Genomic DNA, 57671 nt, shown 5'->3' on the forward strand with positions numbered 1-57671 from the left:
GCACAACCCGACCGCATCGACCTCGAAGCCGCTTGCAGCCAGCTCGGTGATGTCGTTGAAATGAGGCAGGTCGCCGACGCTTTCGCCGCGCCGGCTGACGGTGGCCACCAACTCGAGTCCGGGGTCGGCGTGGATCGCGGGAAGGTGCTGGTCGTGGGCGATCTTCCCCATGCCGACGACGGCGATGCGGATGGGTTTGGACATGTTTGCTTCACCTCGGCAGGTAGGGCGTGATGTGGTGCCTGCCCGGGCCACCCTCGGCGAGACGTTGGGCGAGCTTTCGCGTCTTGCGGTCGTGGCGCGTTTGCCCGTAGGCAGCAATGAGTGTGTTGGGCGGTGGTTTCATGCGAGCTTGCGCGGGCATGCATTCTCGCCGCGACCTCTCCGGTAGCCATGACTGGAGAGGCCGCGGCGAGCCTGTTTCGGCGGTCCTACTTGCCGAACTGGAAGCGCAGGCCGGCGCCGAAGTAACGACCCTCGTCACGCACGTCCTGTTCGTACACCAGTTTGTAGCCCGAATAGCCGGTGTAGTCCTGGAACGGGCGGGCCAGCAGGTTGCTGACGTCGACGTTGAGGCTGAGTTGCTTGGTCAGGTCATAGCTGAATGAGAAGTCCAGTCGGCTGCGGGCACGGGTGCCGTTGTAGGTGTTTCCGCCAGCAGGATCGTAGCCGTACCAGTTGATCCAGCCCGAGCGGTGGTTGAACGACAGGCGTGTGGTGATGCCGTGACCTTCGTAGAAGATCGAGGCGTTGTAGGTGTACTTGGACAGGCCAGTGATTTCCACGGGGCTGCTGTACTTGAAGGCGCCGGTCGTCGAGTCGAAGGTCGGGATGGCGTTCTTGCCGTCCAGGTAGGTGAAGTTGTACTGGAAACCCAGGCCTTTCCATACCGAGGGCAGGAAGGTCAGGAAGGTCTGATAGTTGACCTCCAGGCCGCGGATATGACCTTTGCCGGCGTTCTCCGGAAGGCTCAGCTGAATCAGGCCGTAGGTCGGGTCTTTCACGTACCGCGTGTAGTTACTGATGAAGCCGTTCACTTCGTGATCGAACACAGCGACGCTGGCATAGCCATCCTTGGCGAAGTACCACTCCAGGCTCGCGTCGTAGTTGTGCGAGGTCAGCGGCTTGAGGTTGGGGTTGCCACCCGAGCCATACGCAGTCACCGCTGCGGCTGGATCGTTCGGATTGGTGATGGTGCCCTGTTGCACCTGGGTGATGTTGAGCGCCGGGTTCAGCTGGGAGAAGTCGGGCCGGGTCCGCGTATAGGTGTAGCCCAGCCGCAACTGCAGCTTCGGCGTGAAATGGATGCGCATGCTGACATTCGGCAGGATATCCCAGTAGTTCTGATGGTCGGTCCGGGGCACCTTGCTCAGCGTGCCGGTTGCGTTGGTGACGTTCGATGTGCCCGAGTAGTAACCGACCGTATTGACCGCGCGGAAGCCGATGAGGCCGTCCACCGGCATCGGGCCGAGATTGAAGTTGTACTTCGTCTGTGCGTAGGCCGCGTAGCTGTACTCACGGGCACTGAATGCGGCAGCGGGATCGAGTGCCACGTCACCAGCCTGGAAGGCCTGCAGGTCACTCAGGTAGCCCTGGTCGCCAGGATTGAGTGCCACCAGTTGCTTCAGTGCCTGGATGGAAAGCTGCTCGAGCTGGGCGTAGCTACCGGCGATGCCATTGCGTGTCGGCTGCAGGTACTGCGTGAAACTCTGCGCGCTGCCGCGGAACGGGTTGCCGGTCAGCACCAGGGGACCTACCGGGAGACTGGCTAACGGAATGGCGAGGGGCAGGGTATAGGCATAGCGTGAGCCTTGCTCGAGTGAGGCCTTGCGCGAGGTGGTGCGGATGCCGAACTGGAGTGTGTTGAACAGGCTCCACGGGGTGTCCCACTCACCGTCGGCACGCCACTGCCAACCGCTGCCGTTGGACTTGTAGCGGCGCTCGTAGAAGCCACGCCAGATGTAGTTGCTGGGATCGTTGATGTTGAAGTTGGGCAGACTGAAGGCTGCGCCGCCATCCTTCATGAAGTTGACCACGGTCTCCTGTGGTGTGGTCAGTGCCGAATCCAGACTCCAATTCCGTGCGCTGTACTGGCTCGTCGTGAAGGCCAGGTCGGTCGACCACGTCAGATCGCCGTCGTACCACTTGGCGCCGGTCGCCAACTGGTAAGTATTGGTCTGGTCTGCACCGGTGGATCGATACATCTGGGGTGCGTAGCCACCACTCTTGACCAGGCTCTGGACCTGTTCGGTGCCCGGTACCAGAACAACGTCGGTCAAGGTCGGGTCGCCGCCACGGACGTCATCGTTGAAATTGTCGGTGAAGCCGCGTCCGCGATAGCCCTGCCAGATACCCTCCAGGTAGTACTCCGAATTCCCGTTCGGCCTGAACTGCACGGCGAAGTTGGCTGACGGACGATCCCGCTTGCCGCCGTCGTTGTACAGGCCGACGTTATAGGGGTAATAGAAGCTCTGGCCGACCGACGTCGGGCTGACGGACGATCCCGGGCTGACTTGGGTGATGTAGGTGCCGTTGTAGCGCACGCCATTGTGATAGTGCTCCTGGGCGTAGGTCAGATTGCCCAGAAAGCCCCACTCGCCGAGGCTGTTCTTCCAGCGGTTCGAGTAAAGGAAATTACCATTCGGATCGTACCTGCCGTTCTCGTCGTTGTAGGTCTCGCGGAACCCACCGGCGATGACCCGGCCCTTGAAGTCGAATGGTCGGCGGGTACGCACGTTGATCAGGCCTGCCAGTCCCGCAGCGAGCAGATTGGCAGTGCCCGACTTGTATACCTCGATGGCCTGGATGGCCTGGGAAGGGAAATCCTGCAACTGGACCCGGCGAAGCTCGGCGGTGAAGATGTTGCGTCCGTTGTAAGTGGTGACGATATCCGGCAGGCCGCGCACCAGCACGTTGCTGGTGTCGTCGTCGTAGCGCGAGACCTGCACGCCAGCGATACGGGCGAGACTTTCGGCGGCGGTATTGTCGGGAAGCTGGCCGATGTCCTGCGCCACGACTACGTCGACGATGGCATCTGAGTCGCGCTTGATCTGCTGCGCCGTCTGCATGCTCATCCGCAACGAGTCGGCCGAGACGGTGACGCCTTTGAGATTGGTGGCTTTCTTGCTGTCTGCCTTGGTCGACTCTTTTTTCTTGGACTTTTTGGAGTCGCTTTTCTTGGCTTGCGACTGGTCCTGCGAGACTGCTGCTTGCGGAGCCACAGACAGCGCGCTGCCCACAGTTGATGTGCTTGTCGGAGACGCGAGTGCCGCGGTCGGCAGCAAGGCTGCGGCGATTGCGGTTGTGATCAGCGTCCGGACGAGTGATGAACGATCATTGCGAGTCACTATAAACCTCCCCTCGGTATAGGCATGGCATGACGCCGCTCGCGGGTCGTGCCGTCCATTTGCTTTCGCCTTCTCCCCATCGGAAAGCGAGCTATGTAGGTACTTCCTCTCCCAGCCGAGCTCATGCAGGTCGCCCCGGCGATGGTTCTTGTTCTGCGATTGCGGTAACCGGTTATCTGTGCCGAATTCGCGCTTGGATTAACGGGTCGTGCACAACGCGAGGCTGCGAAGAACGATCTGAAGCGGGTGCATGGTCGGCTCGTGCTTTGCGGATATTCCTGTTTGGACGACGAACCGGAGAGTTCCCCCAGGCACAACGAATCCCGATCCGTTCGTTGCTTATTCTGGAGACAGCAGGTATACACAACAAATACTATTTATCGAAAAAGACATATATAAACGCACATATTTTTTGAGACATTGCAATGCAGCAAAAAGGAATTTGGCTGGATACGTCAGTTAATTGAGATACGCCAATGCATTAAGGCTTGTGGTTCAAAACGATTATTTCTTGAGGCATTGCAATGCAACAAAAAAGCCCATGGTTTCTGCGCGCGCGACTCAAGACTCGCCATCTGTTGCTATTGGTCGCGATCGAGGAAGAGGGAAATATCCATCGCGCGGCCGAGACACTGAACATGTCGCAGCCAGCCGCATCGAAGCTCCTGAAGGACCTCGAGGACTCGATGAATGTGGCGTTGTTCGACCGGTTGCCGCGGGGCATGCGGCCCACATGGTTCGGTGAAGCGATGATTCGCCATGCCCGGGTCGCCCTGGCCAGTCTTGGCGAAGCGGGTGACGAAATCGAGGCGCTGAAAACCGGTCATGCCGGAACCGTCAACCTCGGATCCATCCAGGGGCCCAGCGTCACGCTTGTCCCCGACGCCATCAAGCTGGCGGTGAGCGAACATCCGAAACTCCGGGTGTCGCTGACCGTGGACACCAGCGATGTTCTTCTGGAGCGCCTTGCGCAGAACAAGCTGGACATCATCGTGGCGCGTCTTTTCGCACGACACGACAAGTCCCATCTGCATTATCAGGCTCTTGCCGAAGAGAATATCTGCGCCATCGGTCGCGTCGGGCACCCGTTGCTGAGGAAAAGGCGCCTTAGGCTCTCCGACCTGGCCGCGGCCGACTGGGTGGTTCCACCGGTGGGAAGCGTGCTGCGGCATCGCTTCGAGCTGATGTTCCAGAACGCCGGGCTACCCATTCCCGAGCGCATGATCGAGACCACCGCGCTGGTGTTCGTGCTGAAGATGATGCGGGAGACCGATTATCTGAGCGTGGTGCCCACCGATGTCGCCAACTACTACGAGGATCATCGTGTCGTGTCCGTGCTGCCGATCGAGCTCACCTGCAAAATGGATGCGTTCGGGATCATCACCCGGACTGACTGGCTGCTTTCGCCGGCTGCCCGCATCATGCTGCGGTCCATGAAGACCACGGCCACCGAGGTCTATGGAGTCGAGGATCTCGACTAGGGTCCATCGGTATTCTTGATATCGACGATGAACGCGGTCTCACGGTCAGCATGACCGTGAGTGCCTTAGCCATATCGGCGCGGTTTGCGTTCAGTGCGAGTCGCGCGGTACGTCAGCGCCGCTGCCGCCTACGAGGAAGTCCAGGTCCGCGCCAAGATCTGCCTGCTGGACATGCTCGACATAGAGCTTGTACCAGCCACGCGTGGGCGTCTCGGGCGCCTTCCAGTTCGCCTTGCGGCGCGCAAGCTCCTCATCACCAACTTCGAGATGGATCCGGCGTCCCGGCACGTCGAGTTCGATCATGTCACCGTCCCGCACCAGTGCCAGCGGGCCGCCGGCGGCGGCTTCCGGTGATGTGTGCAGCACCACGGTGCCGTAAGCCGTGCCACTCATGCGGGCGTCGGAGATGCGCACCATGTCGGTGATGCCCCGCTTGAGCAACTTTGGCGGTAGCGGCATGTTGCCGACCTCCGCCATGCCGGGGTAGCCGCGTGGTCCGCAGTTCTTGAGGACCATCACGCAGGTTTCGTCGATGTCCAGTGCATCGTCGTCGATGCGTGCATGGAAGTCCTCGATGTTCTCGAAGACCACCGCACGACCACGATGCTTCAGAAGGTGGGGCGAGGCTGCCGAGGGTTTGATCACCGCGCCATTGGGTGCGAGATTTCCCCTCAATACGGCGATGCCGGCCTCGGCCCTGACCGGCTCGTCCATGGTCTTGATGACATCCCGGTTCCAGCAAGGGGCATTGGCTATGTTCTCCCCAAGCGTATGCCCATTGACGGTCAATGCATCCGTATGAAGATGTGCGGCGATCTCGCGCAGGACGGCAGGCAGGCCGCCCGCGTAGTAGTAGTCCTCCATCAGGTGCTCGCCCGACGGAAGGAGGTTCACCAGGCAGGGAAGCTTGGAGCCCAGCTCGTCCCAGTCCTGCAGGTTCAGCTCGACGCCGATGCGACCTGCCAGGGCCAGCAGGTGGATCACTGCGTTGGTCGAGCCACCGATCGCGGCATTGGTGCGAATGGCGTTTTCAAAGGCCTCGCGGGTAAGGATCTTGGACATGCGCAGATCCTCGTGGACCATCTGCACGATCCGGCGGCCGCTCAGTTGAGCCAACTGGTAGCGCCGCGAATCCACGGCCGGAATAGCGGCGTTCTCGGGCAGGGACATGCCCAGCGCCTCGACCATGTTGGCCATGGTGGAGGCGGTGCCCATGGTCATGCAGCTGCCTTTCGAGCGATGCATGCAGGATTCCGCCTCGACGAAGTCCTCGTGTGACATCTCGCCCGCGCGGACCATCTCCGACATCTGCCAGACACCCGTGCCCGAGCCGATCTTCTGGCCGCGCCAGCGGCCGCTGAGCATCGGGCCGCCGGAGATACCGATAGTCGGAATGTCGCAGCTTGCCGCGCCCATCATCAGGGACGGGGTGGTCTTGTCGCAGCCCATCAGCAGTACCACGCCATCGATCGGATTGGCGCGGATCGACTCTTCGACATCCATGCTGGCGAGGTTGCGAAACAACATCGCGGTGGGGCGCATCTGAGTCTCGCCCAGCGACATCACCGGGAATTCGAGCGGAAAGCCACCCGCTTCATAGACACCGCGCTTGACGTATTCGGCCAGTTCGCGGAAGTGGCCGTTGCAAGGCGTCAGCTCGGACCAGGTATTGCAGATGCCGATGACGGGACGTCCATCGAACAAGTCACCCGGATAGCCCTGGTTTTTCAGCCAGCTTCGGTAGAGGAAACCACTCTTGTCCGCACTGCCGAACCACGCCTGACTGCGCCGACCTGGCTTCTTCGAAGAACTCATGGCGTGCATTTGCCCCTGTGGCAGCTGTTGTCCGTTGGGTGTCGATGCTGCTTTGCAGCTGGAAATCCCGTGAACATCAGCCTACAGAGCTGAGACATACAGATAAAATAAAAAGATCAGAGCGATCAATATACTTTCATATATGTCTTGAGCCATGGGATTCACCCCGATATCGCGGACACTTACGAGAAGGCTGCGGGCTTTCTCCGTTCACAGATCTAATTGGCGAATGGCAACGTATACGTTGGTGGGAGCGACCCGTGTGGTCGCCAGGAATGGCCAGAGCTATCTGGCCCACACGACCACGCGGTCTGCTTGAGCCGGCCCGCCAACGATGGACACACGCCCATGCAGCCAGGTCGAGCGATCGAGCAAGACGTGAAGGACGTGCAGGACGAACTGCTGTTGAAGACCGCATCCGGTGACCAGTCGGCCTTCGCCGAGCTCTACCGGATCAGTTCCCCTCGTCTGTATGGACTCTGCGTGCGTATGCTGCGTGAGCGCGGCACTGCCGAAGAGGTGTTGCAGGAAGCCTGGATTACGGTCTGGCATCGGGCTTCAACGTTCGATCGAGCCAAGGCCAGCGCAAACACCTGGCTGGGTACGCTGTTTCGCAACAAGGCGATTGACCGACTCCGCCAGCGCAAAGAAGAGGTGCTCGACGATCCGGACCTGATGAACGATCTGGAAGACGACGTGCCAAGCCCGGCAGAGGGAGCCGAACAGTCACAGGACTATCTGCGCTTGAGCGAATGCCTTGAGCAACTCAGACCGCAGCAGCGGCGTGCGGTCCGTGAAGCTTTTTTCTCCGGCGTTACGTACAACGAATTGGCTGCGCGTTGCCAAGTGCCTTTAGGGACCATGAAAAGCTGGATCCGTCGCAGCCTGTTACAGCTCCGTACGTGCCTGGACCCATGAATATACCGACCGATGACAGCAACTCGCAGCTGCGCTATGCCGAATACGTGCTTGGCGTGCTTGACGCCGATGCCAGGGCTGAAATGGAACGCGACATAGCCGCCAGCGATGCCGTGGCCACTGCCGTGGCGCTGTGGCAACGCCGGCTTTTGCCGCTCATTGCCGAGAGTGTGTCGATCGATCCTCCGGAATACGTCTGGCAACAGATCCGCCATCAGCTGGCGCTGGCACAGCCTTCGACGGCAAAGCACCCTGCCGCTACCCCCTTTCGCTGGTGGGACAACCTGCGGTTCTGGCAGGTACTTGGGCTGGGAGCGAGCCTGCTGGCTGCGGCCTGCCTGGTCCTGCTTGTGGTGAGCCCGCGCCATTCCAGTCCGACGGCGACCTACCTTGCCTCTGCGATCACACAGGGCAATGGCCAGGTCGGCTGGACGGCGACCGTGGATCTCGACCATCGCCTTGTTGTCATCGTACCGACTCGCCCGCAAGCCATCGCGCAGGGGCGGGAGCCCGAGCTATGGCTGATTCCCAAGGGGCAGCGTCCCATCGCGCTGGGCATGATCGGTGGCGACGCGCCGGTGACCTTGTCGCTGGGTCCCAAGCTCCTGGCCGGGTTTGGCCGGGGGGCGGCACTGGCTGTATCGGTAGAGCCGCCGGGTGGTTCACCAACCGGACAACCCACCGGACCGGTCATCGCCAAGGGTCTCGTTGGGGCCTCGAGCACAGTCATCCGGTTTTCCAGTGGGCGCTCCGCGCGACCGCTCGACAGTTGAACCCCGGGCGTCCCTGCCGACCCCCAGCCTGCTCAGACCTGTGCACTTTCGTGGCGGGTGCGGTCGTCGTATCAGGTGCCCTCATTCCGGTGGAACGGGCATGTCTGCGCGTCAAGTCGACGCGGTACCGAGTATTTGCATCCAGGCGACCGTTCGGCACGTAGCTGGATAGGTAGGCAAGTGCCTGCTCACGCCAGGGACAATTCAATGAACGTACGGATCTGGATTACTTCAGCACTTTGGAGTGTGCTCAGCGTGTACGGCACGCTCGCTGTCGCGCAAACGAAAACACCCCCGCACTCAGATGCCCACCATCGGCTGGTCAGTGCCGATGGCATGACGCTGTATACCTATGATCGGGATGGCCAGGGTGGCTCCAGTCACTGCGAGAATATCTGTGCCAGGCTATGGCCGCCGTACCTTGCCACCGCGAATGCAAAGCCTTCGAAGAGCTACGGTGTGATCGTCCGCAATGATGGCTCTCGACAGTGGACTTACCTGGGACACCCACTCTACAGATACGCGGGTGACACGGCGGCGGGTGTCACATTGGGCAATGGCGTCAACGGCACCTGGCATGTGGCCCTGAAACACTAGAGCCCATTCTTTTGCATCCCTCGAGCATTTCATCTCGTACCGCCCATAGGGGCGCGGTAGTCGCGTCATTGACGGAGAGCTCGACGATGCATCCATTCCTACGGAACTACAAGCTACTCGCAGCCGCATTGGCGTTGCTGGGCGGCCTCATCTCTCTTCCCGCCGTTGCCGGAGATAGCGGCGCAACGCCCTTGAATATCAGCGGAAAACTCTTGCTTACGGGCGGCGTCTCGCAGATCGAGGGCTCGGCAGGTGGCGGCCTGACGCCATGGGCCGTGATCGGGGGATACGGAACGCAGGGCCAGATCGGCGCCAACGCCTTCTACACCCGTGTCAATGTGCAGGACTACCATCTCGACGACGCCGGAGCCCTGATCGGCATCGACAACCGTGTCGAGATTTCAGTGGCGCAGCAGCGCTTCAATACCGAGGACGTCGGTGCGGCCCTCGGGCTCGGTCGTGGGTTCACCTTCCGCCAGAATGTGGTTGGCGTGAAGGTTCGTCTTTTCGGCAATGCCGTGCTCGACCAGGACACCTGGGTGCCGCAGGTGGCCGTCGGCATGCAATACAAGAAGAACAACCAGGGCGCGATCCTGCACGCAATTGGCGCGAAGAGCGACCATGGCATTGACTACTATGTCAGCGCGACAAAGTTGTTCCTGTCGCAGAGCCTGCTTGCCAATGCCACGCTCCGTTTCACCAAGGCTAACCAGATCGGAATCCTCGGCTTCGGGGGCGACAAGCACAACGGCTACCAAGCCGAGCTCGAGGGTTCGCTGGCATATCTGCTCAGTCGCAACTGGGCAATCGGCGCGGAGTATCGGCAGAAGCCGAACAATCTGAACATCGCGCGGGAAGACGACTGGTACGACGCCTTCGTGGCTTGGGCCCCGACCAAGAACGTCTCCGTGACCCTCGCCTACGTCAATCTCGGCAACGTCGTCATCAAGAGCAACCAGCAGGGCATGTACGCATCCGTGCAGGTCGGCTTCTGACACCCATCACGCATCGAGGATTCCCGCCATGTACAAGACTACGACCTTCATCTTTCTGCTGACTGCAGGCTTGTTCGTCAGCACCGTCGCCTCGGCACAGAACGCCATGTCCGCCGGACAGAACAACACGAGCGCCGATGCCTACCCCGCAGCACCACGCGACCCTGCCCTGAAGCCGGTCTTCAAGGAGTTCGGTGGCAAACCCGGTCTCGTCGCACTGATGAACGATTTCATGGACAACCTGATGGCCGATCCGGTAACCAAGCCTTACTTCGAGAATGCCGACCGCAACCATATCAAGGCAGAACTGGTGGATCAGTTCTGCGTGATCCTGGACGGACCGTGCACCTACACCGGAAAGGACATGGCCGCGGCACACCGGGGCATGAACATCGACCATGCCGCCTTCAATGCCCTGGTCGAGGATCTCCAGCGCGCGATGAGCAAGCGTGACATCCCGTTTCGCGCGCAGAACAAGCTTCTGGCGAAACTCGCACCCATGCATCGTCAGATAATCACGAAGCATTGACCGAGTGGTCTTCCATGCACGTCGCGGATAGAACCGAGGCGTGCATGGAGCCGCGGCGTGGGCGAAGCCGACTAGAGCAGCGATAGTTGCGCACAGTTAACCACCCGAACCCACCGGAAAGACTTCACTATTTTGTCTTCGGGCGCGTGCAAAATTTTGTGTGCATAGCCTAAGCCTTGTCAGAACCCTCGTCTCCAAGCCGTGCCTTTTTAGACGTATAAACTGGCCGCCGTCGGCAAGAAGTAAGAGAGTTGACCAGCCCTGTCGACTCCCCAGAAATCAGTGCCAAGCTAAATTAGAGGTTGCCGGGTCGTTCTGAAGTCGGAATTCGACGGGCGTGAGCCCGTCGAGGCTGTCGTGGGGAATCTCGTTGTTGTAGTCGGCCAGCCACCGTTCCGCGTGCTCACGTACTTCGGTGAGCGTGCGGAAGATGTACATGTCGAGCACGCCACGGCGGAAGCTGCCGTTGAAACGCTCGATGAAGCCGTTTTGCATGGGCCTGCCGGGCTCGATGAAGTCCAGAGTGATGCCTTTGCGCTCGGCCCATTCGGCCAGCGCCAGTGCGATGAATTCCGGCCCGTTGTCCAGGCGAAGCTTGGCCGGATAGCCGCGCCAGGCCGCAATCCGCTCCAGCGTGCGGATGACACGCGTGGCGGGCAGGTTGAGGTCGACCTCGATGGCCAGTGCTTCGCGACTGAAGTCGTCAATCACGTTGAACGTCCGGAAGCGCCGCCCATCCCACAGGGCGTCGGACATGAAGTCGATCGACCAACTAGCGTTGATCTGCTCGCCAGCCGCCAAGGGCATCGGATGCCGGTTCGGTACACGCTTCTTGCCGCGTCGGCGGCGATTGAGTTGCATCCGGCAATACACGCGCCACACCCTCTTGTGGTTCCACACCAGACCACGGCGTCGAATCAGCTGAAACAGCTTGCCGAAGCCACGCTCTGGAAACCGTTCCGCCAGTTCAGCGAGCAGCGCAATCACTTCCTCGTCCCGATCCGGTCGGCGGCGGTAACGCGCCGTTGATCGCGACAAGCCCATCGCCAGACAGGCCCGGCGCTCGCTCCAGCCGTAGTGATTCATCAACCACGTCAGCAGCGGGCGCTTGTGCGCCGGGTCTACAACTTTTTTGCAATCAGATCCTTCAGCGCGTGGTTCTCCATCGCCAGCTCGGCATACATCCGCTTGAGCTTGGCGTGCTCCGCCTCGATGTCGCGCAGCCGCTGTATGTCGGACGCTTCCATCCCGCCGTACTTGGACTTCCACACGTAGTACGTGGCGTCCGATATGCCCAACTCGCGGCACACATCTTTGACCTGCCGACCGCCTTCGACCTGCTTCAGCGTCGCGACGATCTGACTTTCGGTGAACTTGCTCTTGCGCATCTTGGGTCTCCTTGGGGCTAGTTTGCCCGGAGACCTCCAGTTATGCCTGGATCAAGATTACGGGGAGTCGACATAAGCGGCTTCGCCGCCGTTTAACTCGTTGAATGTCCGTTTCTGGCCGCACGCAGCCCTTGCGTCCATAGTCGCGACCGAGGATGCTCCGGAGGGCCGGGCTCGACCCAAAGCGGGCAGTCCGCTAACCGACGTCGAAGCAGTGTCTCAGCTGGAGCTGATCGTGCCTTCAAGAGCTTTGCCGGACTTCGTCGCTAAGATTAGGCTGCTTTCTACAGAGGCGGGCGGCCTCGCCGCCTCTCAACTCCAGCGTTAGGCCGTTAAAGATGCGCACATTCCCTCGTGTCGTCCTTGGTCTCTTCGTTGCCTCGCTGGCGGCGTCGCTCTTGGCGGCGGTTGTTTTCGATTCTCGAGCAGCACGTTGGTGTGGCATGCCCGCGCTCCTTATCTCGGCGTGGGCGGCACTCGGCCACCTCGTAACACTGGACGACGAGGTGGCGGGGGGCTGGTCGAACCCAGATGGCTCGTCGCAGGTCTGGTCCCGATCGCTCGGCGAACTGGCGGTCAAGATTGTGGTCGTCCTGCTTGTCGCTTGGCTTGTCGTCGGCACCCCACTGGCACACCATGCGGCCTAACTCCAGCGTTTGAACGTCCGCTACTGGCCGATCACCGACTGCTCAGTGATCGGCCACTCAATATTGACTAGGCTCGACGTCAACCATCGGCAACGCGATGATGCTGATGGCAGCCAGTTTGCCGGCTGCGGGAATTTCGCTGGCGAAGCTGGTCGGTTGCCGAGGAGTGGTTGGCGTTCTGCATCCTTCCCACGACATCGCATCGGTGCCTGTGCATCCGAGGATGGCCACTTTATGCTTTCAAGGAGATCATAAAGTGGCCAAAGCGGCCACTTTATGGTTTCCCGCACACGCGCGCCAACACTTAAGTCCTTGTGGGCCCACCAGGATTCGAACCTGGAACCAAGGGATTATGAGTCCCCTGCTCTAACCGTTGAGCTATAGGCCCATGAGGGTGCCGCCCGTTGCGTGGCGGGTTGTGCATGGTAGCGGGAGCACGCGAGATGCGCCAAGCGCCTGACGATGCCGGATATGCATCGGTGGGCTTCGATCGTATTCGACGGCGCGTCCTGGCCGGTGGTCGTGGCTGTCCATCGTGACTGCACGGACATGAACTTGCGTCGATTCTTCACGCTTTTGCTTGCTGTACCCCAGCTGCTGGCGTATAGTTACGCGTAACGTTAAGCGTAACTATTGTTCAGGGGAATTCCATGGCCGCCGGCAAGCATCTCAGCCCAGGCGCGCAGCGCCAGAAGGCGCTGCGTGAGCGGATGGGCAAGCTGGGCATGACGATTCCCCGCATCTACATGACGGCGGACGAACAGGCGATGGTGCGGACCTTTCTGCATCACTGCCGTGGCGAGCGGACCGAGCAGCTGATCGAGGGCATGGACTTTTCGCACATGCATGCGAAGTGGACCGTGCCGACGCTGTTCGATGCGCTCAAGGCGGATACGGCCAGGCAGGACGTGCTGGCCGGGATTCGACTGCATGGCGTGCCGCTGGGGATCGAGCTGGGATTGACGCGCTATGGCGGCCAGCTTGTGCGGTTGTCGGTGAGCGATGAGGAGATTTTCGTGACGACGGTGCTTTGCGGGAGGAGTGCGGTGAAACAGCCCGCGCGCTTCAACGAGGCCTGCCTTCGTCTGGGACCGACCCTGCCACTTTCGAACGTGGGCTTGGTCGGCGACGATTACGTACTGTTCGGCCAGCTTTCGGCGCATTCGCCGCTGGCCAACATTGTCGAGGAACTCGACGTGTTGGGCCGCAACGCGGTGGAATCGCTCGAGGCGCTGTCCGCATTGATGCGCTGAGGCGTGCAGTCATGCTTCGATCAAGTCTTGAACATTTCACGGTCTGTCGTGCCCGGGGTGGCACGCGGCATTTGAGTGCGTCGTGGGCGCACGACGCCGGATAAGCATCCGACCTCTTTCTCCTTTGGCAACGAAAGGCTGAACGACGGCCCCGGCCGTCGTGGTGAGGCGCGCGCATGGTGGTGATGAACCCGGGCGCGCGTGGTCGCCGGCCTGCACAAAGGGCATTCATCCAGGCCCGACCGCATGTCGTGCATCACTCGGAAAAGGAATTGCAATCATGACCTGGCTCATTGTGACGGCTGTTGCCGTCTTGATACTGGCGCTGCTGGTGTATGCCTCCAACGCCATCGTCTACATTCCCAACGATCGCGTCGGCATCGTCGAACGCCTGTGGGGCGCTGCATCGCTGGATCAGGGGCTGATCGCGCTGAACAGCGAAGTGGGCTATCAGCCGCGGGTGTTGCGCGGCGGTCTGCACTATTTCTTCCCGTTCCAGTACCGCGTGCACAAGCAGGATCTGGTGACCATTCCGCAGGGCGAGATCGGCTACCTGTTCGCCCGCGACGGCAAGGATCTGGTCGATGGCCAGGCGCTGGGTCGCAGCGTGGACGGCGGCATCGTCGATGTTGCGTCGTTCCTGCGTGGCGGTGGCCAGAAGGGACCGCAGCGCACGATTCTGCGCGAAGGTACCTATGCGTTGAACCTGGCGCAGTTCGCGGTGATCACCGCCAATCGCGTCCACGGTCTGCTGCTGTCGCGCGAGGAAGCCGACACCATCGAGCACATGGGCGCGATGCTCAGTGATCGACGCGGTTTCTGGCCGGTGGTGATCGTCAGCGGCCATGCACGCGGCACCGGCGAGGACATGGCCAACGACATGCTTGGCGTGGTCACCGTGCATGACGGTCCGGTGCTGCCGCCGGACGAGATCGTGGCGCCGCGGGTCGGCCAGGACCCGACCAATGTGGCGACCTTCCACAACAACTTCCAGAACATCGACGCGTTCCTGCGCGCCGGCGGCAACCGCGGTCGCCAGCACCAGGTGCTGGTGGAGGGTACGTATTACATCAACCGGCTGTTCGCCACGGTGGATTTCATTCCCAAGACCGTGGTGCCGGTGGGCTTCGTGGGCGTGGTCGTGTCCTACATCGGCAAGGTGGGTGCGGACCGTTCGGGTGAGGGCTACTCGCATGGCGAGCTGGTCGACAGCGATTGCCGCGGCGTGTGGAAGGAACCGCTGCTGCCTGGCAAATATGCGTTCAACACGTATGCGGGCAAGGTGCAGCTGGTGCCGACCACCAACTTCATCCTGAAATGGACGCCGGAGGTCACCAACATCCACCGCTACGACGAGGACCTGACCGAGGTATCGCTGATCACCAAGGACGCGTTCGAGCCGCTGCTGCCGCTGTCGGTGGTGGTGCATATCGACTACCGCAAGGCGCCGCTGGTGGTGCAGCGCTTCGGCGACATCAAGCGGCTGGTCGACCAGACGCTGGACCCGATGGTCAGCGCGTACTTCAAGAACATCGGTCAGACCAAGACGCTGATCCAGCTGATCCAGGACCGTGCGGCGATCCAGCGGCTGGCCGGCAGCGAGATGATGGCGCGCTTCGCCGCCTACAACCTGGAGCTGCAGGAGGTACTCATCGGCACGCCGCACGGCAGCGCCGGCAACGCGTCCGGTGCGCGTATCGACACCATCCTCAACCAGCTGCGCGACCGCCAGGTGGCAATCGAGCAGGTCAGCACCTACGAGTTGCAGGAGCAGTCCGCGATGAAGGAGCGCTCGCTGCGCGAGGCGCGGGCCAAGACCGACATCCAGGCCGAGCTGACCAATTCGGTGATCCAGGTCGAGATCAAGAAGAACGTGGGCGAGGCGTCGGTGGTGGAGGCGAACAAGCGCGCGGAGGTGATCGGCATCGATGCCGACGCCGAGCGTCGTCGCCTCAGCGCGGAAGGTGACGGCCGTGCGTCGGCCATCGCGGCGGTCGGCAAGGCAGAAGCCGCGGCGATCCAGGCCAAGTCGCAGGCGTTGACCGGCGAGGGTGCGCGGCTGCAGCTGATCAACACGCTGGGCACGCAGTTCGCCGAAGCGATCCGCGACGGCAAGATCGCCATCGTTCCGAAGATCGCCCTCGGTGGCGAAAACGGCGGGCAGGGTCTGGGTTCGCTGATCCAGCTCGCCAGTTCACTGCTGGCCGAGCGGGCAGACGCGGGTCTGCTTGAAGAAGGAGTCGGCTCGGCGACGGAGTCGACGGAGCGGGCCTGAGTGGGCCCGGGGTCTGGCCGGATCAGGGACGGAATGTCCGGCTGATGATGGAGGCGTATGGCAGGGAAGCTTTGGCCGGGCAGGGATGCCCGGCCTTTTTGTTGTGTGCCGCGCCCGGTGACTCAGCGCTGAGCCTGACCGCCCAGCATGCGCTTCAGCACGCCGTCCTTGATGCCGTAGTGGTGATACAACGCGACGGCGGCATGCATGCCGGCCAGCACGATGATGGTCCAGCCGATCACATCGTGCAGATTGCCGAAGGTGTGCGACAGGGAGCCGCGGCGTTCGGTAGCCAAGCGCATCGGGAACAGCCCGAAGAACTCGAACGACTCGGCCTGCGCCCAGCGCCAGGCCAGGCCCAGTGCGACCTGTGCCACCAGCAGCAGGTACAGCAGGTGATGCATGGCCTTGGCGGCCAGGCCCTGCAAGCCTTCCACGGCCAGCGGCAACCGCCGCCCGCCCGTGGCGCGCCAGGCCAGGCGAATCACCAGCACCACCGCCAGCACGATGCCCAGGGAGATGTGCAGGGAATGCAGTGCCAGGCGCGTCTGGTGGGAAAAGGCGTCCCAGATCATCGCCAGTGCGAACAGCGTGACGACCAGCAGCGCAGTCAGCCAGTGCAGGGTGATGGTGAGTCCGTCGTAACGGGTCGGCGTCGCAGCGGCAGGAGTCGAGGTTGCTGGTGTCATATGGGTCCGTTCCGCAGGTTGGGGTGCTGTCATGCAGGATATTGCAAGTGAACGTGAAGCGAAGGCAGCCTGCTGCCACCTGCATGCTAGCCCGTCGAGGCTGTGGAATCCCTGAGTGGCGACAGAAACGACAACGGCCGCTTGCGCGGCCGTTGTCGTTTGTGACTTGAGTTGCTGGCTCAGTCCACGTCGAGGAACGAGCGCAGCTGTTCCGAGCGGCTGGGGTGGCGCAGCTTGCGCAGCGCCTTGGCTTCGATCTGGCGGATGCGCTCGCGGGTGACGTCGAACTGCTTGCCGACCTCTTCCAGGGTGTGGTCAGTGTTCATGTCGATGCCGAAGCGCATACGCAGCACCTTGGCCTCGCGCGGGGTCAGCCCGGCCAGCACGTCGCGCACGGTTTCCATCAGGCCGGTCTCGGTGGCCGACTCGATCGGCGAGGACGCGTTGCTGTCCTCGATGAAGTCGCCCAGATGCGAATCCTCGTCGTCGCCGATCGGGGTTTCCATCGAGATCGGTTCCTTGGCGATCTTCAGCACCTTGCGGATCTTGTCCTCGGGCATGTCCATTTCCTTGGCCAGCTCCTCCGGCGTCGGCTCGCGGCCGAACTGCTGCAGCATCTGGCGGGAAATGCGGTTTAGCTTGTTGATCGTCTCGATCATGTGCACCGGGATGCGGATGGTGCGGGCCTGGTCGGCGATCGAACGGGTGATCGCCTGGCGGATCCACCAGGTGGCGTAGGTCGAGAACTTGTAGCCGCGGCGGTATTCGAACTTGTCGACTGCCTTCATCAGGCCGATGTTGCCTTCCTGGATCAGGTCCAGGAACTGCAGGCCGCGGTTGGTGTACTTCTTGGCGATCGAGATCACCAGGCGCAGGTTGGCTTCCACCATCTCCTTCTTGGCGCGGCGGGCCTTGGCCTCGCCCACGCTCATGGAGCGGTTGATGTCCTTGATGTCGGTCAGCGGCAGGAACAGCTTCTGCTCGATCGCGGCCAGCTTTTCCTGCTCGGCGTCGATCGCCTCGCGGTGGGCCTTGATGTTGGGCGTCCACTTCTGGCGCTTGCGGCTGAGCTCGGCCGCCCACTCGGGGTTGCCTTCGTTGCTGGGGAAGGTCTTCAGGAACTCGCTCTTGGGCATCTTCACCTGCTTGACGAAGATGTCCATCAGCACGCGCTCGTGGTGACGGATGTTGCCCACCACCTCGCGCAGCTTGCGCACGAAACCGTCGATCAGCGCGCTGGGCAGCTTGAGCTTGAGGAATTCCTCGGCCATCTGGTCGCGCAGCTTCACGATCTTCTTGTCGGTGATGCTGGTGGCCTTGGGTGCGGCCTTCTGGAACTTGCCGTAGAAGTCGCGCAGCAGCTCCATGCGGCGCTTGACCTCTTCCGGGTCGGGGCCGCTGGAGGTGTTGTCGTCGTCGTCGCTGTCGCTGTCGTCGCTGTCGTCGTCGTCGCCATCGCTTTCGCCGTCGTCTTCGGGCGCATTGGCGGCGGCTTCTTCAGCTTCCTGGCGCGCGGCGTCGGCGGCGGCTTCCAGGTCCAGGAAGCCGGCCAGGATCTCGGACAGGCGGCGCTTGCCGTCGAGGTGCTGGTCGTACTCTTCCAGCAGCAGCTCGATCGTCAGCGGGAAGCTGGCCAGGGCGGTCTGAACCTGGCCCAGGCCTTCCTCGATGCGCTTGGCGATGGCGATCTCGCCTTCGCGGGTCAGCAGCTCGACGGTACCCATCTCGCGCATGTACATGCGCACCGGGTCGGTGGTGCGGCCCACTTCGGCGTCCACCGCGGAGAGCAGCGCCACGGCTTCTTCGGCGGCTTCGTCGTCGCTGCTGCTGCCGGGTGCGGCGCCGTCGAGATTGTCGTTGTCGGGTGCCGCGTCGTGCACCTCGATGCCGACGCCCTTGAGCACCGCCATGATGTCTTCGATCTGCTCCGGATCGACGATGTCGTCGGGCAGGTGGTCGTTGATCTCGGCGTAGGTCAGGTAGCCCTGTTCCAGGCCCTTGGAGATGAGCGCCTTGATTTCGGACTGTTCTTCGGGAGCTTTGCTGTTCATACCTACCGCCGCGTATGCAGGAACCGATCAGTATAACGATGTGATGCTTTTTTGACCAGTTTTCAAGGTGGAAAAGTCGTGCGCCCGCCACGCAAGAATCGCGCCAGAACGGCGTTTTCTGCGGGTCGTCGAAGCATCGTTCAGTGCGCCTCCAGCCAGAAGGTCACCGGACCGTCGTTGACCAGATGCACCTGCATATGGGCACCGAAACGTCCAGTTTCCACCCCCGGGTGGGCGGCGCGGGCCAGCTCGACCAAGTGCTCGAAACAGCGGCGTCCGTGCTCGGGCGGCGCGGCCGTGGTGAAACTGGGGCGGCGCCCGGAGCGGGTGTCGGCGGCAAGGGTGAACTGGCTGACCAGCAGCAGGCCGCCGCCGGTGTCGGCAAGCGAGCGGTTCATCTTGCCGTCCGCGTCGGCGAACACGCGATAGCCGAGCACCCGTTCGAGCAGACGCCGGGCCTGTGCCTCGCTGTCATCCGGCTGTACCGCGACCAGGGCCAGCAGTCCGGCACCGATGGCGCCGACGGTCTGGCCGTCGACATCGACATGGGCGTTACTGACACGCTGGATCAGGGCGATCATGGAGGGCCGTCTGATGGGACGCCCAAGCATAGCGACTGGCGTCGTCGAGGCAAGTCCGCGGCGACAGCCGCTACACTGCGTGCCGCATGCGATTCGACATCTACATCATCTATCTGCTGCTGCGCCTGCTTGGGCGCCTGCCGCTGCGCGTGCTGCATGCCGTCGGGGCATCGTTCGGCCGGCTGGCGTCGTGGCGACATGGCCGTATGGCGCATACCGTGGCGGTGAACCTGTCGATCACCCGGCCCGGGCTGGACCAGGCGGAACGGACCAGGTTGCAGCGTACGGCACTGGCCGAGGCCGGCAAGTCGGTGGCCGAAATCGTGAAAATCTGGGGCGGCGGCGCCGAACCCGCGCTGGCCCTGGTTCGCGAGGTGCGTGGCGGCGAGCTTTTCGATGCCGCGCTGGCCTCGGGCAAGGGTGTGATCATCGCCGCGCCCCACCTAGGCTGCTGGGAACTGCTGAATTACTGGCTGTGCCGCCGCACGTCGATGGCGATCCTGTATCGCCCGCCGCACTTTGCCGCGCTGGAACCCCTGCTGCGCCGGGTGCGCGGTGCACTGGCGCCGGAACAGGTGCGTGCCGAGGGTGCCGGCGTGCGTACGCTCTACAAGCGGCTGGCCGCGGGCGGCACGGTGGGTATCCTGCCTGACCAGAAGCCGCGTGAAGGCGAAGGGCAGATCGCTCCGTTTTTCGGGCGTCCGGCATTGAGCATGGTGCTGCTGCCCAGGCTGGCCGCGCGTACCGGCGCCACGGTGTTGTATGCCTTTGCCGAGCGCCTGCCGCGGGGGGCGGGTTACCGCATCCATTTCCTGCCGGCACCCGCCGGGCTGGCCGACCCCGACCTGGAAGTGGCCTGCACGGCGCTGAACCGTGGCGTCGAGGCCTGCATCGAACGGGCTTTCGCGCAGTACCAGTGGCAGTACCGGCGCTTTTCGGCGCACAACCTGCCGAATCCCTACGCGCGGCCGAAGCAGCCCTGACAAGCCCGGGGACGGGCTACGTGGTCTTGCCGTCCGCCTTGTCCAGGCGGCGCAGGAACACCCCCATTTCCTTTTCCGCCTGCTTGTCGCCGTGCCGTTGCGCGGCGGCGATACCTTGTCGCCAGGCATCACCGGCACCGCTGCTGTCGCCAGCGGCTAGACAGGCCTTGCCCAGCAGCTTCCAGGCCGCCGAATAGGTGGCGTCGAATGCCAGCGCCTGGCGCAGTTCCACGATCGCGGCCTGGTGGTCGCCCTGACCGAGCAGCGCGTTGCCCAGCGCGAAGCGCAGCAGCGAGCCATCGCGCGGACCGCCACATTGCGCGCGCAGTGCGTCGATATTCATGGCAGGGTGCGGTAGCGCCAGTCGCTGGGGGAATAGACCCGCGTCGGTTCCGCTGGCTCCGGCGGCGTGATGCCGCTGTGCAGGTCGGCCAGCGTGGCTGCGGGCCACACCACGATCCAGGTCGAACGGAACGGCTGCACGAGCATGGCGTAGCGCAACATCGCGGCGTCGAGCTTGCTCGGGTGGGCGATGATCAGTCCATCCGGGTGTGCCTTGGCGAAGGCCAGCAGCGGCGGGTTGCCATAGAGCATGGTGACCGGCTGGCGCAGACGGGCGGCGAAGGTGAACTCGCCGTCGTAGTTGCCCACCATCGCCAGCGCATGGTGCGCGTCCGCGGCGACGCGTACCAGTCGGGTGCTCGGGCCCAGGTCGAAGCGTGACCACGAGGTCAGGGTGAACAGCGTATTGAGTCCGAGCGTGCAGATCAGCCCGGCCACGGCCAATCGTCGCATCTCGCCGCGTCCGCGCAGCAGCAACAGCAACCCCAGCAGCAGGAACAGGGCGCCGAAGAAGCGGCTGTAGCTGGCCAGGCTGACCATCCATTCGCTGTGCAGGCGGTGGCTGGCGACCAGCGCCGGGAGCACGAACAGGAAGACCGCGAAAGTCATGCTGCACACGCCGAGCGGCCAGGTGCCCAGCCAGGCGCGCCGGGCCAGCGCCGGGCGACGCTCGCGCAGCACCGCCACCGCGCCGGCCAGCAGCAACGTGGTGCCGGCCAGTTCTGGCAGCAGGTAGTACAGCTGTTTGCCGCGGATCAGCGAGAACACCACGAACGTGGGCAGTACCCAGCACAGGGCGAAACGCATGCCCGACGACAGCGGCCGGCGCAGCGTGGCCAGCGCCACCCAGGCACGTGGCCAGCCGATCAGCGGGAACAGCAGCGCGGGCAGCATGAGCACGTACCACAGCACCGGATGCGCATGGCTCTGCAGCGGCTTGGCCGTCTGGACCCCGTGGATCACCCGTGCGGCGGTCTGGCTGAAGAACAGCCGGTGCCGGTAGGCTTCGCCGCCGGCAAAACCGGCGGGCAGCGCCCAGGCCAGCAGCATGACCAGGCCGAGTAGCACGGCCAGCGTGCCGCGGCCGTACCAGCGTGCCCGGTGAGTGCGTGCCCAGTTGCTCCACAGCGGGCCGAGCAGCCACGGAAACAGCACGTGCAGCAGCATCACCGGGCCCTTGGTCAGCAGGCCAAACCCGATGCACAGGCCGAACAGCAACCAGCGCGGTTCCTGCCGGCGCAGGGTCGGAGTCAGGCTCAGCAGGGCCGCCAGTGCCCACATCGCCAGCAGCACGTCGTACATCACCTGCAGGCCGAACAGGAAGGCGTAGGACAACGCGAGCAGCATCCACGGCGCGGCCTTGGCCACCCACGGGTGTTCCGGGAACATGCGCCGCGCGATCACCGACAGCAGCACCAGCTCGGCACCGCCGAAGATCACTTCCAGTACCCGCGGCCACACGTCGTTCACGCCGAACACGAACCAGCCGGCGTGGATCAGCCAGAACAGCAGCGGCGCCTTTTCGCTGTACGGCTGGCCATTCAGGTGGGGCACCAGCCAGTCGTGGTGTGCCCACATCTCCCAGGCCACCGCCAGCGTGCGGGTGGAGTACAGCGGCATCGGCCCGTGCGAGAAGATCGCCAGCAGGGCGGCAACGGTCCACAGCGGCAGCCACGGCCACAGGGAACGAAGGTGTTCGGAGCGGCTGTAGGCGTTCGACACGAAAAGGACCTTGGTGGAAACGACAGGGATTCTAGCGGGCGCTCAGCGCGGCAGGCGTGCCGGGCCCCAGTAACCGATACGACGACGGATCTTCAGCTTGCGCCAGAAGTTCCAGGGCTTGAGCCTGCGGTTGCGCCCGCCCGCCGCGATGAAGGTGTCGATGGCATCGAGGATGCGCTCGCTCGAGCGGCCGTCATGATACGGATGGATCGCGTCGGCATAGTCGCGGATCGCCTGCATCAGTTCGGGCGGTCGCGCCAGCGCACGCTCGATCGCGGGCTCGAAGTCCTGCGGGTCGTCGATGTCGATCAGCTGCGGGCCGGGCCGGCGGTTGCGGAAGGTGACCACCGGCTTGCCGGTGAGCAGGAACTCGTTCAGTGCGGACGAGGTGTCCGAGCACATCATGTCCACCTGCGGAAACAGTTCGAGGATGTTGTCGTTCTCGGCGAAGCGCAGGTGCTCGTTCTGCAACGCCTTGAACTTCGCCACCGTGTCCGGGTTCATCTTCGGGTGGAAGGTGACGATCCAGCGCCAGCGACCGTCACGCGAAAGCCGCTTCACTTCCTCGTACAGCGTTTCGGCCGCGCTCCACGAAGGCGAGAACGTGGAGTGATACAGGATCACCGGCGGCTGGCGCACCGGCTGCGGCGGCCCGGCCAGTTCGCGCATGAACGGGTCGAGCTTGGGAAAGCCGGTCTGGATCACGCTGAAATGGCCTTCGCGGTCGGCAATCGCCTGGAACTGCGCGGTGTCGCGCGGACCGGTGGTGCAGTACAGGTCGAAGAAACCGCGCACATAGATGTGACGCGGTTTGCCGGCGTCGAAGCCGTGGAAGGTCTCCACTTTCACGCCGGGGAAGAAATGCGGAACCGCATTGGACGAGGTGATCACCGCGCGCGGTTTCCATGCACGCACCTGCTCGACGGTCAGCAGACGCTCGTCGTCGTGCAGGTCTTCCGCGCCGGGGCCGTCGAAGAACCAAGCGGCCTCGTCGCCACGAGCGCGGATGGCGGCCTGGACCGGGCGCAGGATGGCCAGCGCATAGCGCTCGGAGCCATACAGCAGGTAATGCTTTGGTTCGCTCATCAGCGGTCGATGCCATGTCGTTGGAGCTGGTTGGCCGCCTGCGCCACCGACTCCGGGTTGTGGACCATTTCGTAGTAGCGCATGCGCTTGTACGCCGCGTAGGTGGCGGCGGTGTGGGCGATCATGTAGCCGCGCCAGCCGTCCAGGAAGGCCAGCCGGAACAGGTAGTCCTTGATGAAGGCCAGCGCGAACACCAGCGGCGTTTGCCACATGCGCACCGGCTTGCCGCGGTCGAGCCAGTCGCGGCATTTCAGTTCGGCGTAACGCAATACCTTGAGCTGCTTGTGCGCCAGGGTCGGGTTGTTGGCGTGGTCGAACGGGGCGTCGAAGGTCGGCGCCGCGCCCTCGAAGCGCAGCGACTCGTGCACGCGGGCGTCGCTCCAGCGGGCCCGGTCGCGGTGGTACAGCCGTGCCAGCTTCTCGCCCACGTTGGGCCGGTACCAGCGCATCGGCCGGCCCATGTAGATGGTGCGGCGGCGCAGCCAGGCGGCCGGTGTCGCGCTGTCCATCAGGGCGGGCAGGCGGCGTTCGAGCTCGGCCGCCAGCTCGGGCGAGAGGTATTCGTCGGCATCCAGCACCAGAATCCAGTCGTGGCTGCACTGGGCGCTGGCGACATTGCGTTGCGCCCCGAAACCCAGCCAGTCCTGGTGCAGCACCCGCGCGCCGTGCGCCTGGGCGATGGCCACGGTGTCGTCGTCGCTGCCCGAATCCACTACCAGCTTTTCGGCAGCGAACGGCACGCTGTCCAGGCAGCGGGCGATGCTGTCGGCTTCGTTGTGGGTGATGACGGCGAGCGTGATGGGCAGGGTCGGCATGCGCCCATTCTAACGGTCAGGCCGCTGTCGGCGATGCCCGGAATTCACGGTCCGCGACGCATGTATTTGCGCTTGGGGCACGAAAGCGGCACGCATGTTGAGCAATGCCGGGGGTGGCATGTAAGGTGCGCCATGCGGCACTCCCCGGTGGGCTGGGCTTCAGTCGTACCGCTGCATGATCCAGCTCCAGACGTCGCGCGCACGAGGATGCATGCGCGCGTGCGCACACCTGCGTGTGGCGATCGAACTGGCACACATGTGGTCGGGACGGATGTCATGGCGGCATGACGTCCGGCCGCGCCGGGATTGCTGGAAACCTGTTCCGCTGGATCGTTGAATGGAAAGCATGCGCGCATGAATGGCTCGAACCTGACCGGCTCCCGCTTCTGGAGCGTCACGCTGGGTCTCGGCATCGCCTGGATGATGGTCGGCATGCTGGTGATGCCTTCGGGCATTTCCTACAACCCGGGCCGGCAGTATCAATACAGCCTGGCCCTGCTGCTCTATCTGCCGTCGCTGTATGCGGCGATCCGCCTGCGTGCGGCTTGGTGGCGCGAACTGTGGCCGCAGCCGGCGTTCCGCGTATTCCTGGCGCTGCTGGCCTGGGCCATGCTGTCGCTGACCTGGTCGACGGTGCACCGCCCCGGCGACGAGCTTGGCCGGATACTCAGCGTGCTGCTGTTCGTGCTGGGATGCCACCTCTGGGCCGGCACTCGACCGGAACGCATGCGCGGGCTGCTGCCGGTGGCGGGCTGTGTCATGAGCCTGTGCGCGCTGTACTACACGGCGAAGTTCCTGCGTTCGGCACCGGTGCCGGGCGATCGCATCGTGGGTGACGGCGTGATCGCCACCGCCAATTATGCGGCGGCGGCGCTGGGTGCGGTCTGCGTCTGGCTCGGCCAGCTGCTTCCCCGGCGACGGTTTTACATGGTGGCCTGCATGCTGGCGCTGCTGGCAGCGCTGGGCTTCGTCCTGCTGACCCAGTCGCGCAGCGTCTGGCTGGCGCTGGCCTGCTGCGCCCTGGCCACGCCGCTGTGGTACCGGCGGCGGTTGACCGTCTCCGTGGCGCTGGCCGTGCTGGTACTGATCGTGGTGCTGGCCGTGCGGCCACTGCCGGTGCTGCTCGAGCGGGGCGCCTCCTATCGCCCGCAGATTCTGGTACAGGCCATGCACCTGATCGCCCAGCATCCCTTGCGCGGCTGGGGGCAGGGTGCACCGTTCGTCATCAACGTGGGTGACCTGCATCTGGTCCACAGCCACAACATACTGACCCAGACGGCGATCGAACTGGGCCTGCCGGGCCTCTTGCTGATGATGGCGATGTGGGCGCTGGTCGCCTGGAGCGGGTGGCGTCATCGCACGCAGCCGCTGGGCCGGGTCGTGCTGGGCCTGTGGGTCTATGCCAGCGTGGCGTTGCAGTTCGACATGCCGCAGCTGCTGGACAGCCCCCGTCCGGGCTGGTTGCTGATCTGGCTGCCGTTCGTCCTTTCACTCGGGCTGGAGGCGCGTGCACGTGCTGCGGCGAATTCGGCCGCCTCGCGTACACTAGATGCCCCGATGCCGCGTTAATGCGGTTTTGCCGGACAGCGAGTGGCGATGAACAGAGTATTGGTGACCGGCGGTGCCGGCTTTCTCGGCTCGCACCTGTGCGACCGGCTGCTGGCCGACGGCCATGACGTGCTGTGCGCGGACAACTTCTTCACCGGCAGCAAGCAGAACATCGCGCACCGGCTGGGGCACCCGTATTTCGAGCTGATGCGCCACGACGTCACTTTCCCGCTTTACGTGGAAGTGGACCGCATCTTCAACCTCGCCTGTCCGGCCTCGCCGGTGCACTACCAGCACGACCCGGTGCAGACCACCAAGACCTCGGTGCATGGCGCGATCAACATGCTGGGCCTGGCCAAGCGGGTGAAGGCGCGCATCCTGCAGGCCTCGACCAGCGAGGTCTATGGCGACCCGGAGGTGCACCCGCAGCGCGAGGACTACTGGGGCAAGGTGAACCCGGTCGGCCTGCGCTCGTGCTACGACGAAGGCAAGCGCTGCGCCGAGACGCTGTTCTTCGACTATCACCGCCAGCACGCGCTGGACATCAAGGTGGTGCGCATCTTCAACACCTACGGTCCGCGCATGCATCCCAACGACGGCCGCGTGGTGAGCAACTTCATCGTGCAGGCGCTGCGCGGCGAGGACATCACCATCTACGGCGACGGCAGCCAGACGCGCAGCTTCTGCTACGTCGACGACCTGATCGAGGCGATGGTGCGCATGATGGATTCCGAAGCGGGGTTCACCGGCCCGGTGAACATCGGCAATCCGGTCGAACACACCATGCTGCAGCTGGCCGAAAAGGTGCTGGCGCTGGTGGGCGGAAAATCGAAGCTGGTGTTCCGTCCGCTGCCGGCGGACGACCCGCGCCAGCGCCAGCCCGACATCAGCCTGGCCAGGGACCGGCTCGGCTGGCAGCCGAAGGTGGGCATCGACGACGGCCTGCGCGAAACCATCGCCTACTTCCGGCAGCTGCTGGAGGCCTGACATGGCCGCTCCGCTCAGCTTTTCCGTCATCGTCACCAACTACAACTACCGCGAGTTCGTCGCCGAGGCGGTGGACGGCGCACTGGCGCAGACGCGCGCGCCACGCGAAGTGATCGTGGTGGACGACGGTTCCACCGACGGCTCGCCCGACGAGCTGCGCGCCCGCTATGGGCACGATCCGCGGGTGAAGCTGGTGTTCGGCGAGAACGGCGGCCAGCTCGCCGCCTTCCAGCGTGGCCTGGCCGCGGCACAGGGCGAACTGGTGTGTTTCCTGGACGCCGACGATCGCTGGGGGCCGGATTACCTGCGCCAGGTGGGCGCGCTGTTCGAGGCTCGCACGGACGTCGATTTCGTGTTTTCCGACGTGCGCCTGGTCGGCAACGAATCCGGCACCCAGGGCTACGCCAAAGAGGCTGTCGACCTCGGCTACACCGTGCTCGGCACCTGGGTGCGTGCACGCTGGTTCGGTGCCCCGACCTCGGCGCTGGCGCTGCGCCGCCGGCTGGCTGCGCGCGTGCTCGACCTGCCGGCGGAGTTCGTGGCGAACTGGCGCATCTCGGCCGACAACTGTCTGGTGTTCGGTGCCAGCATCCTCGGCGCGAAGAAATATTTCCTGCCCACCGGCAACGTGGACTACCGCATCCATGGCCGCAACGGCTGGTGGCACGAGCAGGCGCGCATGCGCGAATTCGCCGCGCAGTTCCGCACGCGCTGCCTGATCAACCATTACGTGCAGCGCATGCAGCTGGACGCGTACGCGCTGGACCTGGCCAAGGCCGAGTTCAAGTCGCGCGCCCGACCCACCTGGGACGATGCCTGCCTGTACGCCGACATCGCCATGCGCGGCACTTCGCCGTGGTGGAAGCGGGTCGAACGCGCGCTGACGATCCTGCTGCGCGGCCTGCGTGCGCGGCGGCAACCGGTGGACAAGGCATGAAGGTCAGCCTGATCGTGATCACCTACAACTGGCCCGAGGCGCTGGATCGCGTGCTGGCCAGCGTGGCCGCGCAGACGCGCCTGCCCGACGAGGTGATCGTGGCCGACGACGGTTCGGGCGATTCGACGCGCGTCGTGGTCGAGCAGTGGACGCAGTGGCTGGGCTGCCCCGTGCGCCATATCTGGCAGGACGACCTGGGTTTCCGTGCCGCCCGCTGCCGCAACCGCGGTATTGCCGCCAGTCATGGCGACTACATCGTGCTGATCGACGGCGACATGCTGCTGCACCCGGCTTTCCTCGCCGACCATCTGGCGCTGGCCGGTCGCGGGTTGTTCCTGCAGGGCGGCCGGCTCAAGGCCACCGCGGCGGAGACGGCCCGTCTGCTGGCAGGTGGCCGGCCGGTGTTCGCGCCGTGGTCGGCGGCGGACTTCCACGCGTTCGACGGCACCCGCCGGCATTACGCTTTTCGTGCGCCCCGGCTGGCGCGCTGGAAGGCCCGTCAGCAACGCGGCGGCCGCGTGATGAGCTGCAACATGAGCTTCTGGCGTGACGACCTGCTGCGCGTGAACGGTTTCGACGAACGCATGGAAGGCTACGGTGCGGAGGATCGCGAACTGGCCGCGCGGCTGGAAAACGCGGGCGTGCGTCGGCGCCAGCTGAAGTGGGCGGCGCTGGCGGTGCATCTTGAGCATGCCTCGCGCGCGCAGCCGGACGTGGACGACATGAGCCTGCCGAACAATCGCCTGTTCCGCGCCACGGTTGAGCAGCGCATCGCGCGCTGCGAACGCGGTATCGCCGATCATCTGGCTGATTTTTTGGACTGATTCTCAGTCGCGAATTTTAGTGGCGAGGTGTTCGGCAATAGCCTTCAGTCGTTGGGGATAGGCCTTGCTGTTAGCCACAAACCAGGCGCGCGCTGCCTGGCCGAGTACCTCGGCCTGCGACTCGGTCATGGCAATGCATCGCCGGATGGCTTCGTGCATGGCGACCTCAGTGAAACCATAGAGCGTGGATAAGCGTTGTGTTCCAGCTGGAATTGCCGGCACAAGCATACCGCGCTCGGTTGTCACCATTTCATTCATGGGCTCGGCATCGAGTGTCACGACTACGGCGCCGCAGCTCATGGCCTCGACCAGGTAATGACCATAGCCTTCAGTCTGGGACGGACACAGGTGAAAACGATGCGCGTTCTGCAAACGCCGATATTCGTCGTCGTCGATGAAGTCGCGAATCCAGTTCACATTGGCCGGGACTTCATTCACGTTCATGCGCTTGCGGCGCCAGATCAGAGTCAGCTTGGGCCAGTGAGGGTTCTCAGACCAGAGCTTGAGCAATGCTTCTGTGCCTTTGTTGCCACTGCGTCCCGGCCCGTGGAAGAAAGCGTGCTTGCGGGGCTCGTTCGGCAGCATGCGGTCGAAGCTGGTGCCACCGATGAACCGGACCCGTGCTCCCAGCGCTTCAAATAGAGGAGAGGCATGGTGTGTTTTGGTCCAGATTTCGTCGATCCGTTGCAAATGAGGACGATCCTCGTCGCGAAACCACTCAGGAAAAGGAATGAGCACATTACGCCGCGCGCCGGGTATGAATTCGGGGCGGATGCGCTCGAAGAACACGTTGATGTCGTAATCGGTCGGTGCAATACGCATTTTCAATCGCGTCAGCCATTCAGCCGCCCGGCCGCGGTGTGGTAAACCGGAAACAGTAGTATCCAAGCCTACTGCGCGAAGCATGTCGGCGGTCAGGTGCAATTCGCGCGTCAGACCTGCGCCATTGTCACGTCCTAACAGGCGCAAACGGGCAACGTGGAGGGGTTGGTTGGTCATGGCGTGCTCGGAAAGAGGGTCATTCGATCATTCAGGATCGTTGGCTGGCTGATTGGGTGTCTCGTCGTTGGTTGAAGTGCAGCCAACTGTGACGGCATCGGCCTTGAACATCCACCAGTCGCGCTGGTTGGCGTGGCCCAAGTAGATCGCCTTGGTGCGGTTCACGCAATCGCCCATGGCCGGTTGCTGCACGAACAGCCAGCGCGTGGCGGGTGCCTGCGCCTGCCAGCGAGTGGCGAGGGCGAACTGGATATGCCATGGCACCTTGAAGCCGAAATCGACGGCGGGATATTTCAGCATCAGCAGGTTCTGCTCCTTCCATGCCACCAGGCCGATCTGGTCGCCCGGGTCAAGGTGGCTGCGTACCTCGGTCATCAGGCCGGACGCCGAACTCGACGCGTTGAGCAGCGGAACGCCCCAGCAACCCCAGCCCAGCCACAGTGCGGCCATGCCTCCGGCCACCGCCAGCACGGCCCGGCGCATGCGCAGCGCGGCGACCAGCAGAAGCTGCACCGCACCGATCGTCACGCACATCCACCACAGTCCGGCACCGCCGTCGGCCAACTCGTGGCGCAGCGCGAACCGGAGCACCCAAGGCGAGTGCGACAGCAGCGCGTAGCCGCCAACCAGCAGCAGCGCGCTGCCCATCAGTGCGATGAACAGCAGGCCCGATGCACGCAGCCAGCGTGTGCGCAGCAGATCGTCGAGGAATGGTGCGGTGAGCAGCGCCACCATCGGCAGCATCGGCAGCACGTAGACATCGCGCTTGCCGGCCGAAGCGCTGAAGAAGATCAGCACCAGCAGCACCCAGCCCAGCGGCAGCAGGATCCGCGCGTCGCCCGCCTGCAGCTGCCGCCGCCAGCGCGGCACGCTGCCTGGGTAGGTCAGCGACAGCGGCAGCCAGCTGAACAACACGATCGGGATGTAGTACCACCACGGATGGATGTGGTGCCAGGCATCGGCATAACGCTGAGCGGTCTGGTGGAACAGGATGTCGCGCACATAAGCCGGGTAGGCCGGGTCGTCCGCACGCGCATGCGCCACCAGCAGCATCGGCACCAGCCACAGCGCGATGGCGGCCAGCGCCGCCGCCAGCCCCAGCAGCCAGCGCCACCAGGCGCCACGGTCGGGGCGTGCCACGCCGTCCCAGCCGCGCCACGCGGCCCAGGCGTAGGGCAGCAGCATCAGCAGGGCCAGGAAGCCCACCCCCTTGGTGATCACGCCCAGCCCGGCGCAGAAGCAGCCCAGCCAGTACATCGGCCAGTTCGCGGTGCGGCTGCCGGCGGCATCGGGCGGCGCCAGCAGATGGTGCAGCAGGCCCCAGTTGGCTGCGGTGATGAAGAACACCACCAGCGGATCGATCTGCGCCCGCTGGCCCTGGTAGACGAACTGAAACGCCAGCAGCAGCGCGCCGGCCGCATACAGGCCGGTACGGCGGTTCCACAGTCGCCGGCCCAGGTCATAGACCAGCAGCAGGGTGCCCAGTCCGGCCAGCAGCGAAGGCAGCATGAAGGCGATGCGCCAGTTGCGCACCAGCTCGAAGCTGGCCGCCTCCAGCCACATCAGCATCGGCGGCTTGTCGGCGTACAGCTCGATGCCGCGATGCGGGAACAGCCAGTCGCCGCTGGCGACCATCTGCGCGGCGGCCAGGGTGAAGCGCGGTTCGTCCGATGGCCAGGGATCGCGCAGGCCGATGCCGGCGCCGAGCATCACCAGCGCGATCAGCAGCAACAGCCAGAAGCGGCGGCGTTCCTGCGGCGTGGCCTGGGGCGGTGCGGGCATGGCGGGGTTCCTGCGGAAGCGTGGAGCCGGCGCGATCGGCTCAGGCCTGGCCGGCCTTTTCGATCGCCGCATAGTACATACCGTCGAGATCGCCGTCGCCCGGCAGGATCTGCCAGCCCGGGCCGGCAGCCTGGCCGACCGGCAGCGTGAACGGCACGGCGCGGGCGTCGGCATGGGCGGCGAGGAACGGCGCCAGTACGCCCTCGTTCTCCGCACGCAGCAGCGAGCAGGTGATGTAGAGCAGCCGGCCGCCCGGGGCCAGCAGCGGCCATAGCGCGTCAAGGATGCGCCGCTGCTGGCTGGCCAGCGCGGGGATGTCGCCGGCGCGGCGATGCAGCCGCACATCCGGGCGCCGGCGCAGCACGCCGGTGGCCGAGCAGGGTGCGTCGATCATGATGCGGTCGAACCGGCGCCCGTCCCACCAGGCGGAGGGATCGCCGGCGTCGCCCACCACGATGTCCGCGCGCAGGTGCAGGCGGTCCAGGTTCTGGCCGATGCGTTCGGCACGCTTCGGCTCGAACTCCAGCGCGGTCAGCGCGATGTCGGCACGCTCGAGCAGGTGGCAGGCCTTGCCGCCGGGTGCGGCGCAGGCATCCAGCACGCGCTGGCCGTCATGCACGTCGACCAGGTCGGCGGCGGCCTGGGCGGCGCCATCCTGTACCGCGAACAAGCCGTCGGCGAAGCCGGGCAGACGGGTCACGTCGGTGCTGTGCGGCAGCACGATGGCGTCGGCTAGCCAGGCATGCGGTTCGGCGGCATGGCCGTCTGCGCGCAGTTGTGCGAGCAGGGCCTCGCGGGTGCTGCGACGGCGCTGCACACGCAGCATCAGCGGCGGTTCGCGGTTGTCGGCGGTCATCGCCGCGTCCGCCTGTGCCGGCCAGTCGCGGGCAATCGCCTTGGCCAGCCAGGCCGGATGCGCGTGGCGCGTGCGCGGGTCGGCATCGAGCGCGGCAAGTCGCTGCACGCGTTCGCGCTGCCAGCGCCGCAGCACCGCGTTGACCAGGCCGGCCAGACGCGGCCGCTTCAGCTCGCGAACCGCCTCCACCGTGGCGGCGACGGCGGCGTAGTCCTGAAGTTCCAGGATTTCCAGCTGCACCAGGCCAAGCACCAGCAGCGCATGCACGGCGGGTTCCTTCTTGCGCAGCGGTTGGTCGAGCAGCTGGTCGAGCGCCGCGTCGAAACGTGGCCACCAGCGTGCGCCGTCGCTGATCAGCGCCATCAGCAGCGCGCGGTCGCGCGGGTCGGGCAGGCGTGGCGCATGGCGTTCCATCGCCTCGCGCAGCGAAGTGCCGTGCAGGGCGATGTCGGCGAGCGCGCGGGCGGCTTCGGCGCGGGTATCAGTCATGGCCGGCAAGCTGCCGCAGTTCGGGGCGGGCATTGAGATAGTCGGCGGCATTGATGCGGCGGCCGCCCGGACGCTGCAGCGCCGTGACCCGCAGGGCGCCGCCGCTGCAGGCGATGTCGATGCCTTCGCGTGTGGCGGCCAGCACGCTGCCGGGCGGGGCGGTGTGCGCCAGTTCGAGCGCGCGCGCGGCCCAGACACGCACGGTTTCGCCCGCTATCCCGGCGTCGCTGCCGGGCCAGGGGTCGAATGCGCGGACCTGGCGTTCCAGTTCGATCGCGGGGCGGGCGAAGTCGAGCCGCGCCTCGGCCTTGTCCAGCTTGTGCGCGTAGAGCACGCCGTCATCGGATTGCGGCATCGACACCAGCGTCTCGCCCGCCAGTGTGCGGGCAAGGCCCTCGGCCAGCGCGCCGGCTCCGAGTGCGGCGAGACGGTCGTGCAGCGAGCCGCCGGTGTCCTCACGGGTGATCGGGGTGCGCTTCTCCAGCAGCACCGGGCCGGTGTCGAGGCCGGCCTCCATGCGCATCAGGTCGACCCCGGTCTCGGCGTCGCCGGCAAGGATGGCGCGCTGAATCGGCGCCGCGCCGCGCCAGCGCGGCAGCAGGCTGGCATGGACGTTCCAGCAGCCGAGCCGGGGCAGGGCCAGCACCTTGCGCGGCAGGATCAGGCCATAGGCGACCACCACCATCAGGTCCGGCGCGTAGGCGACGAGGCGGGCCCGCGCTTCGTCCGACTTCAGTGTGTCGGGTTGCTCCACTGCCAGACCGGCGTCCATTGCAGCCTGCTTCACCGGGCTGGGCGCAAGTTTGCGGCCGCGGCCGGCCGGGCGGTCGGGCTGGGTATAGACGGCCACCACCTCGGCACCGCTGGCCCGGCAGGCGGCAAGGCAGGGAACGGCGAATTCGGGTGTCCCGGCGAAGACCAGCTTCAGCGGTGCGCGTTCCGGCGGCATGCTCAAGCGCTGGCCTTGCGCTGCTTCTCCAGGCGCTTGAGCAGCATCGAGCGCTTCAACGACGAGAGATAGTCCACGAAGACCTTGCCGGCCAGGTGGTCCATCTCGTGCTGGACGGCCACGGCCAGCGGGCCCTCGGCCTCGTAGGTGAACGGCTGGCCGTCCACGTCCTGCGCCTTCACCTTTACCTTCAGTGCACGGGTGACGTCGGCATACAGGCCGGGGAAGGACAGGCAGCCTTCCTGGTACACCTGCGCGCCTTCCTTCTCGACGATTTCGGCGTTGATCAGCACCAGCGGCTGGTCGCGTTCCTCGCTCATGTCGATCACCAGCACCTGCTGGTGCACGTTCACCTGGGTGGCGGCCAGGCCTACGCCGTTGGCGGCGTACATGGTTTCGAACATGTCGGCGACGAACTGCTTCAGCGCGTCGTCGAATGCGGTGACCGGAGCGGCCTTGGTGCGCAGCCGGGGATCGGGAAATTCGAGGATGGTTAGCACGGACATGGGGTTCACCTTGACTGGGGTACCGGGCGGAACGGCGCGGCCCTGGCGTGGAAATGCGGCTTGATCGTTGAAACCGAAGCCCCTACGCCATCTAGAATGTGCATTATTGTACGTCGCCAAGCCCGCGCCGGTCAGGCAGTTTTGCCAACTGTTCCGGGTTGCGACCTGTCCTTGTTAGGCTACACTCGACCGAGCACCGGGGAGGGGGATTCCCGCTTATGATCAGAAAGTCCATCGGATTCTTGGCCGGCATGCTGGTTACCGTGGCCGTTTACGCCGCCGGCGTGCAACTGCGGACCAACCATCCGGATACCTATACGGTACGCCGCGGCGATACGCTGTGGGACATCTCCGCCCGCTTCCTGTCCAAGCCCTGGCTCTGGCCGGAGATCTGGCAGGCGAATCCCCAGGTACACAATCCGCACCTCATCTATCCGGGCGACGTGCTCAACCTGTCCTTCATCGGTGGGCCGCACCTGACCCTGCAGCCCTCGATCCACCGCGAAGCCAATCCGGTACCCGCGATCCCGCTGGACAACCTCAAGCTGTTCCTGAAGGACATGCGTGTGCTTCCGTCACAGACGGTGCGCTCGGCGCCCTACGTGGTGGGCTTCCAGCAGAACCAGCTGCGCGGCATCGTGGGCCAGAACATCTATGTCCGCAAACTGGTCAGCCAGCCGGGCGAACGCTGGGTGATCGTGCGGCCGACGCACGTGTTCCGCGGCTACAGTGCGAAGGGCTCGGGTGGTGAAGACGTCGTCGGCCACACGCTCGACAGCAACGTGGCCCTGGTCGACACGCCGTGGTCGGAGGACTTCCGCAACGACGGTCACTATGGCCGCGGCAAGGATCTGGGTGTCGAAGTCACCGTGATCGGCACTGCCGAGACCCTGCGCACCGGCGACCCGTCCACCCTGTTGCTGCTCAAGGCGTCGAAGGAAATCCGTGCGGGCGACCGTGTGCTGCCGCTGAACGGGCCGAAGTACGACCCGTACTACTACCCGCATCCGCCCAAGACGTTGCCGGCCAACGGTCGCGTGATCGCCTTCAGCGACGCGATGTACGCGGTCGGTCCGCGTCAGGTGGTGGCGTTGTCGGTCGGCAGCAAGGACGGTGTCGACAATGGCACCACCTATGCCATCTGGGAGCCGGGTGAGCGGACGTTCGACGACGTGAACCATGACAGCTGGGATCGCGGTACCGGCCGCAAGGTGAAGCTGCCCGACGAGTACATCGGCCACGTGATGGTGTTCCGCACCTTCGACCGGGTCAGCTATGGCCTGGTGATGGATGGCATCCGTCCGGTCAAGATCGGCGACAAGCTGCGCATGCCCGAATAGGGCGTGCAACGCGGGCTGCCATCGGCATCGACCCACACGACGGCGCGGATTATCCGCGCCGTCGGCGTTTGTGCGCTCGCGTAGACTGCGCGACATGAATGCACCCGATGACCTGCGCGCCTGGCTGCTCGCGTTGCGCACGCCCGGATTGGGGCCGGGCGGACTGCGCGAGGCGCTGGCCGCTGCCGATGGGCGTATCGACAGCGTCCTGGAGCAACTTCGCCGTCACGCGCGTCAGGCGGGCGGCGACATGCTGGCCTGGCTCGAGCATCCGGACGAGGCGCTGCTTGCGCAGGACCTGGCGTGGCTGGCCGAATCCGGCCGGCGCCTGCTGCGTTGTACCGAAGAGGATTTTCCGCCGCTGCTGGAGAGCATTCCGCAGCCGCCCGCGGCCTTGTTCGTGGCGGGTGACGCCAGCCTGCTGCTGCATCCACAGGTCGCCATCGTGGGGGCGCGGCGGGCCAGCGCGGCAGGTCAGGCGAACGCCCGCGACTTCGCCACGGCCCTCGCGCGGCGGGGCTTCGTGGTGACCAGCGGCATGGCCGACGGTATCGATGGCGCGGCGCATGCCGCGGCGCTGGATGCCGGCATGCCCACGGTGGCGGTGGTTGGTACCGGCCCGGACCGCGTCTACCCGCGCAAGCACCATGCGCTGGCGCGACGCATCGTGGCACAGGGCGTGCTGGTCAGCGAGTTTCCGCCCGGCACGCCGGCCCGGCCGGACCATTTTCCGCGACGCAACCGGTTGATCGCCGGACTGTCGCTGGGCACGGTGGTGATCGAGGCGGGGCTGCAGTCGGGTTCGCTGATCACCGCGCGCCTGGCCGGCGAGCAGGGCCGCGAAGTCTTTGCCCTGCCGGGTTCGATCCACAACCCGCTGGCGCATGGTTGCCATCGGCTGATCCGCGACGGCGCGCGGCTGGTGGAGTCGCCGCTGGAGGTGGCCGAAGCACTGATGCCGCAGGCACGCGAACTGGGTCAGACCCTGGCGTCGCGACTGGAAGGCGCCAAGTCCGTTACCCTATCCGCCGCCACAGGTTCGCCAGGGTGGTGTGACGATCCGGAATACCAGGGGCTGCTGGATGCCCTCGGACACGACCCGGCCAGCCTGGACGAGCTGAGCGGGCGCACCGGCCAGGGCGCTGCGGCGCTGTCTTCCATGCTGCTGATGCTGGAGCTGGAAGGCGTGGTGGAAGGTCTCCCCGGCAATCGCTATCAGCGCCTGCGGGAATGATTTTTGACCATACGCAGCCGTCTGTTTTTGTCGTTACGCCGCGTTTTCACGTCATCCGGCTTGACAGCCGGCGCGGGGCCGTGGTCTCACTAAATATAAAGGCCCGTCCAGCGTGGCGGCGATCACCTCCGGAAATCCCAGCTGCATGGCAAAGAACCTGCTCATCGTCGAGTCGCCGGCCAAGGCCAAGACGATCAATAAATACCTCGGCAAGGACTTCCAGGTCCTGGCCTCCTACGGCCATGTGCGCGACCTGAAGCCGAAGGAAGGCGCGGTCGATCCCGAGCACGACTTCGCCATGAAGTACGAGGTGATCGAGCGCAACGAGAAGCATGTCGACGCCATCGCCAAGGCGGCGAAGGCGGCTGACGACATCTATCTCGCCACCGACTTGGATCGCGAAGGCGAGGCCATCAGCTGGCATATCAGCGAGATCCTGAAAGAGCGTGGCCTGACCGAAGGCAAGCGCATGCATCGTGTGGTGTTCTCCGAGATCACGCCCAGGGCGATCAAGGCCGCGGTGGCCGAGCCGCGCCAGCTTTCGCACGACATGGTGGACGCCCAGCAGGCACGCCGCGCGCTGGACTACCTGGTCGGCTTCAACCTGTCGCCGGTGCTGTGGCGCAAGGTGCAGCGCGGGCTGTCGGCCGGTCGCGTGCAGTCGCCGGCGCTCCGCATGATCGTCGAGCGCGAGGAAGAGATCGAAGCCTTCGTGCCCCGCGAATACTGGACGGTGGAAGCGCAGCTGCGCCATGCCGATGGCGACTTCAACGCCCGGCTCACCCGCCTGAACGGCAAGAAGTTCGAACAGTTCGACCTGACCACCGAGGTCGATGCGATGGCGGCGCGCGAGGCGCTGCAGGAAGCCGCGCACGGCCGCCTCGTCGTCAGCGAAGTGACCTCGAAGGAGCGCAAGCGCCGCCCGGCCCCGCCGTTCACCACCTCCACCCTGCAACAGGAAGCCGCGCGCAAGCTGGGCTTTTCCACCAGCCGCACGATGAAGGTGGCGCAGGGCCTGTACGAAGGTGTGGCGCTGGGCAACGAGGGCAACGTCGGCCTGATCACCTACATGCGTACCGACTCCACCGCGCTGTCCAATGATGCGCTGGGCGAACTGCGTGCATTGATCGCCCGCGATTTCGGCGACAAGGCGGTGCCCGATGCGCCGCAGTTCTACAAGACCAAGTCGAAGAACGCGCAGGAAGCGCACGAGGCGATCCGCCCCACCTCGGCCATGCGCACGCCGCGCGAGGTGGCCGCGTTCCTCAACGAGGAACAGCGCAAGCTGTACGAACTGATCTGGAAGCGCACCGTGGCCTGCCAGATGATCCACGCGACGCTCAACACCGTGTCGGTGGACTTTGCCCTGCCGCACGTGCGTGGCGGCGACGCGGCCTTCCGCGCCACCGGTACCACGGTGGTCGATCCCGGCTTCCTTGCCGTGTACGAGGAGGGTCGCGACCAGAAGAGCGCGGACGATGACGACGAAGGCCGTCGCCTGCCGCGACTGGAGAAGGGCGAACAGGTGCCACTGAAGGAAATCGCCGCCGACCAGCACTTCACCGAGCCACCGCCGCGCTACTCCGAGGCCAGCCTGGTCAAGGCGCTGGAGGAGTACGGCATCGGCCGCCCGTCCACCTACGCCAGCATCATCCAGGTGCTGCTCAACCGCGAATACGTGCTGCTCGACAGCCGGCGCTTCAAGCCCACCGATATCGGCCGGGCGGTGGGCAAGTTCCTCACCCAGCATTTCACCCGTTACGTGGACTACGACTTCACCGCCAAGCTCGAGGACGAACTCGACGCCGTCAGCCGCGGCGAAGAAGCCTGGGTGCCGCTGATGCAGCGGTTCTGGCAACCGTTCAAGCAGCAGGTGGACGAGAAGACCGAGACGGTGGACCGCAGCGAGGCCACCGGTGCGCGCGAACTGGGCGCTGATCCCAAGAGCGGCAAGCCGGTGTTCGTGCGGCTGGGCCGCTTCGGGCCGTACGCGGCGATCGGCGACAAGGACAGCGACGAGAAACTGCAGTTCGCCTCGCTGCGTCCCGGCCAGAGCATGCACACCATCACGCTGGACGAGGCGCTCGAGCTGTTCAAGCTGCCGCGCAAGCTGGGCGCGGCACCCAACGGCGACGAAGTGAGCGTGGGCATCGGCCGCTTCGGTCCCTTCGTGAAACAGGGCTCGACCTATGCCTCGCTCAAGCCCGAGGACGACCCGTACACGATCGAGCTGCCGCGCGCCCTGCAACTGGTGGCCGATAAGCTGGAAATGCTGGCCAACCGGGTCATCAAGGATTTCGGCAATGGCGTGCAGGTGCTCAACGGTCGCTATGGACCCTACATCACCGATGGCGAGAAGAACGCGCGCATTCCCAAGGAGACCGAGCCGAAGGACCTGAGCGAGGCGCAGTGCCTGGAGCTGCTTGCTGCCGCACCGGTGAAGAAGGGGCGCTTCGGCAAGAAGACCGCCGCCAAGAAGGAGCCGGCAGCCAAGAAGACCGCCGCCAAGAAAACGGCTACCAAGAAGGCCGCGAGCAAGAAGACCGCGACCAAGAAGACCACCGCCAAGAAGGCTGCGACCAAGAAAGCCGCCGCCAAGAAGGCGACCGTCTGAATGCTGCGCACCTTCACCCTCGACCAATTGGACGACGCGGTCGGCCTGATGCGCGAGGGCGGCGTGCTGTCCTATCCGACCGAGGCGGTCTACGGACTTGGCTGCGACCCGTTCAACCGCACCGCCTTCGATCGTCTGTTCGCACTCAAGCAGCGACCGCCGACCCAGGGCGTGCTGCTGATCGCGGCCGAGTTCGGCCAGGTCGAACGTTTCATCGACCTGGCCAGCGTTCCGGCCGACGTGCTCGCGCAGGTGCGCGCCAGCTGGCCGGGTCCGAACACCTGGATCTTCCCGCGCAGTGCCGAGGTTCCCGCATGGGTGGCCGGTGCGCATGCCGGCATCGCGCTGCGGATCACCGCGCATGCCCCGTCGGCCGCGCTGTGTCGCGCCTGGGGCGGCGCGCTGGTCTCGACCAGCGCGAACCCGCATGGCCAACCGTCGGCACGCTCGGCAGCCGACGTGCGCGAATACTTCGGCGACCTGCTGGACGGCGTGATCGACGCGCCGCTCGGAGGGCAGGAGCGTCCGTCCACCATTCGTGATGCATTGACCGGCACGATCATCCGCGCCTGACGCCATACCCGGCGGGTCGGCTGCGATTCAGCGGTTGCCGTGAGGATAGGGTGCTTCGCGGACGCGATGGCCCGCCCGGCGGTACGAACCGGCATGGCGGCCGGTCCATGTACAACACAGGAGCAAGGCGTGGCGATCGTCTACGAAACCTGCCGAAACGAAGCATCGGCACCGACCCTGCCGCTGCTGGATGCACAGGCACCGCAGCGTGCACTGGCCTGGCGCGAAGGTCGGCCGGTCGACACGGCGACGTTCATCGCGCAGGTCGAGCGGGTCGCCGCGCAGCTGCCCGATGCACCCGCCGCGGTGAACCTGTGCGAGGACCGCTACGCGTTCCTGGTCGCGTTCTGCGCCATCGTGCGCCGCGGGCAGGCCAACCTGTTGCCTCCGTCCCGCGCGCCGCAGGCGGTACAGGAAGTGATGGACGCGCATCCCGGTTGCTACGCAGTGGGTGAACTGGCGCTGCAACCGGCACCTGCCGGCTATCGCCAGTTGCCGTCGCTGGACGCCGATATCGCTCCGCTCACCGGCAGCGTGCCGGCCATCCCGGCCGGGCAGGTGGCCGTCATCGGCTACACCTCGGGTTCTACCGGTACGCCGCGCGCGCATGCCAAGAGCTGGCGCAGCCTGCACGCGAGCACCACCGGCACGCTGGCGATGCTGCGTGCGGCGGCGGGTGATTCCTTCGCGGTGGTCGCCACGGTGCCGCCACAGCACATCTACGGTATCGAGATGAGCGTGCTGCTGCCGTTGCTTGGCGGCGTCGGCGTGCATGCGGGGCGTCCGTTCTTTCCCGCCGATGTCGCTGCGACCCTGGCGGACGTGCCGGCGCCGCGGGTGCTGGTCACGACGCCGGTGCACCTGCGCGCGCTGGTCGAATCCGGCATCGCGCTGCCGCCGCTCGCGGCAATGCTGTCGGCGACCGCGGTGATGCCGCCCGAGCTGGCGCATGCGGCCGAGATACGCTTCGGCGCGCCGGTGCTCGAAGTGTTCGGCTCCACCGAAACCTGCGCCTTCGCCAGTCGCCGGCTGACCGCCGACGAGCACTGGACCCTGTATCCGGGCGTGCGCCTGCATCCGCAGCCCGATGGCACCGCGATCGAGGCGCCGCAGCTGGATATGCCGACAACCCTGGCCGATCTGGTCACCCTGCACGATGAGGGCAGCCGTTTCCGCCTGTGCGGGCGACATGCCGATCTGCTGGAGATCGCCGGCAAGCGTGCCTCGCTGGGCGACCTTACCCGGCGCCTGCTGGCGATTCCGGGCGTCGAGGATGGTGTCGTGTTCCAGCTCGACGAAGCCGATGCGATCGGCGTGCGCCGCATCGCCGCGCTGGCGGTGGCGCCGCAGCTGGACGAACACGCCATTCTCGATGCCCTGCGCGAAGCGGTCGATCCGGTATTCCTGCCGCGTCGCCTGCGCCGGGTCGCCACCCTGCCGCGCAACGAGACCGGCAAGCTGCCGCGCGCGGCCCTGCTGGCTCTGCTTGATGGCAACGGCGCGGGCGCTGCCTGACGGGCCTTCGGACGGCTATCGCCATGCTGGCCGGATGAGCCAGTACAATGCCGCCTATTTGGTCGGAGCACGGCATGAAGGTCCTGGTCATCGGCAATGGCGGGCGCGAGCACGCGCTGGCGTGGAAGCTCAAGCAGTCGCCGCGGGTGGACGAGGTGATCGTCGCACCGGGTAACGCCGGTACCGCACGCGAACGCGGCGTGCGCAACGCCGATGTCGCAGTGACCGACCTCGATGGCCTGCTGAAGCTGGCGCAGGACGAAAAAATCGCCCTCACCGTGGTCGGCCCCGAAGTGCCGCTGGTGGCAGGGGTGGTGGACCGCTTCCGCAATGCCGGCCTGCGCATCTTCGGACCGCGCGCGGTGGCCGCGCAGCTGGAAGGCTCCAAGGCATTCGCCAAGGACTTCCTGCTTCGCCACAACATTCCCACGGCCAGCTATGCGGTGTTCACCGAGCTGAGCCCCGCGCTCGCCTACGTGCGCAAGCATGGCGCGCCGATCGTGATCAAGGCCGATGGCCTGGCCGCCGGCAAGGGCGTGGTGGTGGCGCTGACCCTGGCCGATGCCGAGCTGGCGCTGCACGACATGCTGGGCGCGCATGCGTTCGGCGACGCATCGGCGCGCGTGGTGATCGAGGAATTCCTGGATGGCGAGGAAGCCAGCTACATCGTGATGAGCGATGGCAGTCACGCGCTGCCGATGGCCTCCAGCCAGGACCACAAGCGCCGCGACGACAACGACCTGGGTCCCAACACCGGCGGCATGGGCGCCTATTCGCCCGCGCCGGTGGTCACGCCCGAGGTGGAGCAGCGCATCCTCGAGCAGGTGATCCAGCCGACCCTGCGCGGCATGGCGGCGGAAGGCGCCCCGTTCATCGGATTCCTTTACGCCGGCCTGATGATCGACAAGGCCGGCAACCCCAAGGTCATCGAGTTCAATGTGCGCTTCGGCGACCCGGAAACGCAGCCGATCATGCTGCGGCTGAAGTCCGACCTGGTCGACCTGATCGAGGCCGCACTGGACGGCGAGCTGCATCGCACCCGCGCGCAGTGGGACCCGCGCCCCTCGCTGGGTGTGGTGATGGCGGCTGGCGGCTATCCGGGCAAGGTGCGCAGCGGCGATGTGATCGAAGGCCTGGACGCCGCTGCGGTGGCCGATGCCAAGGTCTTCCACGCCGGCACCAAACTCGATCCGCAGGGGCAGGTGATTACCGCCGGTGGCCGCGTGCTGACCGTGTGCGCGCTCGGCGCGGACATTGCCGCGGCCCGCGAACGGGCCTACGCCGAGGTGGCGAAGATCCATTTCGACGGTGCCTTCTGCCGGCGCGACATCGCGCACCGGGCTCTGCATCGCAGCTGATCACGGAAACCAACACGGAGTGCCGGCAGCCATGCCTGCCGGCGCTGCCGCAGCCGTTCCCGCAGGCTGGCCGAAGGGAACGGCTTTCACGCTACCCTAGCCGCTGACTCCACTGCATGGATTCGGCATGAGCCAGTTCGCCCTGTTCGGCAAGCGCCGCTTCGCACCGTTCTTCTGGACACAGGCGCTGGGCGCGTTCAACGACAATGCGTTCCGCAATGCATTGTTGATGCTGGTGGCGTTCCAGATGGGGCTGAACGATCACACTGCGGCGATCTACACCAATTTCGCGCCGGCGCTGTTCATCCTGCCGTTCTTCCTGTTCTCGGCGTCGGCCGGGCAACTGGCGGAGAAGTTCGAGAAGACGCGCATCATCCGCTGGGTGAAGCTGTTCGAGATCACCGCGATGGCCGTGGCCGCCACCGGCTTCGTCACCCACCACATCGCGCTGCTGCTGGTCGTGCTGTTCATGATGGGCGTGCATTCCACTGTATTCGGGCCGATCAAATACGCGATCCTGCCGCAGGCGCTCAAGCCGGGCGAGCTGCTCGGCGGCAACGGTCTGGTGGAGATGGGCACCCAGCTGGCGATGCTGATCGGCATGATCGCTGGTAACGCGCTGATGCGGATCGCCGGCATCGGGCCGTGGCTGGCTTCGGGGGCGACGATCGCAGTGGCGGTGGCGGGCTATCTGAGCAGCCGTTCGATCCCGCCCGCGCCGGCTACCGCGCCGGACCTGAAGTTCAACTGGAACCCGTTCGGCGAAACGGCGCGGGTGGTACGCATCACCCACGAAGACCGCGCGGTGTGGAACGCGGTCCTGGGCATTTCGTGGTTCTGGTTCTTCGGCACCGTGCTGATTGCGCAGTTGCCTATCTACACGCGCGAAACGCTGGGTGGCGACGGCTCGGTCTATACCCTGGTGCTCACGCTGTTCTCGGTGGGCAGCGGTATCGGCGCATTGCTGTGCGAGAAGCTGTCGGGGCGGCGAGTGGAGATCGGGCTGGTGCCGCTGGGCGCGTTCGGGCTGACCGTGTTCGGGGTGGATCTGTACCTGGCGCGGCACGGCATGACGAGCGTGCGTGGACTGGACTGGCTGGCCTTCCTGAAGGAAGCCGGTAGCCTGCGCCTGGTGTTGGACCTGACCATGATCGGCGTGTTCGCCGGGCTCTACGTGGTGCCGCTGTTCGCCTACGTGCAGGCGCGCGCGCCACGCGAAAAGCTGTCGCGCATCATTGCCGGCAACAACATCATGAACGCGCTGCTGATCGTGGCGGCGGCGGGGTTTGGTCTCGGACTGGGGTGGCTTGGGCTGGATGCATCGCAGATCTTCCTGGCCGCTGCTGTGCTCAACGTGCTGGTGGCGGCATACATCTTCACCCTGGTGCCGGAATTCCTGCTGCGCTTCACCACGTGGGTTCTGGTGAACACCTTGTATCGGGTGCGCGTGGACGGCATGCAGCATGTTCCCGAGCAGGGCCCGGCCCTGCTGGTGTGCAATCACGTCAGCTACGTGGATGCCCTGCTGCTGATGGCCAACCTGCCTCGCCCGGCGCGCTTCGTCATGTACTACCGCATTTTCAACATACCGGTGCTGCGCTTCCTGTTCCGTACCGCGCGGGCGATCCCGATCGCGGGACAGAAGGAAGACCCGCAGATACTGCACGACGCCTATGCGGCGATCGACGCGGCGCTGGCCGATGGCGAGCTGGTGTGCATCTTTCCCGAGGGCGGGCTGACGCGCGATGGCGGCGTCGCGCCGTTCCGTCCGGGCGTCGAGAAGATTCTGGAGCAACGTCCCGTGCCGGTGGTGCCGATGGCGCTGCGCGGGCTGTGGGGCAGCATGTGGAGCCGGCGCGACTCGGTGCTGCGCCGCGCGCGCCTGCCGCGACGCTTCCGCGCGCGGGTGGAAGTGGTGGTGGATGTGCCGGTGGCGCCATCGCAGGCCAGCGCCGCCGCACTGGAGCAGCGGGTACGCGAACTGCGCGGCAGCATGGCCTGAGCCGGCTCTGGAGGCTTCCGCACCAACCCGCGGTGCGCGCGGTCAGGAAACCCTGGCGGATGCTGGCGAGGTCAGCGCCACCAGCCGGCGATCACGATCAGTGCCACCACGCTCAGCCACACCAGCAAGGCGCGCAGCAGGGCTGAGCGCAGGCGGCGCAGCTCGAACAGGGTGTCGACCCGCTCCTCGACATAACCGTCGCCGCCCTCGATGTCGCTGAGGATGTCGGCCCGCGCCGCGTCGGCCAGGAAGCCCGGACCCTGGCGGTACCAGTCGTCGGGGCGTGCCAGCTGGTGCCAGCGCCGCCATGCGCTCATCACCGCGTCCCAGTGGCCGACCAGGGCCAGCGTGAACACCAGCAGCTGGGCAGGCAGCCAGTCCAGGATATTGGCGAACTGGCGGGCGGCGCTGTACGCGCCCGGATCCAGGCCCAGGCGGTCGTCGCGGCCCAGCGTGCGCGTGAGCCGATACAGCAGCGCGCCGGTCGGGCCGAGCAGGAAGAACCACAGCAGCACGCCGAAGCGGCGACGCAGCGCGGCGTTGGCGACAGCTTCGCCGAGCGCGTCCACGCGCCAGGCCACCGTTTCGCCATGTTCGCCAAGCGCCTGTGCCGCGGCCTCGCGGCTGGCGCCGTCGGGCGCGCGCAGGATCGCTTCCAGATCCGCTTCGTAGGCATGCGGGCCGAAGCAGAACAGCAGCACGGCCAGCGCGAACAGCAACTGCAGCAGGTCGCTCAGCGGAAACCGCCCGAGCAGCCAGATCACCAGCAGGCAGAGTGCCAGCGGCAGCAACAGTGCGAGCACCACCCGGCCGATGCCGCTGGTATCGGAGATCTGCGCGACCCAGCGGCGGAAGCCGCCATCGCCACGCCAGCAGGCGAGACGCGGCTGCAGATGCAACAGTCCGAGTGCGATGAGTGCGACGAGCAGGCGAATGGCCATGACGAGGGAGACTCCTGGGTTGCCCGCATTGTAAGCGAGCCACCACCCTGCGCGAGGGAGCGTTGGTCAATCGCCGCGCATGACCGCCTGCACGGCGGCGTGTACCGCCGCCGAGTTGCCGTCCGGGCTCTGGTGCGGGCCGCAGCCGTCCGCCTCGAGCAGGCGATCGATCTGCGGGGCGCTGTCGTTGCCCTGGTGTCGCATGTCCTGCTGTTCGGCATAGCAGTCCTGCGCCCTGCCGATCGCGTGGACGACTTGTTTGAAGCTGGGCGCTGGCGCACGCAGCTGTAGGCCGGGACTGGGCGGCGCATCGTCCATGCCGGGCAGGCGGATCAGCGGTTCGCGGTGTCGTGCGGCCTGGAGTTCTTGTGCGAAGTTGCCGGGGCGGTAGGTCAGTCGCGGATTCGCCGGCGTTGTCGGAGCGGCGATGGACGGTGCCGGAATGACGGTTGTGGTTGCCGGGGTGGATGGTACGTGCACGGATTGCAGGCCCACACGGCGGGCGATTCGTCGCCGATGTGGCGCAGCATGACGGGAGGGAGAGTGTGCACGCGGCTGCAGAGGCAGCAGTCGTGGCCGGATGAAGGTGATCTGCAGTGCCTCGTCATTGCGACGCGAAAGGGTACCGGCATGCCGGCTGCTGCGCAGCGGAGTGGGTGACCATGTCAGCAGCCTTGCGGCCAGACCGAGATGCAGCGAGAGCACGATTCCCAGCACGATGCCCCGGCCCACCGCGCCGCGCCAGGATGTGGCTGTGCGCGAGGTGGAGCGGTCGGTCTCGCTGGTTTCCCTGTCGGGCCATCCTCGTTGATCGTGCCCCTGCGCCATGTCGCTTCCGTTTGCGGCTTGTCCGGATCGGACAGCCGATGCCAGGGCGAGTTCAGTGTGCGCCGGGGTTGCGTTGTCGATAGGGCTCGACGCTTCCCTCGGCTACAGGCCGACACCACCGTAAGGCATGCGCTTCAGATGGATGTTATGGGCAAGGCGGATCATCGGCCGGACTAGTAGCTGCGCGCTGCCGGCGATGAACAGCCAGGTCCCGAATGTGACCCATGCGCTGGACAGGAACATGATGCTGCCGATCAGGAACCAGGTGCCGACGCACAGATCGTTGAGGATGCTCAGCACCTCGTAGCGCCGACGGATGATCATCTCATCGCGTCCGATGGTGAACGTCAGCGGGCGATCCTGGTCGGTCGGGGTTGCTGCGGGCATGGGCGGACCTCCTTGGTCACATGCGTAAGTTTCAGCAGGCAAGCGCGGTTTTGGCGATGCGTTGCGCCATTTCCGCTCCGGCGCGCTCGCGCAACCAGTGCATGATCAGTTGCCAGGATACCGACACGGGTGAAGAGAGGGTCAGCTGCCCATGCTCGATGCCGTCGAGCAGTTCCTGTGGCGTGAACCAGCGTGCGTCCTCCAGTTCGCCATCGCGCCGTTCGATGCGCCGGTCGCGTGCCGTTGCCGTGAAACCCAGCATCAGCGAGGCGGGGAACGGCCAGGGTTGCGAGGAGTGGTAGTGCACTTCGTCGACGATGACGCCCGATTCCTCGGCCACCTCGCGGCGCACGGCGTCTTCTAGCGCCTCGCCCGGCTCGACGAAACCAGCCAAGGTGGAGTAGCGGCCGGGAGGCCAGCTGGTCTGGCGACCCAGCAGGCAGGCACCCTCGTGTTCCACGATCACGATCATCGCGGCATCGGTGCGCGGAAAGTGCAGTCGGCCGCAGGTAGCCTGGGTGCATTGCAGGCGATGCCCCGAGGAAACCCGGCGCAGCGGAGCTCCGCAGCGTGCGCAGTGGCGAGTTTCCTGGTGCCAGTGGGCCAGGCCCTTGGCGTAGGCGAACAAGCCGGCTTCATCGGCCGGCAGTAGCAGGCCGACTGCGCGCAGGCCGGCGCGTCGCGCGTCGAGCGCAGTTTCCAGCGCGCCGGCCTGGGCGTCGTCGTCCACGGTCAGCAGGAACAATGGGCGACCATCGACCAGACCGAGCAGACTGGCCTCGTGGCCATCCAGCCAGCGCTCACGTTCGTGGCCATCAAGCCAGCGTAAGGCGTCGCGATTGTTGTGCAGGAAGGCGGCGCCGTGGGCGTCGAGCAGCAACCAGCGCGCGTGCGGCGATTCGCTCTGGGCAGCCACCCACGCGCTGTCGTCGCGCCGTTCGGCTACGCGGTCGAGGATCAGACTGAGTCCGGCGAAGGTGTTGGGCGTGGTCGTCGCGGCCATGCGTCGCTCGGCGTCAGGAGGATAGGAATCAGGTGGAGAACGACGAGCCGCAGCCGCAGGTCGTCTTCGCGTTCGGGTTGCGTATCACGAACTGCGCGCCACTGAGGTTTTCGCTGTAATCGATCTCGGCGCCGACCAGGTATTGCAGCGACAGCGGATCGACCAGCAGGGTGACGCCCTCGCGTTGCAGTGCGAAGTCGTCTTCGGCCTGGGCCTCGTCGAAGGTGAAGCCGTACTGGAAGCCCGAGCAGCCGCCGCCGGTGATGTACACGCGCAGTTTCAGCTCGGGATTGCCTTCCTCGGCGATCAGCTCGTGGACCTTGTGCGCGGCGGCCTCGGTGAACACCAGCGGAGCGCCGGCCTGGCGGTAATCGGGAATGGGGACGATGGTTTCCATCGGAGGGATATGCGGTTGCCTTGGGCCGAACGCAAGGATAGCGCGATCACCGGTTGGGTACGACGGACCGGCGGCGAGCCGGCCCGTCCGGGCGCGGATCAGGCAGCCTCAGCTTCGGCAGCTTCGGCAGCTTCGGCCATCGCCGGGGCTGGCAGTTCGCGCGTAGCCTGGCTTTCCTCGGTGTGGGTCATGCGCCCATTGACCTGGGCGCCGGCCGTCATTTCCAGGGTGCGGTAGTGCACGTCGCCGGTGATGCGTGCCTGCGCCGCCAGCTCCAGTCGCTCGCTGGCGAACACGTTGCCATTCACTTCGCCGTTGATCACGGCGTGCGACACATGCACCTCGCCATGGACCTGGCCCTGTTCGCTCAAGGTGAACACGGCATCCTCGCTTTCGGCGCAGACCGAGCCTTCGATGCGACCATCCAGATGAAGAGCGCCGTTGAAACGGAGGTCGCCGCGGATGACCGTGCCATGCGCGATCAGGCTGGTTTGATGGGCGCGGCTGCCGGAGCGGGCTGCGGGTTCCTGGCGTTTACGGTTGAGCATTGGAGTCCCCCTGGGCGACGGTGACATGGCCGGTGAGCGCGTCGCTCCACGTGACGGTGCGGGTGACTGCGGTACCGCCGGCCGGATGTGCCTCGACCCGCAGCCGGGTCGGACGAAAATCCGCCGGCAGCACGATCGTGGCATGCAGTTGCTGGAAATATTTGAAGTCGAAAGGCATACCGTCCTTCTGTGCGGCATCGCCCAGTTTCGACCATGAAAGTTGCGCCACCTTGTCGCCGCGAAGGCCATCGACGCTGACTTCGGCGTTTCCACTGGTGTCGCCGTCGCGTTTCAGGCTCTGCGTGAGGCTGACGCTGAGATTCCATGCGTGCGAGCCTGGGACCGGCTGCAGTTCGACACCCTGCACCTTCAGCCCTTCGTGCGCGGCATTGCTGCCCAGCAGGCGCGAGTAGAAGCCAAGGTCGGCTCTGAGCTCGCTGATCTGTTCGTCGCGATCGGCCAGGCTCTTGCGCAGCGAGGTGGTGGCGATATTGGTGACCTGCTGCGAGCGCTGCAGGTTGGCGACCTGTTGCTTGAGGTTGTCGTTCTCGGCACTGAGGCGTTGCAGCTGCGCCTTGTGGTTGATGATCTCCGGTGCGGCATGGCCACGCAGCAGGCTGACGCCGAAACCCACCACCAGCAAGCTGCCCAGCCAGGCGGCCCCAAGCAGGAGCTGGCGCCGTCGGTGATTGTCGGCATCGTGCGGGCGTACCACGTAACGCGGTGGCGGTCGTGAGGGCATCGCGACGATCCAGTGAAAACCGATGGTATAGCGGTGCCGGGACGACAGCGTCAAGGAACCAGGGCACGCTACGGGCAGTGCCGCGGTGTTCCGTGCCCGTCCCGGGCATGTGTGGCATATCGCTGGCCCGGAGCCTGCCTTACGATCGTCTTTGAGCTTTGAGCGTCGTGTTCGCTCAGGCGGCGGCTCGTCCGTTGCCCGGATCGGGCGGGCGGCGCGGCTGGCTGCCCACGCGCACGCTGAGCAATTCCTCCACCACCGGGGCGAAGTGACGCAAAGCGCGTTCGTATACGCTGCGCTTGAAATTCACCACATGGGCAGCGGGATACCAGAAATCGACCCATCGCCACAGGTCGAATTCGGGCTTTTCATGCGCATCAAGACGCAATGCATCTTCCTGGCCGACCAGCCGCAGCAGGAACCACACCTGCTTCTGGCCGATGCACAGCGGACGCTGGTGCTGACGGACATAGCGGCTGGGCAGGCGATAGCGCAACCAGCCGCGAGTGCTGGCGACGACTTCGACGTGATGAGGCGCTAAGCCGGTTTCCTCGGCCAGTTCGCGGTACATGGCTTCCAGCGGGGTCTCGTCGCTGCGCATGCCGCCCTGCGGAAACTGCCATCCGTCCCGATGAACGCGACGCGCCCAGAACAGTTGCCCGTCGCTGTTAAGCAGGACAATGCCCACATTCGGGCGATAGCCATCAGCATCGATGATATCGGGCATCTAGCCTCCTCGCAGCGCACCAGCCAGCCGGTGATGCGTAACCGGTATGGGACATTTATCCCGATTCAAACACAGCGCGTGAAGCGCGGGCAAGCCGCCGAGCGCCAAAAAACTTGAATGCCGGCGCCGACACGATTAAACTGCCGCGCCCGCCTGTCGAGATCGCACCTGCGATCGATCCACACACAAGCACGGGCACCCCATGGCTATGTAGCTCAGCCGGTTAGAGCACAGCACTCATAATGCTGGGGTCGGTGGTTCGAGTCCACCCATAGCCACCAGTCTCTTCTACCTCCTTGAAGTGACTCGCTTTCCTAGTGTTGCCGCACCGTTTTGGCCAAGTGCTACAGCGAGTGCTACATCAAGTGCTACACCGCAGAGGGAAAGTCTTCACCTCCCGCATCGTTGTCCCGCGTGATCTGCAGGGACTGTTGGGCCGTGCGGAGATCTCTGGGCCACGAACCGACGGACTGGGTGCGCAAGCGTCTTACGCGCGCCCTTTACGGGTAGAGAGCCCGGGCAAGCACCAAAGTGAAAGCAACCAGAGGTCGTGACAGGAGTCGACGTATGCCTTTGGCAAATCGCAAAGTCGAGCGATGCGTTGAACGCCGCACTTCTGGTCAGCCGCAGCCGCGCTGCGGCTTCAAGCATCAAACTCTTGTGCTAGGGTCTCGACTAGAGCAGGCAATGCGTACGGAATCACGCCATGTTGTCTGCCTCTGTTGGGATGTCGGGGGCACATCGCTTAGTCAAAAGGAGACTGTCCGGTTGGCCGTTTCGGGAATCGGGCGTTTGTCAGATTGAATGAGGGATATCCCATGAGCGCATGTTCCATCTCTACCCCCGGCACCGCGCTTCGCATCCATCAGAGTGGTCAGTGCATGACCGAGTGCAGCAACGCCACGTTGATTGCACATGCTGTCATCGCGGCTGCCACCTACGCCTCCGTCGGAGCCGCTACCCGTGGGCAGTCCGGCATGAAGGGCAAGAGCACACCGGTCAGCGTCCGCGTACTACCAGGAATGCCGTGAAGAACCCGGTTGACGGTGTCGACGGTTCGCGATCGTCGTGACAGAAGCATCAGGGTTGTCCAGTCATCGCCGGACTTCCTTCACGCCCCTAGGTTGTGGGTGTGCCCGATGCGCTTGCTAGGCAAACGTTGAGCATCCAGAAGATGGTGTCATGTGCGATGCATGGAATGGGAATGTCCCATGACGTGACCGGCGATGCGGTGCAACGTGCTGGTCCGGGCTGGTGGAGAGTCGTCCAGTGATGTCCGGACGCAAGGCACGGCGAGGCAGGTTGGGCGATGCAGCAGCCAGTCGACAGCAGCACGATCACGAACGGCAAGCGGCCCTGGTTCGGTGGCACGCAGGAGGAACGCAAGGTGGCGCTTGGGCCGTTGAAGGACGTCCTGTAAACGTTCAGGGAGGTTGGAAACGTGCGCTTTCATTCAGGCAGAAAACATCGATATGGTTTGATCGGCCTCGCGCTGAGTACCCTGCTCTGTGCCTGTTCGCAGGGTGCGGCTGGCGAGAACGGTTCACAAGCGCCGGCGACGTCGTCAGGCATGAGCGATGCGGGTGGCATGGTGTATTACCTGGAGCAGAGCGGCACGGTCGCCACCATGGGCGGTATCAACCGGGATCTGGCGTTCTACAAGTCCATGCTGAGGAACTGCAGGGACGCCCATTTGCCAACGACCCCGCTCGACAGTGCGGACGAGGCCAAGCTCGGTACCGTGCAGGTTAAGTATTGGCACGACGGAGATCGTCGCAGTGCACTCCTGATCGACGATTACCACGTGGATGCATCGCTTTCCAATCGCGTTGCCATGTGTCATTTCCGTCTGAAATACACGTCCCGGTTGACGATAGTGCGCGATGGTCGCGTCTACGACCTAGACCTGGTCAAGCGAACCGGCAGCGTGCAGGTCATGCCGACCGACAATTCTGCAGATATCCCAATGGTTGCACCGGACTGGGAGCAACTGGCACAGGCAGGCATCCACAAGGCCGGCCAGGGGAGCTACGCCGGCCAGCCGTGCGTGATCGTGAAAAACGAACTGGCACAAACCACTTACTGTGTCTGGACGGGTGGATCGAAACAGGACCGTGGCGCGCAGGCCCCGGAGGAGTTTCCGAACAGGCTGAGCGGCAAGATGCCGGTGTTCTGGTCCAAGTCGGATGCAGGGGGCAACGCGTTCAAGACGACGTCGTTTGTCGTCGGGCATCTGCCTTATTCCACGATCTTCGATATCCCTAGCGACATCACCGTACGCAACATGGGTGGGCCGTGATGGGAGGCAAACTACGAGCACCTGCCGATATCGTCAGCATGGGTAAAACCTGGCCGAAGCCTACATGGTTTGACTGATGCTGCTACGGTCGGCGATCGGTGTGATGCACCCAAGGAAGTGCATACACATAAGGCCGACCATCCAGGTGGCTGCCACTCCCATGCCGACGGGCTATGGTTTGCACCATGCCGGATCATTGCCCATGATGGTGCAATGGAATCGATCCCCCGGCAGCTTTTGGCGGAGCAGATGGCGACCGGGCTGGCCCTAGTCGACGCGCAACTGCGCGTGCAATGGCATAACGTCGCGCTGGCGGAACAGTTTGGGCTGGGCCTGCGCAGTGCGATCGGGGTTCCGTTACCCAGGTTGACCTCGACGCCCGAGCTGGCACACCAGGCCGCGCGTGCCCTGGCCGAACAGCGGGCGCTGCAGGTGCGCGGTGTGGAGCTAGACGGCCTGGGTGGCGGAACACGCCGGGTGGATGTCAGCCTGCAGCCGCTCGATGCGGAACGCCTGCTGCTGGAAGTACACATGCTGGCCGAACCGTCGGCGCAGGCCTCCCCGTTGTCCGCCACCCTGCGTGGCTTCGCGCATGAGGTGAAAAACCCGCTGGCGGGACTGCGTGGCGCGGCGCAGCTGCTGCAGCGTCGCCTGCACGACGAGGACCTGCAGGCGCTGGCGGTGCTGGTGTTGAGCGAGACCGACCGCCTGATCGCCCTGGCCAATCGTCTGCTGCACCATGACGGCGTGGCGCGGATCGGAGCGGTCAATCCGCACGCATTGCTGGAGCGCCTGGCCGAGCTGATGCTGGCCGAACCGTCGACCCCACGCCTGCGTCACGACTATGACCCCAGCCTGCCCGAGGTCACCGGCGACGCGGACCGCTTGTTGCAGATACTGCTGAACCTGGCCCGCAATGCGGTCGAGGCCGGTGCGGGCACGCTCACCCTGCGTACCCGTGCCGAGCACGCCGTGCGCCTGGGCGAACGTGTGCTGCGCAGCGCGGTGCGTATCGATGTGATCGACGATGGTCCCGGGGTACCGGTCGAGCTGCGCGACACCCTGTTCGAACCGCTGGTTTCCGGGCGGGCCGACGGTACCGGCCTGGGCCTGGCCCTGTCGCGCGAGATCGCGCATGAACATGGCGGCGAGCTGCGTTGCGTCAGTCGCCCGGGCGAGACCGTGTTCTCGCTGTATCTGCCTCTGGAGCGCCCGCATGGCTGAAGATATCTGGATCATCGACGACGACCGCAGCGTGCGCTTCGTCCTGGCCGAGGCCCTGCGCGATGCGGGCCTGGCCGTGCGTGAGTTCGGCGATGTGGCCGGCGTGCGCGAGGCGTTGCGCGAAGCGCGTCCGGCCCTGCTGTTGACCGATGTGCGCATGCCGGGCGAGAGCGGCCAGGTGCTGCTGGAGGAACTGCACGAGCGCGGTATCGGCCCGGTGATCGTGATGAGTGCGTACACCGACGTGGCGACCACGGCCGCCGCCTATCGGGCGGGAGCGGTCGATTATCTGGCCAAGCCGTTCGACCTGGATCAGGCGGTGGCTGCCGTGCGTCGTGTGCTGTCCGACGCACCGGCCGCGGACGTCCCGGTCGCTGCCGCAGGCAGTCACGCCCTGCTGGGCAAGAGCGCGCCGATGCGCGAGGTGTTCCGGCTGATCGGCCGGGTGGCGGCCAGCGACCTGAACGTGCTGGTCACCGGTGAGACGGGTACCGGCAAGGAGCTGGTGGCACGTGCGCTGCACGACGAGAGTGCGCGACGGGATCGCCCGTTCGTCGCGCTCAATACGGCCGCCATTCCGTCCGAGCTGCTGGAAAGCGAACTGTTCGGTCATGAGGCCGGGGCCTTCACGGGGGCCACCCGGCGCGTGGCCGGGCGCTTCGAGCAGGCGGAGGGCGGCACGCTGTTCCTGGACGAGATCGGCGACATGCCGCTGGCGTTGCAGACCCGCCTGCTGCGCGTGCTGGCCGGGGGCGAGTTCTACCGCGTGGGCGGGCGCGAGCTGATCCGCTGCAATGTCCGCATTGTCGCCGCCACCCATCAGGATCTGGATGCGCGCGTGGCTGCCGGACAGTTCCGCGCCGATCTGAAGCATCGTCTCGACGTCGTGCGTATTCCCCTGCCTGCGCTACGCGATCGGCGCGGCGATATCCCGCTGCTGGCACAACACTTCCTGGCGGTCGCCGCCCAGGAGCTGAGGCTGCCGCCCAAGCGTTTTTCGAAGGCAGCGCTGAAGGCCATTGCCCAGCGCGACTACCCGGGCAATGTGCGTGAACTAGAGAACCTGTGTCGTCGTCTCGCCGTGATCGCGGCAGGACACGAAATCCTGCCGGCCGACCTCGGGGCGAGCACGAGCGTGGCGCACGGCGACTGGACCGACGCCCTGCGTGACTGGGCCACACATGCGCTGGCCGAGAGCGAGGCCGACATCCATGCGCGCGCACGCGAGGCGCTCGACCGGGTGCTGCTGGAAACCGCGCTGGCCGCGCATGCGGGACACCGGCAGCATGCGGCGGTGGCGCTCGGGGTCGGACGCAACACGCTGACCCGCAAGCTCGGTGCTTCGCGCACGCGAGGCAGCAAGCCGCGCACGCCGTCCAAACGTTGAGGCGGGCAGGATAAGCGCCATGCGCGGTACCCGCATAACAGGGCATCATGGACGGCATCACCTCCGCTGGCGAATGATCCATGTCCACGTTGTCGATCCGTCTGGCCCACGCGGCCGATATACCCGCCCTGGTTGCCTGGAACGCCGCGATGGCGTGGGAAACCGAAGCCAAGCGGCTCGATCCAGCGCTGCTGGCAAAGGGCGTCGGTGCGGTACTTGATGAGCCGCGGCGCGGCTTTTACCTGGTGGCGGAACGTGATGGCCTGGCGGTGGGCGGCCTGCTGGTTACCTACGAATGGAGCGACTGGCGCAACGGCGATTTCTGGTGGATCCAGAGCGTCTATGTGGAGCCGGCGGCGCGGCGCGGCGGCGTGTTCCGGGCCCTGTATGCAGAGGTAGAGCGGCGCGCGCAGACTTCCGGCGCCGTGGGCCTGCGGCTGTATGTGGAAACCGAGAACGTGCGCGCGCAGCACACCTACGAAAGCCTGGGCATGCAGCGCTGCCACTACGCGATGTACGAGCGCGAGTTCCGGCGCACGGCCGACTAGGCGGCTTCCTGCTCGGCAAGCTGGCGTTCGAGGGTTTCGGCGGACATGGGTGCGCCGTACAGGAAGCCCTGCAACTGAGAGCAGCCGGCATCGCGCAGCAATTTGCTCTGGGCCGCTGTTTCCACGCCTTCGGCAATCACGTCCTTGTTGAGACTGCGCGCCATCGAGATGATGGCGCCGGTAATGGCGTGGGTGTCGGCATCACCGACGATGTCGCGCACGAAGGCGCGATCGATCTTCAGTGCATCGACCGGGAAGTGCTTGAGGTACGAGAGGCTGCAGTAGCCGGTGCCGAAGTCGTCCAGCGACAGACGCACGCCGCGCTCGCGGATGCGCTGCAGCAGGCGGATGGTGGCATCGCCGCCGGACATCACCATGCGCTCGGTCAGTTCCAGTTCCAGCAGGCTGCTGTCCAGCCCGCTCTCATCCAGGATCGCCTCCAACTGGTCGTAGAACGCTTCGTGCTGGAACTGTCGCGGCGACACATTGACTGAAATCGGAATGGTCAGGCCTTGCCGCTGCCAGCGGCTGGCCTGCTCGCAGGCCTGGCGAAGCACCCAGTCGCCCAGCGAGAGAATCAACCCGCTGTCCTCGGCGACCGGGATGAACTGGTCGGGCACGAAGATGTCGTGGCCTTCGACCTGCCAGCGCAGCAGGGCCTCGGCACCCACGATGCGCTCGTCGGCGGCATTTACCTTGGGCTGGTAGTAGAGCGACAGTTCTTCCTGTTCCATCACCTGGCGCAGCGCGCCTTCGATACGCCGCTGCGAGGCATGGCGCTCGGTCATCGACGGAGTGAAGAAGCGATAGTCGCGGCGACCCTGCATCTTTACTTCGTACATGGCCGCATCCGCGTTGCGCAGCAGGGCATCCGCGTCGTCGGCGTCGTCGGGGTAGAGACTGATGCCGACGCTTACGCCCATGCGCATGCCGCGGCTACCCGGCAGCATGATCTGCGAGCACTGTTGCAGCAGCGCCCGCGCCACGCCGGCGGCCTCGGCCGGTTCGTCCACTCTTGGCAGCAGCACCACGAACTCGTCGGCGCTGTAGCGGCATGCCAGGTCGTCGCCCCGGCGCAGCACGCTCCGCACCTGACGGGCCACAGCCTGCATGACCTGGTCGCCGCCGCCCCGGCCCAGCGTGTCGTTGATGTTGCGGAAGTGGTCCACGTCCAGGTAAAGCAGCGCGCAGCGATACTTGTGGTGTCGCGCCAGGGTCACCGCCTGTTCGATGCGCGGCGTCAGCTGGTTGCGGTTGGGCAGGCCGGTAAGCGTGTCGTGCTGCGCGAAGTGGATCAGCTTGAGTGCCAGTGACCGGCTTTCGCCGATGTCGTGGCAGACCAGCACGCCGCCGACCACGTTGCCGTTGTGGTCGGCGATCGGTGCCGCGGAGTCCTCGATCGGCGTTTCGAAGCCGTTGCGATGCACCAGCACGGCCTTGCCGGAGAGGTCCACGATGGCATTGCGCCGGATGGCCGCGCTGAGCGGGTTCTCCAGCGGCTGGCCGCTGACGGCGCTGCGCAGTCGGAACACTTCATCGATGTGCCTGCCCAGTGCCTCGCGTGCGGACCAGCCGGTCATGGCTTCGGCGATCGGGTTCAGCGAAACCACTTTCAGCTCGAGGTCGGTGGAGATGACCGCGTCGGCGATCGAGTTCAGCGTGATTTCCGACAGCTGGCGCTCGTGGTGCAGTGCATCCGCGTAGGCTTTGTGCTGACTGATGTCCTGGGCCTGCGAGACCAGGTACTGGGCTTCGCCATACGGGTCCCTGACCACTGACACGCTCATCAGCAGGTGCACGACGTGCCCGTCGCGATGCAGGTTGCGCGTTTCGATCTGAC

At 65.2% G+C, this 57671-nt stretch carries 49 protein-coding genes and 2 tRNA genes (2 of these 51 cut by a window edge); 25 read left to right on the forward strand and 26 right to left on the reverse strand.

All coding sequences use genetic code 11. From position 1 onward, the window contains the following. A protein-coding gene (locus tag RA164_RS00425) for a Gfo/Idh/MocA family protein (protein ID WP_329742024.1) crosses the window boundary here: on the reverse strand, positions 1-204 show its beginning. The gene continues 738 nt to the left of window position 1, outside the view; only the first 204 of its 942 coding nucleotides appear in the window; it begins with the start codon at positions 202-204; the stop codon falls past the left edge of the window. Positions 205-431: 227 nt separating this feature from the next. After that, positions 432-3221 (reverse strand): TonB-dependent receptor, encoded by a 2790-nt coding sequence (locus tag RA164_RS00430; protein ID WP_329742025.1) that lies wholly within the window; start codon positions 3219-3221, stop codon positions 432-434. A 650-nt stretch (positions 3222-3871) separates the two neighbouring features. On the opposite strand from RA164_RS00430, the gene RA164_RS00435 reads away from it, so the two are divergent. After that, positions 3872-4828 carry a LysR family transcriptional regulator gene (locus RA164_RS00435; RefSeq protein ID WP_329742026.1) on the forward strand — a complete coding sequence of 319 codons (957 nt, stop codon included), beginning with the start codon at positions 3872-3874 and terminating at the stop codon, positions 4826-4828. A 90-nt stretch (positions 4829-4918) separates the two neighbouring features. Here RA164_RS00435 and RA164_RS00440 read toward each other — a convergent pair whose 3' ends face one another. Further along, positions 4919-6643, reverse strand: coding sequence for an IlvD/Edd family dehydratase (locus tag RA164_RS00440; protein WP_329742027.1), 1725 nt, complete (start codon positions 6641-6643; stop codon positions 4919-4921). A 348-nt stretch (positions 6644-6991) separates the two neighbouring features. Between RA164_RS00440 and RA164_RS00445 the strand changes: the two genes are divergently transcribed. The 5 genes from RA164_RS00445 to RA164_RS00465 all read left to right on the forward strand — a co-directional run bounded on the left by RA164_RS00445 (position 6992) and on the right by RA164_RS00465 (position 10455). Next, positions 6992-7561 carry a sigma-70 family RNA polymerase sigma factor gene (locus RA164_RS00445; RefSeq protein WP_329742028.1) on the forward strand — a complete coding sequence of 190 codons (570 nt, stop codon included), beginning with the start codon at positions 6992-6994 and terminating at the stop codon, positions 7559-7561. Further along, the gene (locus tag RA164_RS00450; protein ID WP_329742029.1) at positions 7558-8334 is read left to right on the forward strand and encodes an anti-sigma factor; all 777 of its coding nucleotides are present in this window, start codon (positions 7558-7560) and stop codon (positions 8332-8334) included. Before RA164_RS00445 ends, RA164_RS00450 begins: the two co-directional genes overlap by 4 nt. 207 nt (positions 8335-8541) lie before the next feature. Then, positions 8542-8931: a COG4315 family predicted lipoprotein gene (locus RA164_RS00455; RefSeq protein ID WP_329742030.1), complete on the forward strand. Its 390-nt coding sequence runs from the start codon at positions 8542-8544 to the stop codon at positions 8929-8931. Between the two features lie 86 nt (positions 8932-9017). Further along, the gene (locus tag RA164_RS00460; protein ID WP_329742031.1) at positions 9018-9926 is read left to right on the forward strand and encodes a DUF3034 family protein; all 909 of its coding nucleotides are present in this window, start codon (positions 9018-9020) and stop codon (positions 9924-9926) included. 70 nt (positions 9927-9996) lie between these two features. Next, complete coding sequence (locus RA164_RS00465; protein WP_329742032.1) at positions 9997-10455, forward strand: group I truncated hemoglobin; 459 nt, start codon at positions 9997-9999, stop codon at positions 10453-10455. 279 nt (positions 10456-10734) lie between these two features. Here RA164_RS00465 and RA164_RS00470 read toward each other — a convergent pair. Continuing rightward, positions 10735-11843, reverse strand: a protein-coding gene (locus tag RA164_RS00470; RefSeq protein WP_329742033.1) for an IS3 family transposase whose coding sequence is annotated in 2 segments (ribosomal slippage) — positions 10735-11582 and positions 11582-11843 — 1110 coding nt in all. Because the reading frame shifts where the segments join, the coding sequence is not laid out codon by codon here. 962 nt (positions 11844-12805) lie between these two features. Beyond that, positions 12806-12878: transfer RNA gene (locus tag RA164_RS00475), tRNA-Ile, on the reverse strand. Positions 12879-13140: 262 nt separating this feature from the next. Between RA164_RS00475 and RA164_RS00480 the strand changes: the two genes are divergently transcribed. Beyond that, positions 13141-13743 (forward strand): DUF2170 family protein, encoded by a 603-nt coding sequence (locus RA164_RS00480; protein WP_329742034.1) that lies wholly within the window; start codon positions 13141-13143, stop codon positions 13741-13743. 280 nt (positions 13744-14023) lie between these two features. Then, complete coding sequence (locus tag RA164_RS00485) at positions 14024-16018, forward strand: SPFH domain-containing protein (protein ID WP_329742035.1); 1995 nt, start codon at positions 14024-14026, stop codon at positions 16016-16018. A 122-nt stretch (positions 16019-16140) separates the two neighbouring features. On the opposite strand, the gene RA164_RS00490 is transcribed toward RA164_RS00485, so the two are convergent. The 3 genes from RA164_RS00490 to dtd form a co-directional block, all read right to left on the reverse strand. Next, positions 16141-16707, reverse strand: a complete 567-nt coding sequence (locus RA164_RS00490; RefSeq protein ID WP_329742036.1) for a cytochrome b — start codon at positions 16705-16707, stop codon at positions 16141-16143. Between the two features lie 179 nt (positions 16708-16886). After that, entirely contained in the window at positions 16887-18758 is a 1872-nt protein-coding gene (gene rpoD / locus RA164_RS00495) for an RNA polymerase sigma factor RpoD (protein ID WP_329742037.1), read from the reverse strand. Between the two features lie 140 nt (positions 18759-18898). Next, a complete protein-coding gene (dtd, locus tag RA164_RS00500; protein ID WP_329742038.1) occupies positions 18899-19339 on the reverse strand; it encodes a D-aminoacyl-tRNA deacylase in 441 nt (146 codons plus the stop codon). An 86-nt stretch (positions 19340-19425) separates the two neighbouring features. Between dtd and RA164_RS00505 the strand changes: the two genes are divergently transcribed. Then, on the forward strand, positions 19426-20322 hold the full coding sequence (locus RA164_RS00505) for an LpxL/LpxP family acyltransferase (protein WP_329742039.1): 897 nt from the start codon (positions 19426-19428) through the stop codon (positions 20320-20322). 16 nt (positions 20323-20338) lie between these two features. Here RA164_RS00505 and RA164_RS00510 read toward each other — a convergent pair whose 3' ends face one another. From RA164_RS00510 to RA164_RS00525, 4 genes are read right to left on the reverse strand one after another with little or no spacing between them, the layout of a single operon-like run. Next, the gene (locus tag RA164_RS00510; protein ID WP_329742040.1) at positions 20339-20665 is read right to left on the reverse strand and encodes a tetratricopeptide repeat protein; all 327 of its coding nucleotides are present in this window, start codon (positions 20663-20665) and stop codon (positions 20339-20341) included. Further along, the gene (locus tag RA164_RS00515; RefSeq protein WP_329742041.1) at positions 20662-22386 is read right to left on the reverse strand and encodes an ArnT family glycosyltransferase; all 1725 of its coding nucleotides are present in this window, start codon (positions 22384-22386) and stop codon (positions 20662-20664) included. Before RA164_RS00515 ends, RA164_RS00510 begins: the two co-directional genes overlap by 4 nt. Positions 22387-22428: 42 nt before the next feature. Next, complete coding sequence (locus RA164_RS00520) at positions 22429-23472, reverse strand: CDP-glycerol glycerophosphotransferase family protein (protein WP_329742042.1); 1044 nt, start codon at positions 23470-23472, stop codon at positions 22429-22431. Then, entirely contained in the window at positions 23472-24287 is an 816-nt protein-coding gene (locus RA164_RS00525; protein WP_329742043.1) for a glycosyltransferase family 2 protein, read from the reverse strand. Before RA164_RS00525 ends, RA164_RS00520 begins: the two co-directional genes overlap by 1 nt. Positions 24288-24641: 354 nt before the next feature. On the opposite strand from RA164_RS00525, the gene RA164_RS00530 reads away from it, so the two are divergent. From RA164_RS00530 to RA164_RS00545, 4 genes are read left to right on the forward strand one after another with little or no spacing between them, the layout of a single operon-like run. Next, positions 24642-25856 carry an O-antigen ligase family protein gene (locus RA164_RS00530; RefSeq protein ID WP_329742044.1) on the forward strand — a complete coding sequence of 405 codons (1215 nt, stop codon included), beginning with the start codon at positions 24642-24644 and terminating at the stop codon, positions 25854-25856. A 27-nt stretch (positions 25857-25883) separates the two neighbouring features. Further along, positions 25884-26822 (forward strand): UDP-glucuronic acid decarboxylase family protein, encoded by a 939-nt coding sequence (locus tag RA164_RS00535; protein WP_329742045.1) that lies wholly within the window; start codon positions 25884-25886, stop codon positions 26820-26822. Position 26823: 1 nt separating this feature from the next. Next, positions 26824-27759, forward strand: coding sequence for a glycosyltransferase family 2 protein (locus RA164_RS00540; RefSeq protein WP_329742046.1), 936 nt, complete (start codon positions 26824-26826; stop codon positions 27757-27759). After that, complete coding sequence (locus RA164_RS00545) at positions 27756-28583, forward strand: glycosyltransferase family 2 protein (protein ID WP_329742047.1); 828 nt, start codon at positions 27756-27758, stop codon at positions 28581-28583. Before RA164_RS00540 ends, RA164_RS00545 begins: the two co-directional genes overlap by 4 nt. A 3-nt stretch (positions 28584-28586) precedes the next feature. Here the strand turns inward: RA164_RS00545 and RA164_RS00550 are convergent, their stop codons facing one another. From RA164_RS00550 to def, 5 genes are read right to left on the reverse strand one after another with little or no spacing between them, the layout of a single operon-like run. Next, a complete protein-coding gene (locus tag RA164_RS00550) occupies positions 28587-29582 on the reverse strand; it encodes a glycosyltransferase (protein WP_329742048.1) in 996 nt (331 codons plus the stop codon). Between the two features lie 27 nt (positions 29583-29609). Further along, entirely contained in the window at positions 29610-31364 is a 1755-nt protein-coding gene (locus RA164_RS00555; protein WP_329742049.1) for an ArnT family glycosyltransferase, read from the reverse strand. A gap of 40 nt (positions 31365-31404) precedes the next feature. Beyond that, a complete protein-coding gene (gene rsmB / locus RA164_RS00560) occupies positions 31405-32709 on the reverse strand; it encodes a 16S rRNA (cytosine(967)-C(5))-methyltransferase RsmB (RefSeq protein ID WP_329742050.1) in 1305 nt (434 codons plus the stop codon). Beyond that, complete coding sequence (fmt, locus tag RA164_RS00565) at positions 32702-33658, reverse strand: methionyl-tRNA formyltransferase (RefSeq protein WP_329743576.1); 957 nt, start codon at positions 33656-33658, stop codon at positions 32702-32704. The genes rsmB and fmt overlap by 8 nt, the downstream gene beginning before the upstream one ends. Positions 33659-33660: 2 nt before the next feature. Beyond that, positions 33661-34164, reverse strand: coding sequence for a peptide deformylase (def, locus tag RA164_RS00570; protein WP_329742051.1), 504 nt, complete (start codon positions 34162-34164; stop codon positions 33661-33663). A 218-nt stretch (positions 34165-34382) separates the two neighbouring features. On the opposite strand from def, the gene RA164_RS00575 reads away from it, so the two are divergent. From RA164_RS00575 to RA164_RS00605, 7 genes are all read left to right on the forward strand, one after another. After that, positions 34383-35504 carry a LysM peptidoglycan-binding domain-containing protein gene (locus RA164_RS00575; RefSeq protein WP_329742052.1) on the forward strand — a complete coding sequence of 374 codons (1122 nt, stop codon included), beginning with the start codon at positions 34383-34385 and terminating at the stop codon, positions 35502-35504. A gap of 94 nt (positions 35505-35598) precedes the next feature. Further along, positions 35599-36738 carry a DNA-processing protein DprA gene (gene dprA, locus RA164_RS00580; RefSeq protein ID WP_329742053.1) on the forward strand — a complete coding sequence of 380 codons (1140 nt, stop codon included), beginning with the start codon at positions 35599-35601 and terminating at the stop codon, positions 36736-36738. Positions 36739-36883: 145 nt separating this feature from the next. Further along, positions 36884-39352, forward strand: a complete 2469-nt coding sequence (locus RA164_RS00585) for a DNA topoisomerase I (RefSeq protein WP_329742054.1) — start codon at positions 36884-36886, stop codon at positions 39350-39352. Next, a complete protein-coding gene (locus RA164_RS00590) occupies positions 39353-39925 on the forward strand; it encodes an L-threonylcarbamoyladenylate synthase type 1 TsaC (RefSeq protein ID WP_329742055.1) in 573 nt (190 codons plus the stop codon). It abuts the gene before it with no gap. Between the two features lie 186 nt (positions 39926-40111). Continuing rightward, positions 40112-41440 (forward strand): AMP-binding protein, encoded by a 1329-nt coding sequence (locus RA164_RS00595; RefSeq protein ID WP_412731116.1) that lies wholly within the window; start codon positions 40112-40114, stop codon positions 41438-41440. 74 nt (positions 41441-41514) lie between these two features. Then, on the forward strand, positions 41515-42798 hold the full coding sequence (gene purD, locus RA164_RS00600; protein ID WP_329742056.1) for a phosphoribosylamine--glycine ligase: 1284 nt from the start codon (positions 41515-41517) through the stop codon (positions 42796-42798). A gap of 127 nt (positions 42799-42925) precedes the next feature. Continuing rightward, entirely contained in the window at positions 42926-44800 is a 1875-nt protein-coding gene (locus RA164_RS00605; RefSeq protein WP_329742057.1) for an MFS transporter, read from the forward strand. A gap of 71 nt (positions 44801-44871) precedes the next feature. On the opposite strand, the gene RA164_RS00610 is transcribed toward RA164_RS00605, so the two are convergent. The 8 genes from RA164_RS00610 to RA164_RS00645 form a co-directional block, all read right to left on the reverse strand. After that, complete coding sequence (locus RA164_RS00610) at positions 44872-45741, reverse strand: beta-lactamase induction protein (protein WP_329742058.1); 870 nt, start codon at positions 45739-45741, stop codon at positions 44872-44874. Between the two features lie 66 nt (positions 45742-45807). Beyond that, positions 45808-46569: a hypothetical protein gene (locus RA164_RS00615; RefSeq protein WP_329742059.1), complete on the reverse strand. Its 762-nt coding sequence runs from the start codon at positions 46567-46569 to the stop codon at positions 45808-45810. A gap of 102 nt (positions 46570-46671) precedes the next feature. Then, positions 46672-46956, reverse strand: a complete 285-nt coding sequence (locus RA164_RS00620) for a YrhK family protein (protein WP_329742060.1) — start codon at positions 46954-46956, stop codon at positions 46672-46674. Positions 46957-46987: 31 nt separating this feature from the next. Continuing rightward, a complete protein-coding gene (gene nudC, locus RA164_RS00625; protein WP_329742061.1) occupies positions 46988-47959 on the reverse strand; it encodes an NAD(+) diphosphatase in 972 nt (323 codons plus the stop codon). A 28-nt stretch (positions 47960-47987) separates the two neighbouring features. Further along, complete coding sequence (erpA, locus tag RA164_RS00630) at positions 47988-48356, reverse strand: iron-sulfur cluster insertion protein ErpA (RefSeq protein ID WP_329742062.1); 369 nt, start codon at positions 48354-48356, stop codon at positions 47988-47990. Between the two features lie 98 nt (positions 48357-48454). Continuing rightward, a complete protein-coding gene (locus RA164_RS00635) occupies positions 48455-48904 on the reverse strand; it encodes a bactofilin family protein (RefSeq protein WP_329742063.1) in 450 nt (149 codons plus the stop codon). Further along, complete coding sequence (locus RA164_RS00640) at positions 48891-49646, reverse strand: DUF6776 family protein (RefSeq protein WP_329742064.1); 756 nt, start codon at positions 49644-49646, stop codon at positions 48891-48893. The genes RA164_RS00635 and RA164_RS00640 overlap by 14 nt, the downstream gene beginning before the upstream one ends. 175 nt (positions 49647-49821) lie before the next feature. Beyond that, entirely contained in the window at positions 49822-50364 is a 543-nt protein-coding gene (locus RA164_RS00645) for an RNA pyrophosphohydrolase (protein WP_329743578.1), read from the reverse strand. 213 nt (positions 50365-50577) lie between these two features. Between RA164_RS00645 and RA164_RS00650 the strand changes: the two genes are divergently transcribed. The 5 genes from RA164_RS00650 to RA164_RS00670 all read left to right on the forward strand — a co-directional run bounded on the left by RA164_RS00650 (position 50578) and on the right by RA164_RS00670 (position 55831). Beyond that, positions 50578-50654, forward strand: a tRNA-Met gene (locus RA164_RS00650). Positions 50655-51814: 1160 nt separating this feature from the next. Next, positions 51815-52672, forward strand: coding sequence for a hypothetical protein (locus RA164_RS00655; protein WP_329742065.1), 858 nt, complete (start codon positions 51815-51817; stop codon positions 52670-52672). A 213-nt stretch (positions 52673-52885) separates the two neighbouring features. Beyond that, a complete protein-coding gene (locus RA164_RS00660) occupies positions 52886-53896 on the forward strand; it encodes a two-component system sensor histidine kinase NtrB (protein ID WP_329742066.1) in 1011 nt (336 codons plus the stop codon). After that, entirely contained in the window at positions 53889-55283 is a 1395-nt protein-coding gene (gene ntrC / locus RA164_RS00665) for a nitrogen regulation protein NR(I) (RefSeq protein ID WP_329742067.1), read from the forward strand. The genes RA164_RS00660 and ntrC overlap by 8 nt, the downstream gene beginning before the upstream one ends. 80 nt (positions 55284-55363) lie before the next feature. Next, on the forward strand, positions 55364-55831 hold the full coding sequence (locus tag RA164_RS00670) for a GNAT family N-acetyltransferase (protein WP_329742068.1): 468 nt from the start codon (positions 55364-55366) through the stop codon (positions 55829-55831). Here the strand turns inward: RA164_RS00670 and RA164_RS00675 are convergent. Next, a protein-coding gene (locus tag RA164_RS00675) for a sensor domain-containing protein (protein ID WP_329742069.1) crosses the window boundary here: on the reverse strand, positions 55828-57671 show its 3' portion. 646 nt of this gene lie beyond the right edge of the window; only the last 1844 of its 2490 coding nucleotides appear in the window; its start codon lies off the right edge, out of view; the stop codon is at positions 55828-55830. The genes RA164_RS00670 and RA164_RS00675 overlap by 4 nt on opposite strands.

Source organism: Dyella sp. A6 (assembly GCF_036320485.1).
Classification (GTDB): Bacteria; Pseudomonadota; Gammaproteobacteria; order Xanthomonadales; family Rhodanobacteraceae; genus Rhodanobacter_A; species Rhodanobacter_A aluminiiresistens.

Coding starts and splice junctions, on each gene's coding strand:
- RA164_RS00455 (WP_329742030.1), top strand. CDS start 8,542: ATGAACGTACGGATCTGGATTACTTCAGCACTTTGGAGTGTGCTCAGC.
- fmt (WP_329743576.1), bottom strand. CDS start 33,658: ATGCCGCCGGAACGCGCACCGCTGAAGCTGGTCTTCGCCGGGACACCC.
- RA164_RS00460 (WP_329742031.1), top strand. CDS start 9,018: ATGCATCCATTCCTACGGAACTACAAGCTACTCGCAGCCGCATTGGCG.
- RA164_RS00440 (WP_329742027.1), bottom strand. CDS start 6,643: ATGAGTTCTTCGAAGAAGCCAGGTCGGCGCAGTCAGGCGTGGTTCGGC.
- RA164_RS00605 (WP_329742057.1), top strand. CDS start 42,926: ATGAGCCAGTTCGCCCTGTTCGGCAAGCGCCGCTTCGCACCGTTCTTC.
- RA164_RS00575 (WP_329742052.1), top strand. CDS start 34,383: ATGATCAGAAAGTCCATCGGATTCTTGGCCGGCATGCTGGTTACCGTG.
- RA164_RS00505 (WP_329742039.1), top strand. CDS start 19,426: ATGCGATTCGACATCTACATCATCTATCTGCTGCTGCGCCTGCTTGGG.
- RA164_RS00640 (WP_329742064.1), bottom strand. CDS start 49,646: ATGCCCTCACGACCGCCACCGCGTTACGTGGTACGCCCGCACGATGCC.
- RA164_RS00510 (WP_329742040.1), bottom strand. CDS start 20,665: ATGAATATCGACGCACTGCGCGCGCAATGTGGCGGTCCGCGCGATGGC.
- RA164_RS00660 (WP_329742066.1), top strand. CDS start 52,886: ATGGAATCGATCCCCCGGCAGCTTTTGGCGGAGCAGATGGCGACCGGG.
- RA164_RS00540 (WP_329742046.1), top strand. CDS start 26,824: ATGGCCGCTCCGCTCAGCTTTTCCGTCATCGTCACCAACTACAACTAC.
- RA164_RS00610 (WP_329742058.1), bottom strand. CDS start 45,741: ATGGCCATTCGCCTGCTCGTCGCACTCATCGCACTCGGACTGTTGCAT.
- RA164_RS00635 (WP_329742063.1), bottom strand. CDS start 48,904: ATGCTCAACCGTAAACGCCAGGAACCCGCAGCCCGCTCCGGCAGCCGC.
- ntrC (WP_329742067.1), top strand. CDS start 53,889: ATGGCTGAAGATATCTGGATCATCGACGACGACCGCAGCGTGCGCTTC.
- RA164_RS00490 (WP_329742036.1), bottom strand. CDS start 16,707: ATGACACCAGCAACCTCGACTCCTGCCGCTGCGACGCCGACCCGTTAC.
- RA164_RS00555 (WP_329742049.1), bottom strand. CDS start 31,364: ATGCCCGCACCGCCCCAGGCCACGCCGCAGGAACGCCGCCGCTTCTGG.
- RA164_RS00525 (WP_329742043.1), bottom strand. CDS start 24,287: ATGCCGACCCTGCCCATCACGCTCGCCGTCATCACCCACAACGAAGCC.
- RA164_RS00585 (WP_329742054.1), top strand. CDS start 36,884: ATGGCAAAGAACCTGCTCATCGTCGAGTCGCCGGCCAAGGCCAAGACG.
- RA164_RS00450 (WP_329742029.1), top strand. CDS start 7,558: ATGAATATACCGACCGATGACAGCAACTCGCAGCTGCGCTATGCCGAA.
- def (WP_329742051.1), bottom strand. CDS start 34,164: ATGTCCGTGCTAACCATCCTCGAATTTCCCGATCCCCGGCTGCGCACC.
- purD (WP_329742056.1), top strand. CDS start 41,515: ATGAAGGTCCTGGTCATCGGCAATGGCGGGCGCGAGCACGCGCTGGCG.
- erpA (WP_329742062.1), bottom strand. CDS start 48,356: ATGGAAACCATCGTCCCCATTCCCGATTACCGCCAGGCCGGCGCTCCG.
- RA164_RS00620 (WP_329742060.1), bottom strand. CDS start 46,956: ATGCCCGCAGCAACCCCGACCGACCAGGATCGCCCGCTGACGTTCACC.
- nudC (WP_329742061.1), bottom strand. CDS start 47,959: ATGGCCGCGACGACCACGCCCAACACCTTCGCCGGACTCAGTCTGATC.
- RA164_RS00435 (WP_329742026.1), top strand. CDS start 3,872: ATGCAACAAAAAAGCCCATGGTTTCTGCGCGCGCGACTCAAGACTCGC.
- RA164_RS00545 (WP_329742047.1), top strand. CDS start 27,756: ATGAAGGTCAGCCTGATCGTGATCACCTACAACTGGCCCGAGGCGCTG.
- RA164_RS00590 (WP_329742055.1), top strand. CDS start 39,353: ATGCTGCGCACCTTCACCCTCGACCAATTGGACGACGCGGTCGGCCTG.
- RA164_RS00535 (WP_329742045.1), top strand. CDS start 25,884: ATGAACAGAGTATTGGTGACCGGCGGTGCCGGCTTTCTCGGCTCGCAC.
- RA164_RS00670 (WP_329742068.1), top strand. CDS start 55,364: ATGTCCACGTTGTCGATCCGTCTGGCCCACGCGGCCGATATACCCGCC.
- RA164_RS00480 (WP_329742034.1), top strand. CDS start 13,141: ATGGCCGCCGGCAAGCATCTCAGCCCAGGCGCGCAGCGCCAGAAGGCG.
- RA164_RS00485 (WP_329742035.1), top strand. CDS start 14,024: ATGACCTGGCTCATTGTGACGGCTGTTGCCGTCTTGATACTGGCGCTG.
- RA164_RS00550 (WP_329742048.1), bottom strand. CDS start 29,582: ATGACCAACCAACCCCTCCACGTTGCCCGTTTGCGCCTGTTAGGACGT.
- rpoD (WP_329742037.1), bottom strand. CDS start 18,758: ATGAACAGCAAAGCTCCCGAAGAACAGTCCGAAATCAAGGCGCTCATC.
- rsmB (WP_329742050.1), bottom strand. CDS start 32,709: ATGACTGATACCCGCGCCGAAGCCGCCCGCGCGCTCGCCGACATCGCC.
- RA164_RS00530 (WP_329742044.1), top strand. CDS start 24,642: ATGAATGGCTCGAACCTGACCGGCTCCCGCTTCTGGAGCGTCACGCTG.
- dtd (WP_329742038.1), bottom strand. CDS start 19,339: ATGATCGCCCTGATCCAGCGTGTCAGTAACGCCCATGTCGATGTCGAC.
- RA164_RS00615 (WP_329742059.1), bottom strand. CDS start 46,569: ATGGCGCAGGGGCACGATCAACGAGGATGGCCCGACAGGGAAACCAGC.
- RA164_RS00445 (WP_329742028.1), top strand. CDS start 6,992: ATGCAGCCAGGTCGAGCGATCGAGCAAGACGTGAAGGACGTGCAGGAC.
- RA164_RS00520 (WP_329742042.1), bottom strand. CDS start 23,472: ATGAGCGAACCAAAGCATTACCTGCTGTATGGCTCCGAGCGCTATGCG.
- dprA (WP_329742053.1), top strand. CDS start 35,599: ATGAATGCACCCGATGACCTGCGCGCCTGGCTGCTCGCGTTGCGCACG.